Source organism: Thiohalocapsa halophila (assembly GCF_016583825.1).
Taxonomy (GTDB): Bacteria; Pseudomonadota; Gammaproteobacteria; order Chromatiales; family Chromatiaceae; genus Thiohalocapsa; species Thiohalocapsa halophila.
Window position 1 is genome coordinate 57672 of the sequence record NZ_NRRV01000004.1, and the last position, 56697, is coordinate 114368.

Annotated in this window: 51 protein-coding genes (1 of these 51 cut by a window edge); 24 read left to right on the plus strand and 27 right to left on the minus strand. The window is 68.1% G+C overall.

The window, feature by feature from the left end:
- Positions 1-140: 140 nt before the first annotated feature.
- The 8 genes from rpoH to CKO31_RS02805 form a co-directional block, all read right to left on the minus strand.
- Positions 141-1004 (minus strand): RNA polymerase sigma factor RpoH, encoded by an 864-nt coding sequence (gene rpoH / locus CKO31_RS02770; RefSeq protein ID WP_200233853.1) that lies wholly within the window; start codon positions 1002-1004, stop codon positions 141-143.
- Between the two features lie 563 nt (positions 1005-1567).
- Positions 1568-3061: an anthranilate synthase component I gene (gene trpE / locus CKO31_RS02775; RefSeq protein ID WP_200233856.1), complete on the minus strand. Its 1494-nt coding sequence runs from the start codon at positions 3059-3061 to the stop codon at positions 1568-1570.
- Entirely contained in the window at positions 3058-3732 is a 675-nt protein-coding gene (locus CKO31_RS02780; protein WP_200233857.1) for a phosphoglycolate phosphatase, read from the minus strand. The genes trpE and CKO31_RS02780 overlap by 4 nt, the downstream gene beginning before the upstream one ends.
- Positions 3733-3747: 15 nt before the next feature.
- Complete coding sequence (locus CKO31_RS02785; RefSeq protein WP_200233858.1) at positions 3748-3894, minus strand: DUF29 family protein; 147 nt, start codon at positions 3892-3894, stop codon at positions 3748-3750.
- 71 nt (positions 3895-3965) lie between these two features.
- Entirely contained in the window at positions 3966-4661 is a 696-nt protein-coding gene (gene rpe, locus CKO31_RS02790) for a ribulose-phosphate 3-epimerase (RefSeq protein ID WP_200233859.1), read from the minus strand.
- Positions 4651-4887, minus strand: a complete 237-nt coding sequence (locus CKO31_RS02795; RefSeq protein WP_200233861.1) for a hypothetical protein — start codon at positions 4885-4887, stop codon at positions 4651-4653. The genes rpe and CKO31_RS02795 overlap by 11 nt, the downstream gene beginning before the upstream one ends.
- A complete protein-coding gene (gene tsaA / locus CKO31_RS02800; RefSeq protein WP_200233868.1) occupies positions 4884-5609 on the minus strand; it encodes a tRNA (N6-threonylcarbamoyladenosine(37)-N6)-methyltransferase TrmO in 726 nt (241 codons plus the stop codon). The genes CKO31_RS02795 and tsaA overlap by 4 nt, the downstream gene beginning before the upstream one ends.
- Positions 5606-6529, minus strand: coding sequence for a class I SAM-dependent methyltransferase (locus CKO31_RS02805; RefSeq protein ID WP_200233871.1), 924 nt, complete (start codon positions 6527-6529; stop codon positions 5606-5608). Before CKO31_RS02805 ends, tsaA begins: the two co-directional genes overlap by 4 nt.
- A gap of 246 nt (positions 6530-6775) precedes the next feature.
- On the opposite strand from CKO31_RS02805, the gene CKO31_RS02810 reads away from it, so the two are divergent.
- Together CKO31_RS02810 and CKO31_RS02815 are read left to right on the plus strand one after the other, a co-directional pair.
- Positions 6776-7348 carry a cytochrome b gene (locus CKO31_RS02810; protein WP_200233875.1) on the plus strand — a complete coding sequence of 191 codons (573 nt, stop codon included), beginning with the start codon at positions 6776-6778 and terminating at the stop codon, positions 7346-7348.
- Entirely contained in the window at positions 7345-8367 is a 1023-nt protein-coding gene (locus tag CKO31_RS02815) for an endonuclease/exonuclease/phosphatase family protein (RefSeq protein WP_200233878.1), read from the plus strand. Before CKO31_RS02810 ends, CKO31_RS02815 begins: the two co-directional genes overlap by 4 nt.
- A gap of 100 nt (positions 8368-8467) precedes the next feature.
- Here CKO31_RS02815 and CKO31_RS02820 read toward each other — a convergent pair whose 3' ends face one another.
- The 6 genes from CKO31_RS02820 to glgX all read right to left on the minus strand — a co-directional run bounded on the left by CKO31_RS02820 (position 8468) and on the right by glgX (position 17177).
- Positions 8468-10609: a SulP family inorganic anion transporter gene (locus CKO31_RS02820; protein ID WP_200233879.1), complete on the minus strand. Its 2142-nt coding sequence runs from the start codon at positions 10607-10609 to the stop codon at positions 8468-8470.
- 322 nt (positions 10610-10931) lie between these two features.
- Positions 10932-11357, minus strand: a complete 426-nt coding sequence (locus CKO31_RS02825) for a hypothetical protein (RefSeq protein WP_200233882.1) — start codon at positions 11355-11357, stop codon at positions 10932-10934.
- A 294-nt stretch (positions 11358-11651) separates the two neighbouring features.
- Positions 11652-11834 (minus strand): hypothetical protein, encoded by a 183-nt coding sequence (locus CKO31_RS02830; protein ID WP_200233883.1) that lies wholly within the window; start codon positions 11832-11834, stop codon positions 11652-11654.
- 87 nt (positions 11835-11921) lie between these two features.
- Positions 11922-13469 (minus strand): glucose-6-phosphate dehydrogenase, encoded by a 1548-nt coding sequence (gene zwf, locus CKO31_RS02835; protein WP_200233884.1) that lies wholly within the window; start codon positions 13467-13469, stop codon positions 11922-11924.
- A 533-nt stretch (positions 13470-14002) separates the two neighbouring features.
- The gene (gene gnd, locus CKO31_RS02840) at positions 14003-15019 is read right to left on the minus strand and encodes a phosphogluconate dehydrogenase (NAD(+)-dependent, decarboxylating) (protein ID WP_200233889.1); all 1017 of its coding nucleotides are present in this window, start codon (positions 15017-15019) and stop codon (positions 14003-14005) included.
- 85 nt (positions 15020-15104) lie between these two features.
- On the minus strand, positions 15105-17177 hold the full coding sequence (glgX, locus tag CKO31_RS02845) for a glycogen debranching protein GlgX (RefSeq protein ID WP_200233892.1): 2073 nt from the start codon (positions 17175-17177) through the stop codon (positions 15105-15107).
- A 251-nt stretch (positions 17178-17428) separates the two neighbouring features.
- Between glgX and CKO31_RS02850 the strand changes: the two genes are divergently transcribed.
- Positions 17429-18031 (plus strand): NUDIX hydrolase, encoded by a 603-nt coding sequence (locus CKO31_RS02850; protein ID WP_200233894.1) that lies wholly within the window; start codon positions 17429-17431, stop codon positions 18029-18031.
- Between the two features lie 195 nt (positions 18032-18226).
- Here the strand turns inward: CKO31_RS02850 and CKO31_RS02855 are convergent, their stop codons facing one another.
- Positions 18227-18673 (minus strand): hypothetical protein, encoded by a 447-nt coding sequence (locus tag CKO31_RS02855; RefSeq protein WP_200233895.1) that lies wholly within the window; start codon positions 18671-18673, stop codon positions 18227-18229.
- Here CKO31_RS02855 and CKO31_RS02860 point away from each other — a divergent pair.
- From CKO31_RS02860 to CKO31_RS02895, 9 genes are all read left to right on the plus strand, one after another.
- A complete protein-coding gene (locus CKO31_RS02860) occupies positions 18665-20926 on the plus strand; it encodes an NERD domain-containing protein (protein ID WP_322789082.1) in 2262 nt (753 codons plus the stop codon). The genes CKO31_RS02855 and CKO31_RS02860 overlap by 9 nt on opposite strands.
- A 555-nt stretch (positions 20927-21481) precedes the next feature.
- A complete protein-coding gene (locus CKO31_RS02865; RefSeq protein ID WP_200233897.1) occupies positions 21482-21721 on the plus strand; it encodes a hypothetical protein in 240 nt (79 codons plus the stop codon).
- The gene (locus CKO31_RS02870; protein WP_200233898.1) at positions 21711-22136 is read left to right on the plus strand and encodes a PIN domain-containing protein; all 426 of its coding nucleotides are present in this window, start codon (positions 21711-21713) and stop codon (positions 22134-22136) included. The genes CKO31_RS02865 and CKO31_RS02870 overlap by 11 nt, the downstream gene beginning before the upstream one ends.
- Before the next feature lie 70 nt (positions 22137-22206).
- Entirely contained in the window at positions 22207-22575 is a 369-nt protein-coding gene (locus tag CKO31_RS02875) for a hypothetical protein (protein ID WP_200233899.1), read from the plus strand.
- Between the two features lie 161 nt (positions 22576-22736).
- Positions 22737-22871, plus strand: a complete 135-nt coding sequence (locus CKO31_RS27145) for a hypothetical protein (protein ID WP_274607681.1) — start codon at positions 22737-22739, stop codon at positions 22869-22871.
- Positions 22872-22873: 2 nt separating this feature from the next.
- On the plus strand, positions 22874-23122 hold the full coding sequence (locus tag CKO31_RS02880; RefSeq protein ID WP_200233900.1) for a DUF4258 domain-containing protein: 249 nt from the start codon (positions 22874-22876) through the stop codon (positions 23120-23122).
- A complete protein-coding gene (locus tag CKO31_RS02885; protein WP_200233901.1) occupies positions 23119-23307 on the plus strand; it encodes a DUF2283 domain-containing protein in 189 nt (62 codons plus the stop codon). Before CKO31_RS02880 ends, CKO31_RS02885 begins: the two co-directional genes overlap by 4 nt.
- Before the next feature lie 393 nt (positions 23308-23700).
- Positions 23701-24516, plus strand: a complete 816-nt coding sequence (locus CKO31_RS02890; RefSeq protein WP_200233902.1) for an ATP-binding protein — start codon at positions 23701-23703, stop codon at positions 24514-24516.
- 253 nt (positions 24517-24769) lie between these two features.
- Positions 24770-25237, plus strand: coding sequence for a DUF29 domain-containing protein (locus CKO31_RS02895; RefSeq protein WP_200233904.1), 468 nt, complete (start codon positions 24770-24772; stop codon positions 25235-25237).
- A gap of 106 nt (positions 25238-25343) precedes the next feature.
- Here CKO31_RS02895 and CKO31_RS02900 read toward each other — a convergent pair whose 3' ends face one another.
- Positions 25344-25592 carry a hypothetical protein gene (locus tag CKO31_RS02900; RefSeq protein ID WP_200233905.1) on the minus strand — a complete coding sequence of 83 codons (249 nt, stop codon included), beginning with the start codon at positions 25590-25592 and terminating at the stop codon, positions 25344-25346.
- A gap of 575 nt (positions 25593-26167) precedes the next feature.
- On the opposite strand from CKO31_RS02900, the gene CKO31_RS02905 reads away from it, so the two are divergent.
- From CKO31_RS02905 to CKO31_RS02915, 3 genes are all read left to right on the plus strand, one after another.
- Positions 26168-28981, plus strand: coding sequence for a multiheme c-type cytochrome (locus CKO31_RS02905; protein ID WP_200233907.1), 2814 nt, complete (start codon positions 26168-26170; stop codon positions 28979-28981).
- Positions 28926-30863, plus strand: a complete 1938-nt coding sequence (locus tag CKO31_RS02910) for a CRTAC1 family protein (protein ID WP_200233909.1) — start codon at positions 28926-28928, stop codon at positions 30861-30863. Before CKO31_RS02905 ends, CKO31_RS02910 begins: the two co-directional genes overlap by 56 nt.
- Before the next feature lie 151 nt (positions 30864-31014).
- Positions 31015-32706 carry a tetratricopeptide repeat protein gene (locus CKO31_RS02915; protein ID WP_200233911.1) on the plus strand — a complete coding sequence of 564 codons (1692 nt, stop codon included), beginning with the start codon at positions 31015-31017 and terminating at the stop codon, positions 32704-32706.
- A 331-nt stretch (positions 32707-33037) separates the two neighbouring features.
- Here the strand turns inward: CKO31_RS02915 and CKO31_RS02920 are convergent, their stop codons facing one another.
- Complete coding sequence (locus CKO31_RS02920) at positions 33038-33373, minus strand: hypothetical protein (protein WP_200233912.1); 336 nt, start codon at positions 33371-33373, stop codon at positions 33038-33040.
- Between the two features lie 304 nt (positions 33374-33677).
- Here CKO31_RS02920 and adk point away from each other — a divergent pair, with 304 nt between their 5' ends.
- The 6 genes from adk to CKO31_RS02950 all read left to right on the plus strand — a co-directional run bounded on the left by adk (position 33678) and on the right by CKO31_RS02950 (position 42925).
- Positions 33678-34337 (plus strand): adenylate kinase, encoded by a 660-nt coding sequence (gene adk / locus CKO31_RS02925; protein ID WP_200233913.1) that lies wholly within the window; start codon positions 33678-33680, stop codon positions 34335-34337.
- 449 nt (positions 34338-34786) lie between these two features.
- Positions 34787-35917 (plus strand): trypsin-like peptidase domain-containing protein, encoded by a 1131-nt coding sequence (locus tag CKO31_RS02930; RefSeq protein WP_200233914.1) that lies wholly within the window; start codon positions 34787-34789, stop codon positions 35915-35917.
- Positions 35918-36111: 194 nt separating this feature from the next.
- Positions 36112-37131 carry an ABC transporter ATP-binding protein gene (locus tag CKO31_RS02935; RefSeq protein ID WP_200233915.1) on the plus strand — a complete coding sequence of 340 codons (1020 nt, stop codon included), beginning with the start codon at positions 36112-36114 and terminating at the stop codon, positions 37129-37131.
- Positions 37124-40132 (plus strand): Gldg family protein, encoded by a 3009-nt coding sequence (locus CKO31_RS02940; RefSeq protein WP_200233916.1) that lies wholly within the window; start codon positions 37124-37126, stop codon positions 40130-40132. Before CKO31_RS02935 ends, CKO31_RS02940 begins: the two co-directional genes overlap by 8 nt.
- Entirely contained in the window at positions 40129-41232 is a 1104-nt protein-coding gene (locus CKO31_RS02945) for a DUF4340 domain-containing protein (protein ID WP_200233917.1), read from the plus strand. Before CKO31_RS02940 ends, CKO31_RS02945 begins: the two co-directional genes overlap by 4 nt.
- A gap of 394 nt (positions 41233-41626) precedes the next feature.
- On the plus strand, positions 41627-42925 hold the full coding sequence (locus tag CKO31_RS02950; RefSeq protein WP_200233919.1) for a bifunctional alpha/beta hydrolase/OsmC family protein: 1299 nt from the start codon (positions 41627-41629) through the stop codon (positions 42923-42925).
- A 58-nt stretch (positions 42926-42983) separates the two neighbouring features.
- Here CKO31_RS02950 and CKO31_RS02955 read toward each other — a convergent pair whose 3' ends face one another.
- The 5 genes from CKO31_RS02955 to CKO31_RS02975 form a co-directional block, all read right to left on the minus strand.
- Positions 42984-44321: a rhodanese-like domain-containing protein gene (locus CKO31_RS02955; RefSeq protein WP_200233931.1), complete on the minus strand. Its 1338-nt coding sequence runs from the start codon at positions 44319-44321 to the stop codon at positions 42984-42986.
- A gap of 18 nt (positions 44322-44339) precedes the next feature.
- Positions 44340-44732, minus strand: coding sequence for a type II toxin-antitoxin system VapC family toxin (locus CKO31_RS02960; RefSeq protein ID WP_200233932.1), 393 nt, complete (start codon positions 44730-44732; stop codon positions 44340-44342).
- Complete coding sequence (locus tag CKO31_RS02965; protein ID WP_200233933.1) at positions 44729-44986, minus strand: FitA-like ribbon-helix-helix domain-containing protein; 258 nt, start codon at positions 44984-44986, stop codon at positions 44729-44731. The genes CKO31_RS02960 and CKO31_RS02965 overlap by 4 nt, the downstream gene beginning before the upstream one ends.
- 183 nt (positions 44987-45169) lie before the next feature.
- Positions 45170-46786, minus strand: a complete 1617-nt coding sequence (locus CKO31_RS02970; RefSeq protein ID WP_200233934.1) for an MFS transporter — start codon at positions 46784-46786, stop codon at positions 45170-45172.
- 250 nt (positions 46787-47036) lie between these two features.
- The gene (locus CKO31_RS02975) at positions 47037-47945 is read right to left on the minus strand and encodes a hypothetical protein (protein WP_200233936.1); all 909 of its coding nucleotides are present in this window, start codon (positions 47943-47945) and stop codon (positions 47037-47039) included.
- A 390-nt stretch (positions 47946-48335) separates the two neighbouring features.
- Here CKO31_RS02975 and CKO31_RS02980 point away from each other — a divergent pair, with 390 nt between their 5' ends.
- Positions 48336-49835 carry a lipopolysaccharide biosynthesis protein gene (locus CKO31_RS02980; RefSeq protein ID WP_200233938.1) on the plus strand — a complete coding sequence of 500 codons (1500 nt, stop codon included), beginning with the start codon at positions 48336-48338 and terminating at the stop codon, positions 49833-49835.
- A gap of 210 nt (positions 49836-50045) precedes the next feature.
- On the opposite strand, the gene CKO31_RS02985 is transcribed toward CKO31_RS02980, so the two are convergent.
- On the minus strand, positions 50046-51059 hold the full coding sequence (locus CKO31_RS02985) for an aldo/keto reductase (RefSeq protein ID WP_200233940.1): 1014 nt from the start codon (positions 51057-51059) through the stop codon (positions 50046-50048).
- 220 nt (positions 51060-51279) lie between these two features.
- Here CKO31_RS02985 and CKO31_RS02990 point away from each other — a divergent pair, with 220 nt between their 5' ends.
- A complete protein-coding gene (locus CKO31_RS02990; protein WP_242475103.1) occupies positions 51280-52548 on the plus strand; it encodes a Bcr/CflA family multidrug efflux MFS transporter in 1269 nt (422 codons plus the stop codon).
- 27 nt (positions 52549-52575) lie between these two features.
- On the opposite strand, the gene CKO31_RS02995 is transcribed toward CKO31_RS02990, so the two are convergent.
- The 4 genes from CKO31_RS02995 to CKO31_RS03010 form a co-directional block, all read right to left on the minus strand.
- A complete protein-coding gene (locus CKO31_RS02995; RefSeq protein ID WP_200233942.1) occupies positions 52576-53199 on the minus strand; it encodes a histidine phosphatase family protein in 624 nt (207 codons plus the stop codon).
- A 22-nt stretch (positions 53200-53221) separates the two neighbouring features.
- A complete protein-coding gene (locus tag CKO31_RS03000; protein WP_200233944.1) occupies positions 53222-54253 on the minus strand; it encodes an ABC transporter permease in 1032 nt (343 codons plus the stop codon).
- A 150-nt stretch (positions 54254-54403) separates the two neighbouring features.
- Positions 54404-55321 (minus strand): ABC transporter ATP-binding protein, encoded by a 918-nt coding sequence (locus tag CKO31_RS03005; protein ID WP_200233946.1) that lies wholly within the window; start codon positions 55319-55321, stop codon positions 54404-54406.
- A 237-nt stretch (positions 55322-55558) separates the two neighbouring features.
- A complete protein-coding gene (locus CKO31_RS03010; protein ID WP_200233948.1) occupies positions 55559-55750 on the minus strand; it encodes a YgaP family membrane protein in 192 nt (63 codons plus the stop codon).
- A gap of 351 nt (positions 55751-56101) precedes the next feature.
- Here CKO31_RS03010 and CKO31_RS03015 point away from each other — a divergent pair, with 351 nt between their 5' ends.
- Positions 56102-56697, plus strand: the 5' portion of a protein-coding gene (locus CKO31_RS03015; protein WP_200233949.1) for a S1C family serine protease. It continues 532 nt past the right edge of the window; the window shows 596 of its 1128 coding nt (coding positions 1-596); its start codon is at positions 56102-56104; its stop codon lies beyond the right edge, outside the window.

A 56697-nucleotide genomic window follows, 5' to 3' on the forward strand; every position in this document is an offset into this window, starting at 1 on the left:
CCCACTATTGCGCCAGTATCGGCGCGTCGACGCAAGCTGGCGGTGCGGATCAATCGGCGTTCCCCTGGGCTCGCCCATAAAAAAAGCCCGCCGTTGGGCGGGCTTTCCGGATGCGGCCGGTGCGAGACCGACACCCGGTCCTACATCTCGAGCTGAACGCGCAGCTTGTTCATGGCGTTTTTCTCGATCTGGCGGATGCGCTCCGCGGAGACGCCGAACTGCTGAGCGAGCTCGTGCAGGGTCTGCTTCTTTTCGGTGAGCCAGCGCTCGCGCAAGATGGTCTTGCTGCGCTCGTCGAGACCCTCCAACGCCGCGAACAGGCGCTCGCGCTGATGCGCATCGTTGTCTTCGCGCTCCAGGTTGGCGGCGGGCTCCATGCGCAAGTCCGGCAGGTAGGTGGCCGGGGCGGAGGGGCCGTCATCGTCGTCGTCGTCATGACCGTCGAAGGCCATGTCGTGGCTCGCCAGGCGCGACTCCATTTCCAACACCGTTTCCGGCTTGACGCCGAGGTCAGCCGCGACGCCTTCCACCTCTTCCTTGGAGAACCAGCCCAGGCGCTTCTTGGCGCTGCGCAGGTTGAAGAACAGCTTGCGCTGGGCCTTGGTGGTGGCGACCTTCACGATGCGCCAGTTGCGCAGGATGTACTCGTGGATCTCGGCGCGGATCCAGTGCACCGCGAAGGAGACCAGGCGCACGCCCACATCCGGCTCGAACCGGCGCACGGCCTTCATCAAGCCCACGGTGCCCTCCTGGATCAGGTCCGGCAGCGGCAGCCCGTAACCCAGGTAGCCGCGGGCGATGCGGATGACGAACCGCAAGTGCGAGAGCACGAGACGGCGCGCGGCCATCATGTCGCCGTGATCGCGCAGCCGCAGCGCCAGGCTGCGCTCTTCTTCCTGTGTCAGCACAGGAATCTGGTACGCGCTCGCGATGTAGGCGTCGATCGTCCCCGTCGACAGGGAGCCGAGGTTGGCGATGTCTTGGATCGATGCTTCTTCAGCCATGGTGCTTATACCTGAGTAATTCGCTCGGAAATTATGCTAGCAGCCCTGGTGGGCTTTGACAACATTGTTGACCGGGTTTTCGAGCAGCTTTTGAACGGAAAGTTCCTGTGGCAAAAGCTGGACATGCCGGACTTAGGCCCATGGTAGTCAAAGACCGCCACAGCGCAATGCTTTTTGCCGACGCTGCGCGACTCGTCCGATGAAAGGTACCCATGGGGGCTCGTGCGCTGTTTGCGCGGCCCTGCTGGATTGGTGTAAACAGCGGCTTTCTCAGTGAAAACAGGAATAGGTATCGGGGTGGGCTCGGCGCTGAGCGCCGCGGGCGGGGTTGGCTCGACGCACAGCGGGGTGAGCCCTGGTCGCGATGACCCTGCGGCCCCGGCGGCTTGTCCAGGTTCGTCGCGGCACGCGACGGGGATGCTGGTGGGTTTTTGCGAGGTAAGCGGCGAAGAATTCGAACAGCGCCGGGTGTCTTCTGAGCCACTGGCGCCAATGCTCGGGCTGAGTCGGGCCTTTTCAGCCGGCGGCACGCGGGGCTGGCGTCCGCCTCATATAGGTGGGCGTCATTCGCCGACGCAGGGGTAGCGCTCGATACCCGCCTCCGCCATGGCGACGGCGCGGAAGACGGCGCGGCCCTTGTTCATGGTCTCCTTCCATTCGAGCGCGGGCACCGAGTCCGCCACCACGCCGGCGCCGGCTTGGATGTGCAGCGTACCGTCCGTGATGACGGCGGTGCGGATGGCGATGGCCGTGTCCATGTTGCCGTTGAAGGCGAGGTAGCCGACGGCGCCCGAGTAGACACCGCGCTTGACCGGCTCCAGCTCGTCGATGATCTCCATGGCCCGGATCTTCGGCGCGCCGGAGACGGTGCCGGCCGGGAAGGTGGCCCGCAGCACGTCGATGGCGCTCATGCCGGACGCCAGCTCCCCGGTGACATTGCTGACGATGTGCATGACGTGGGAGTAGCGCTCGACGATCATCTGGTCGGTGACCCGCACGCTGCCGGTTTTGGCCACCCGCCCGCAGTCGTTGCGCCCCAGATCGATGAGCATCAGGTGCTCGGCGAGCTCCTTGGGGTCCGCCAGCAGCTCCGCCTCCAGGGCCTTGTCTTCGTCTTCGGTGTAGCCGCGGCGGCGGGTGCCGGCGATGGGCCGAACAGTGACGACGCCATCCTCCAGCCGGGTCAGGATCTCCGGCGAGGAGCCGACGATCTGGAAGTCGCCCAGGTCCAAAAAATACATGTAGGGTGACGGATTCAGGCCCCGCAGAGCCCGGTAGAGATCCAATGGCTCGGCCTGGTAAGGGATGGACAGGCGCTGCGAGAGCACCACCTGCATGCAATCGCCGGCGAGTATGTAGTCCTTGATGCGCTTTACGGCGGCCTCGAACCCGGCCTCGCTGAAGCCCGAGACGAAGTCCGTCTCGGCGATGCTGCGCCCGCCGGCCTCCGGGTTGCGGGGCGCCCCCCGCCGCATCTTGGCGACCAGCTCGTCGATGCGGGCCTGGCCAGTCGCAGGGCTGTCGCCGGCGGCCGGGTCCAGGTGGACGATGATGTAGATGCGCCCGCGCAGGTTGTCGAAGACGACCACCTCTTCGGAGAGCATCAAGAGGATGTCCGGCGTGCCCATCTGATCGGGGCTCGGGCAGTGGGCGAGCTTGGGCTCGATGTAGCGGACGGTGTCGTAGCCGAAGTAGCCCACCAGGCCGCCGGCGAAGCGCGGCATGTCCGGATGCTCGGCGGCGCTGTAGCGGGCCTGGAACTGCTCGATCCAGGCGAGCGGATCCGCGGCTTCGGCCTCTTCGACGATGCTGCCGTCGCGCTCCACTACGACGCGATGCCCATAGACCTTGAGCACGGTGCGCGCCGGCAGGCCGATGATGGAGTAGCGACCCCACTTCTCGCCGCCCTGTACGGACTCGAAGAGATAGGAGTAGGGGCCCGCCGCGAGCTTGAGATAGCAGCTGAGCGGCGTGTCCAGGTCCGCGAGCACCTCGCAGACGAAGGGGATGCGGTTATGGCCCTGGCGCACCAGGGCGTCGAAGTTCTCGGGCGTCATGCGAGCATCGTGTCCAGTTCCGCCAGGGAGTCGATCACCGCATCGGGCTCGGCATCGTGGATGTCCAGGCCGTGATTGTAGCCGTAGCTGACACAAACCACCGGGAAGCCCGCGGCGCGCGCCGCCTTCACGTCGCTGATGGAGTCGCCCACCATCAGCGCATCGGACGTTGCCACGCCGAACTGCTGGGCCGCGTGCTGAAGCGGCAGCGGGCTCGGCTTCTTCTCTGGCAGGGAGTCGCCGCTGATGATGATGCCGAAGTGCCCGGCCACGCCCAGCGCGGCCAGCAGCGGCTCGGTGAACTGCGCCGCCTTGTTGGTGACGCAGCCGAGCTGGATGCCGCGCGCTGCCAGCAGCCGAAGCCCTTCGGCGACGCCGGGATAGAGCCGGGAGCGCTCGCCGTTATGGGCCGCGTAGCGCTCCAGAAAGACCGGGTAGGCCCGGTCGAAGTCGGCGGCGGCGGGCTCGCCGTCCAGGCTGCCCGTCAGCGCGCGCTTGACCAGCCGCTCGACGCCGTTGCCCACCCAGTTGCGCACCGCCGCCTCGCCATGCGGTGGGCGGCCCAGCTCCGTCATCATTGCGTCCACGCTGTGGGCCAAGTCCGGCACGCTGTCCACCAGGGTTCCGTCCAGATCGATCAGGACCATTTCGGGCTCGAAGCGCTGCGTCATGCGGATGCTGCTCCTTCAGTTGGGCAGGAAGGCCCTGTCCAGCACTTGCTCCGTCAGATGCTCGACATCCAGCTGCTCGAAGCGCGACTGGCGCAACAACTCCAGATTGTCCTTGAGCCAGGCGTCGTAATCGCTGTGGTACAGGTCGGTGAGGTCGGTCATGGGCGTTGATGAAGCTCTCAGCCGGTAACCGGCAGACCGCGAAAACGGTCTGCTGCCGCGGCGGTCAGCACTCAGCTGCCAACCGACCCCAACGCCTCGCGCATCTTCCCGATGATGGTGTCGTAGCGGTTCGGGTCGTTGTCCTGCCCTTTGCCGAAGATGCCGGAGCCGGAGACGAAGGTGTCGGCGCCGGCGGCCTTGATCTCGGCGATATTGTCCACCTTGACGCCGCCATCGATCTCCAGGCGAATCTCGCGGCCGGAGGCGTCGATCATCTGGCGCACCTCACGGAGCTTGTCGAGGGCGGAGGGGATGAAGCTCTGGCCGCCGAAGCCCGGGTTCACGGACATGAGCAGCACCATGTCCACCTTGTCCATGACGTACTCCAGGTAGGACAAGGGTGTCGCCGGGTTGAACACCAAGCCCGCCTTGCAGCCTTCGTTGTGGATCAGCTGCAAGGTGCGGTCGACGTGCTCGCTGGCCTCCGGGTGGAAGGTGATGTAGCTGGCGCCGGCTTGGGCGAAGTCCGGCACGATGCGATCCACGGGCTTCACCATCAGGTGCACGTCGATGGGTGCCGTGACCCCATGCTTGCGCAGGGCCTCGCAGATCAGCGGGCCGATGGTGAGATTCGGCACATAGTGATTATCCATGACATCGAAGTGCACGATGTCGGCACCGGCGGCGAGCACATTGTCGACTTCCTCGCCGAGCTTCGCGAAGTTCGCGGACAGGATAGACGGGGCGATCAGGTCTTCAGCGGCCATCTGTGGTCTCCATTGGGGCGTGCCGCGGCGCAGCGGCAGCCGCTCGGCACAGGCATGAATCTAGACCCAGCACTTTAACCGATGCCGGTGGGCTTTTCACGGTTGAGGGGTCGGTAACGGTCTCGTTCAGCAGGAAGAGGACGATGTTCACGGCAAGCAGCCCGTAGACCGTCCATTTGAACGAGGGGAGCCAGCGGCTCGCGGGGCTGGCGGCGGTGGTGCTCATGGGTGGCCGTCTCCGTCGGTGATGCAGTGCGTCACAATCGCCGTATCGCCGTCCAGCCGCCAGCGGATGTCGCAGTCGTAGAGCCTGAGCCCGAAGTCGGTGCGCTCGGGGTAGCGGTCCATGTAGCCGGGGCGGGGGTCCCGGGCGATCACCTGTTCGATGAGGCGGTGCAGTGCCAGTGCGTCGTCGGGGTCGCGAGCGGCCACGGCCGCAGCGGCCTCATCGGTGAAGCGCACGCAGAAGCGATCATCCGGCTCGGCGTGGGCGAAGCCGCCGGCGGCGTCGGCGATGGCGTCGGCGTAGGGTACGTAGGGCTTGATGTCCAGCACCGGCGTGCCGTCGAGCAGGTCGATGCCGGAGACTTGCAGCGCGAGCCCATCGCCGTCCGCCGCCAGTCCGTGGTGCGCCACCGCCGACAGTCCGATAGGGTTGGGCCGATAGGGTGCCCGGCTCGCGAACACCCCCACCGAGCGCCGCCCGCCGAGTCGCGGCGGGCGCACCCTGGGCTTCCAGCCGGCGGTCAGGCAGTCGTCGTGGAAGACCCAGAGCAGCCAAACGTGGCTGAACCCGTCGAGGCCAGCGAAGGCCTCGCGGCGGTCATAGGGCGGGTGCAGCAGGATGCGCCCCGGCGCATCCACTAAGCGCGGCTGGCGCGGGATGCCGAACTTGTCCGTGAAGGGTGTGCGTGCCGTGGCGATGGGCTCAAAGGCCAAGACGGTCATGGTCGGTGGCCGGGCCCGGGCAGCTGCTTGGGCTTGCGAGCGCAAGCGAGCACATAGTCGAGCCCGCGATAGACGCTGGTGGGCTCGAAGCGCAGCGCGAGCTTGGCCGGGAGCCGCGCCATGGGATGCAGGCGCTCGAGGGTTTCCGGATGCTCGGCGAGGAAGCGGTGCAGCGGCGCGTAGACGTGCTCGCGGATGGACTCGACCCGGATCTGCTCGAAGCCGCTCATGGCGAGCTTGGAATGATAGGTGGGCCGGGTGTAGGCGTTCTCCGGCGGAATCGCGAACTTGCCGGACACCAGCCGCCAGGAGACGCGCTGCTCCAGCCGCGCGGGGAAGCCGCGCACGCTGGGCATGGGGATGATGTCCGCCAGCACCAGCCGACCGCCGGGGCGCAGCACCCGCCAGGCCTCCCTCAGGAAGTGCTCGCGGGAGCGAAAGTGAAAGGCGCACTCGACGGCGACCACCTTGTCAACGCTCGCGGATTCGATGGGCATCTCCGTCGCCGAGCCCTGGCGCAGGTCGATCTGCTCGTCCAGCCCGAGCTGGGACACGCGCCGGCGCGCAACTTCCACCTGGGAGGCCGTAATATTGAGGCCCGTGATGTGGCCGGGCTTCAGCGTCTGCGCCCACAAGATGTCCTGATCACCGAAGCCGAAGCCGCAGTCCAGCACCCTGTCCTCGGGGCCGAGCTCCGCCGTCTCGCCCACCAGCATGGCGAGCGCATCGCTGGCATCATCCAAGTTGCTTGCATCGCGCCAGAAGCCTAGGTTCAGATAGAGACCGCGCTCAGTGGGGGAGCTGGTGGCCAGAAGCTCGTAGATGCCGCTGGCATCGAGCCCGTGGAAGGGATTGTAGAGCCAGTTCAGGTAGCTCAGGCTCTCGCGCAGGCGGCTGGCGGGCAGCGTGGCATCGGACATGTCGGACCTCCGTTGGCGTGTAGGCGGCAGATGGGGGCGGGTCCTCGCCGGCGCGAGGTGCCGCCACACGCCGATGCGTCCGGCGTGCTTCCCCACGGCGCCCGACGGACAATGCCGAATGGGGCTGCGCCGGCCGATGCGTTGCGAATCAATGCCCCGCCGCAACCTTGCGGGGGCGGGAGACGGCTCTCTTTGGTAGAACGTCTCCGACCCTTGTATCAGTTCCGCGAGCACCAGGAGCGTTCCATGGCTTCCCCTTACCGCTACAACTTCATCCAGCGTCTATTGCACTGGCTCATCGCCATCGTCGTGGTGGGTCTGCTGGCCATCGGCTTCACACTGTGGAGCCTGGGCAGTTATCAAAATGTCGTCGATACCTTTGGGTCCGAGACCACCAACGCCCTCTACACCTATCACAAGAGCTTCGGTGTTCTTCTGCTGATCCTGATGGTGCTGCGCGTGGCGCTGCGCCGGATGTCGCCGCCGCCGGCCTATGAAAAGCCGCTGCCCGGGCCGGTCAAGGCGGTCGCGGTCAGCAATCACCTGCTGCTCTATGTACTACTGTTGGGCATGCCCATCGGCGGCTGGATGGCCACCTGGGTTGGCGGCTTCCCGGTGCAGTTCTTCGGCTTGTTCGGCGAGAATGGCTTGCAGCCGCCGGCGTTCATCGGCAAGGACGAGGCGCTCAGCAAGCAGCTGTTCATGGTCCATGGCTATGCCGGCATCGCTGTCGCCACGCTGGCCTTGTTGCACATCGCAGCGGCCATTCGGCATTGGCGGCGCAAGGACGGTGTGATGCGCCGGATCAGCCTACCGTGAGATTCGATCGCGCAACGCGCATCCGGCGGGGCAGCGACCCCGCCGTTGTGCTGGCCGCTGCCCTCACGCTCCTCGCGCCGGCGACGACGCCCGCCGAGAATCGTGCAGCACTGACGCTGGCCACCTGGAACATCGAGCACCTCGCCGCCGCGGACGGGGCTGGCTGTCGCCCCCGCGCCGCCTCCGATTACCAGCGCCTGCGCGACGTCGCCGCCCGGTTGGACGCCGACATCGTCGCCGTGCAGGAGGTGCAGAGCACCGATGCACTGGCCCGCGTCTTCGACCCCGAGGTCTACGACCTAGTGGTCTCCGCCCGCCGCGAAGACGGGCGCGACTTCTGCCGGGGCATGAACGACCAGCGCCGCCTCGCACAGCGCACGGGCTTTGCCATCGACCGGGACGCGCTGCGGGCAGCCGGATTGGAGCACCGAGTGTCGGCGGGCGTCCGTGAGCTCGGCGTCGAGGGGCGACGTTGGGGCACACGCATCCAGATCGAGGTGGATGACCAGCCGCTGCTGGAGCTCATGTCCCTGCACCTCAAGTCCGGCTGTGCCTGGGGCGGCCTCGAAGGCCGCGTGCGCCGGGAGCAATGCCAAATCCTCAAGCGCCAGCGCGGCATCCTGGATGCCTGGATCGACGCCCGGGCCGCCGCCGACGCGCCCTTTGTGATCCTCGGTGACTTCAACCGCCAGCTGGATCAGCCCAACGACCATTTCTGGCAGGACATCGACGACGGCGAGGTCTGCGACTGGCGCCCGGACCCGACCCTGGGCCGCCGCTGCAAGCCCGGCAGCAGCCAGCCCGATCCGGACGCAGACCTCGTGCTCGCCGGTGCCGGCCGTCCCTTCCCTTACGCCTACAACCCCAAATACCCCTACGCCATCGACCATATCGTCCTCGGCGGGTCCGCCGCCGACTGGCTGGTACGCGGCAGCTGGCGGGTGCTCGACTACGGCGGCGGCGCCAAGCCCTCGGACCACCATCCCATCGCCGTCACCCTCCGCCTCCCTACCGAATAACGGGGACGGTATACTGAATTAACGAGTCGACGCGGTGGCATTGGACTGAATGCTCCAAACGAGACAGCGACCCGGCCTTTCCGGCGCGTCTCTGACGCGGTCAGCCGAGGATGGGCGTGCTCGGTCCTACCGCGGTGCGCGCTGGCTCCAGGGGCTTGCCGCTATCGAAGGTCTCGTCCATGAACTTGAGCGCTCGGTCCTTGGTGCGGATGAAGTGGGTCTCGTCCAGCAGGTGGAACATCTTGCCGCGGCGCAGCGTCTCGTAGACCTGGGCCTTGAGGCTGGAGAAGTAGATCTCGACGCCGTTGTCACGGAAGGTCTCAATGACGTCGCGCAGGCGCTCCTCGCCGGTGACGTCGACGTCGTTGATACTGCTGCCGTCCACCAGCACGGCGCGGGCCTGCGGGTTCTCGGCGCGCGCCTCCAGCAGCACGTCCTCGAAGCGTGAAGCGTTGACGAAGTTGAGCGAGCCGTCGAAGCGTACGACGATGTAGTGCTGTCCGATAGGTGCGACGTCGTTCATGCTAACGCCGGCGAGCCGGCCGTCCGCGTCCAGGCCGAGGATGTCGGTGCGCGGCTTCATGGTGCGCACCATGAAGAGCACGATGGCGAGCCCGGCACCCAGCAGAATGCCGTTGGCCAGCTGCGGAGCCATGGCCAGCGTGGCGACGAAGGTGAGCACGCCCACCACCGCCTCCTGGCGCTCGATCTGCCAGGCTCGCACCAGGGACCGCACGTTGATGAGCCCGAACACGGCCATCATCACGATCACCGCAAGCACCGCCTGCGGCAGGTGGTAAAGGAGCGGCGTCAGGAACAGCAGCACCAACATCACGCCGACGGCGCTGAAGATCGCGAACATGCCGGTCTTGGCGCCGTTCTTGGCCGCCACCGCCGAGCGGGAAAAGGAGCCGCTGACGGTGTAGCTGCTGAAGAAGCTGCCGACGATGTTGGCAAGTCCCTGGCCGACCAGCTCCTTGCTGGTGTCCACCCGCTCCTTGGTCTGGGCGGCGATGGCCTTGGAGATGGACGTGGCCTCCATGAAGCCGATGAGCGCCATCACCAGCGCCGATGGCAGCAGGGTCCAGAACAAGTCCATCCGCAGCTCCGGCACTTGGAAGCTCGGCAGGCCCGCCGGGATGGCGCCGACCACGGCGCCGCCGCCCATCATCTTGACCTCGTCGCCGGCTACCTGGCTGATCCGCCAGGTGTGGCCGTCGGCCTCGACGTTCGCGGGCACCTCGTCGCGTGGGTAGAAGGTATCGCCGCCGTCTGGGGTCACAGCGTGCTCGAAGTGCAGGTTATGGAGCGACACCTGTCGCTCGTTGTTGGCGCGCTTGCGCTGATCCAGCTCCCGATTCAGGACCCGCAGGTCCGCCTCCAGCAGCGCGAGCTCGGCGAAATGCTCCGAGCCGTCCTCGGCCTTGAGCGCTCGGATCTCCTGGTTCAGGCGGGACGTGGTGCTGCCTAGGGAATCGATCGCACGCGCGGTGGTGGCATAGTCCTGCGCCAGCTCTCGTGCCTCCTGGTCCTGGATAGCGGCCAGCGGCACCGTCGCGTTGCGCTCGAAGCCGATGGCCCAGCTCACCAGGGTCGTCAGCACCACCGCCAGGAGCACGCCCGGCACCTTGGGAATGTACCGGCGGGCGCCGATGATGATGCCGAAGGTGGCGATCGCGAACAGGAGGGTCGGGAGGTGGGTCTCCGGCAGCTGCGCGACCACGTTCCACAGGTCCGCCGCAAAATTATCCGTGCGCGGGAAGGGCACGTTCAGCAGCTTGCTCAGCTGCGACAGACCGATGATCAGCGCCGCAGCGTTGGTGAAGCCGACGATGACGGGGCTGGAGAGGAAATTCACCAGGATGCCCATGCGCAACAGCCCGAGCACCAGGCGCAGCACGCCCACCATCAGCGCCAGCATCACCGACAGCACGATGAAGTCCTCGCTGCCCAGCGCCGCCAGCGGCAGCACGGCCGCCGCGGACATGAGCGAGAGCATCGCCACCGGCCCGGTATGCAGCTGCGGCAGCGAGCCCCAGAGCGAGGCCACGATGACGGGCATGAAGGAGGCATAGAGCCCGTAGACCACGGGCAGGCCCGCGAGCTGCGCATAGGCCATGCTCTGGGGCACCAGCACCAGCGCCACCGTAATGCCGGCGATGAGGTCGCTGCGCAGCTTGTCCCCGGAGAGCGGAAACCAGCGCAGGAAGGGAAACAGGGTCGTCAGCAGGTTCGCAGGCATGGCGGGTCTGGCGGGCAGGGTCCTTGACGAAAAAACCGCATCTTAGCCGAGCAAATTCTCGTGCGGCATTGATGATGCCGCTTGTAGGTATCGATGAAAGCCTATGGATCTGGGCCAGCCTTGGGCCACTTCACGAATCGTCCGGCTGAGGGCGCGCAGCCAACCGCGAGCTTCAGCGGCATCTTCACCGGAGGCACCGGCCGGCAGCCGGCCGGCGAGGCGCTCCGGCTCCATGCGGGGCTGGACCGAGATGGGTGTTCCCGGCGGCTCGCCCGCGCTCATGGCGGGCATGCCGAGTGCGGCGCAGGTGGACCGGCGTCGCTCAGAACTTGGTCACCACGACGTTCACGCCGTCTTCGGCGCCCAAATCGAAGGTGTTGCCGGACACCTGCGCGACGGTACCGATCTGCTCCACGACGAAGGCGGGATCCGCCGCCGCGTTGATGACCAGGCCGTTCTCGGCACCGTCGTCGATCACCAGGGTTGCCGCATCCGGCCGTGTCACCGAGATCCCCTCGGACGGCGACAGGATGGTCAGGTTGGCGTTCAGGAAGCCCACCTGCAGCGAGGACGGATCGCGGTTGGCCTCCACGAAGGAGGACGCTGCACCCACGGCACCGGTGCGGACCTGCTCCACCAGGCTCGACGCCGTGGTCTTGGCCTTGGTGGCGATCTCCCGCGCCCGCTCGCTGTCCGCCGCCTCCTTGATGGACGCGATGGCCTTGTCCAGTCGCTCTCTCCAGTTCATCGGTACCTCCTCTTGATTGTGTCGAATGCGCAGTGTGCGCACCCCACGCAGTGTAGCGCCTGCGCCGGGGCGCGGTATCAGCCGGATGCTGATTCGACGCCGACCCCGCTCAGGAACAACAACGGTTGCCGAGCACCCACAACGTTGCACCGGCCCAATGAAAGACGGACGTGCTTCGCTTTGCCTGTCCTACCTCGGCACCACTGAGTCGAGACCGCCGCGGCGGGCGGTCGGCGACTGCTCGGCTGATCACGGCCGGCCGGGGACCGCCGCAGGCTGCATAGGCCGGCGCCGTCAGTCGTCGTCGTCCTCGTCCTCATCATCATCGTCGTCATCCATCTCACCGCAGCCGACGACGGCGCCGGCAACGAAGACCGCGAGGGCCGCCTGCGAGACTCGCGTCAGGAACCAGCGCCGATCCGCAGCCGGGGCCGGCACTTGCTGGTCAACCTGCTGCAATTGCTCAGACTTGGACATGCTTGCCTCTCATGGAGTGTGGGAGCTTCTCGGGTTCTGCGGTCACCGAAATGATGCCTCAATATAGTCTTAGCCCCCAACCCCTTCTTATCGCCCATGCGCCTTCGGCACCTGAATCCGCCGCCACAGGCGCCCGTCCTCCCTGAGCAGATTGCCGGCGGCGGCCGGTCCCCAGGTGCCGGCGGCGTAGTTGGGAAACTCGCGCGGGGGTAGGGCGGACCAGACATCCAGCACCGATTGTACGATCTCCCAGCCCTTCTCGACCGTGTCGGCGTGCTTGTAGAGGGTGGCGTCGCCCTTCATGCAGTCGTAGATCAGGGTCTCATAGCCGGTGGCCGGCTTGTTGCCGAAATAGTCCTCATAGCAGAAGTCCATGTTGACGGTGCCGATTCGCATGGTCGGCCCCGGGATTTTGGCGCCGAGGCTCATTTGGATGCCCTCGTTCGGCTGGATGCGCAGCACCACCATGTCCGGCTCCAGCTCATCCACCTCGGTGTCCTGGAACATGATGGTTGGCGCCTTCTTGAATTGAATGGCGATCTCGGTGTACTGAGCCGTGAGGCGCTTGCCGGTGCGCAGATAAAAGGGCACGCCCGCCCAGCGCCAGTTGTCCATGCCGAGCTTGAGTGCCGCAAAGGTCTCGGTGTGGGAGTTGGGGTCGACACCGTTCGACGCCCGGTAGGCCATGACCTGCTCGCCGTTGGGCATGGTCCCGGCGCCGTATTGACCGCGCACCGCGTGGGTCAGCACCTGCTCCGGGGTCAGCGGCGTGATGGCGTCCAACACCTTGTTCACCTCGTCGCGCATGGCATGGGCCTCGAAGGAATTGGGTGGCTCCATGGCGAGAAAGCCCAGCAGCACCAGGAGGTGATTCGGGATCATATCGCGCATGGCACCGGCTTCTTCGTAATAGGCGCCGCGGTGCTCGACGCCGACGGACTCGGCGACGGTGATCTGCACATGATCGATGTGGTGGCGGTTCCACAAGGGCTCGATGAAGCCGTTGGCGAATCTGAACACCATAATGTTCTGGACGGTCTCCTTGCCCAGGTAATGGTCGATGCGGTAAATCTGGTCTTCGTCCAGGTTCTTGTGCAGGTGGTTGTTCAGCGCGATGGCCGAGTCCAGGTCTCGACCGAAAGGCTTCTCGATGATGACCCGGCGCCAGTCGTCCTCGGTTTCATGCAGCAGGCCCACGTCGCCGAGATGATCCGCCACCTTGGAGAACAGGCTGGGCGGAATGGCCATGTAGAAGAGGTAATTGCCCTCGGTACCCCGCTCGGCGTCGATGCGGCTCAGGCGCTCGCAGAGCAGCTCGTAGTCGGGGCCGCTCAGCATGTCGATCTTCATGTACTGGAGCCGCTCACAGAGCTTGGTCCAGACGTCCTCTTCGAATACCTCGCCGACGTGGTCGCGAATCTGCTCCCCCATCAGGTTGCGGAAGCCGTCATCGTCCATGTCCAAGCGGTCGAGGCCAAGCATCACGAAGCTCTCCGGCAGCAGCCGCGCGTTGGACAGATGGTACAGCGCCGGCACCAGCTTACGCTTGGTGAGGTCGCCGCCGGCACCGAAGATGATCATGACGTTGGGCGGCGCCGGCGGGGCCTCGGTGTAGTCGGTTTGCATTAGGGACATGGTGCGGGTCCTGATGGCGTCTAATGGGCGCTAAGGGAGAGCGTTGATCGGGCGTCTCGGTGAGAGTGCGGAGTGCGGAGTACGGAGTACGAAGTACGGAGTACGAAGTACGAGGTGCGAAGTACGGAGTACGAAGTACGGTGCGGTCAACCTAGATCCAGTATTCAAATCACGAAGGGCACGAAGGGCACGAAGGAGCTCAGCAGGATAAGCAGCCTCGCCCCGTCATCCGCCGGGTGCGTCAGATCCCGGCGAGGCTTACCTTCCAGTGTCTGTCTTGCTTCGTGCACTTCTTCGTGTGCTTCGTGGTTAACTGCTCTCTGTAGGGTCAAGGCGGCAACGGCAGGGCTGAGGTTTCAGTGCGAAGGCCAGAACAGTGCGGAGTACAAAGCGCAGAGTGCAGACGCGCGGCTCCCGTACTTCGTACCCCGTACCCCGTACTTCGTACCTCGTACTTCGTACTCCGTACGACTCAATAACGATGTCGCTCCATCCTCCACGATCTCGCACCCAACAGCACCATGCGGAGCCCGTCAGGACTCCGACTTTTCGTGGTGCCCGCCGAATTGGTAGCGCATTGCGGACAGGATCTTGTTCGCGAAGTCCGCCTCGCCGCGGGAGCTGAAGCGCTCGTACAAGGCGGCGGTCAAGAGCGGTGCCGGGGTGCCCGTCTCGATGGCGGCCTGGCAGGTCCAGCGGCCCTCGCCGGAGTCCGACACCCGCCCGCCGTAGGTGTCGAGCTCGTTGTCCTCATGCAGGGCGATGGCCGTGAGGTCCAGCAGCCAGGAGGCGACGACGCTGCCGCGACGCCAGACTTCGGCCACATCGGCGAGGTTGATGTCGTATTGGTAGTGCTCGGGGTTGGCCAGCGGTGCCGTCTCGGCGTCGATGGTCTGGTCCTCCCGGCCGATGCCGGCGTGTCTGAGGATGTTCATGCCCTCGGCATAGGAGGCCATCAACGCGTATTCGATGCCGTTGTGCACCATTTTGACGAAATGCCCCGCGCCGCTCGGCCCGCAGTGCAGGTAACCCTGCTCGGCGGGGGTGGGCTCGCCGCTGCGCCCGGCGGTGCGCTCGATGTCGCCCATGCCCGGGGCCAGGTCTTTGAAGATCGAATCCAGGCGCTGCACGGCGTCGGTGTCGCCGCCGATCATCAGGCAGTAGCCGCGCTCCCGGCCCCAGACGCCGCCGGAGGTGCCGCAATCCAGAAAGTGGACGCCGATGTCGCGCAAGGCTTTCTGGTGGCGGATGTCTTCCTGGTAGTTGGAGTTGCCGCCGTCGATGATGGTGTCGTCGGCCTGCAGGTGCGGGCGCAGGTCGGCGATGACTTTGTCTACCACCGCCGCCGGCACCATGATCCACACCGAGCGCGGCGGGGTGAGCTTGGCGCAGAGGTCTTGAATGTTGTCGGCGCCCGTGGCGCCTTCTTTCGCCAGCGCTTGGACGGTTTCGGGGTTGGTATCGAAAACGACGCAGTCGTGTCCGGCGGCCATCAGCCGCTGAACCATGTTGGCGCCCATGCGCCCGAGGCCGATCATGCCGAGTTGCATTTGCTTTGCTCCTCAGTTGGGGCAGGAAATTGGAACGAGGCGAAAACTCCCCTCGGTACGGGACCGCGCAGAGCTCTTAGGGGTTTCAGCGCCCCTCCAGCACCACGACGCTGCGCGGGCCGACGCGATAACTTTCGCCGTGCACCGTCGGCTGGTCGTCGGTGGCGTGGAGGGCCGGCTCGCGGCCCGTGTCCACGGCCAAGAACCAGCGGCGGCCAGCGAGGGGCGGCAGCGCGAAGTCGAGCGTGTCCTCCCACATGTTGAGCATGACGTGCAGGTGCGGCTCGTCGTCCGCGAGCCCGGCCAGCATGAAGGCCAGGGTGCGGGTGTTGCCGTCATCCCAGCCCGGGTCGTCCAGCTCGACGCCGTGCCAGCTGATGTCCGGCGGCGCGCCCTCGCGCTCCGGCTTGCCCGTCAAGAAGCGGCGGCGGCGCAGGGTGGGGTGGCGCTTGCGCAATGCGATCATGCCGCGGGTGAATTCCAGCATGTCGCGGTTATCGTCCGCCAAGCGCCAGTCGATCCAGGACAGCTCGTTGTTCTGGCAATAGGTGTTGTTGTTGCCCTGCTTGCTGCGCAGCAGCTCGTCACCGGCCAGCAGCATGGGCACGCCCTGGCTGAGCAGCAGGATGGCCATCAGATTCTTTGCCTGGCGGTGGCGCAGGGCATTCACCTCCGGGTCGTCCGTGGGCCCCTCGACGCCGCAGTTCCAGCTCAGATTGTCGTTGTGGCCGTCGCGGTTGTTCTCGCCGTTGGCCTTGTTGTGCTTCTTGTTGTAGGCGACCAGGTCATACAGCGTGAAGCCGTCGTGGCAGGTGATGAAGTTGATGGAGTTGGCCGGCAGGCGCCCGCGGTGCTCGTAGAGGTCGCTGGAGCCGGCGATGCGCGTTGCCACGTGCTGCACCAGACCCTTGTCGCCGCGCACGAAGCCGCGCATCAGGTCTCGGTAGTGGCCGTTCCACTCCGCCCAGCGAAAGCCCGGGAAGTCGCCGACCTGATACAGGCCGACTGCATCCCAGGCCTCGGCGATGATGTGCGCACGGCCAAGCTCCGGTGACAGCTCCACGGACCAGAGCACCGGCGCGTGATGCTCCGGCGTGCCGTCCTCGCCGCGGGCCATGGCGCTGGCCAGGTCGAACCGAAACCCGTCCACGTGCATGTCGTGGGCCCAGTAGTGCAGGCTGTCGATGACGTAGCGGGTCACCAGCGGGTGGTTGCAGTTCACCGTGTTGCCGCAGCCCGTGTAATCGCGGTACTGGCTTTTGTCGGCGAAGTCCAGGTGGTAGAAGATCTCATTGCCCATTCCCTTGAAGGAGAGGGTCGGCCCGTCGGCGCCGCCTTCGGCGGTGTGGTTGTAGACCACGTCCAGGATGACGCCGATTCCGGCCGCATGCAGCGCCTTCACCATGTCGCGGAACTCGTCGCGGGCGCCCTTGGCATCGCAGGCATAGTGCGGATGCGGTGCAAAGAAGCTGTGGGTGCTGTAGCCCCAGAAATTCTCCAGGCCCAGGGAGGCGGTCTTCGGCGGCACGTCCTGGAGATCGAAGGCCATCACCGGCAGCAGTTCCACGTGCGTGATGCCGAGGGATTGCAGATACGGAATCTTCTCGATGACGGCGCGGAAGGTGCCGGGGTGGGGCGTGTCCGCAGACGGGTGGCGGGTGAAGCCGCCCACGTGCATCTCATAGATGACCGCTTCCGTCAGCGGCACATGCAGATGGGTGTCGCCCTCCCAGTCGTAATCGTCGCGCACCAGCTGTGAGCGCATGGCGGTCGCCAGATTGTCGCCGGGGCGGCTCGCGGCGTCGCGGTCCCAGAGCCGGTCGTCCACGGCCACGCACCAGGGGTCCAGCAGCAGCTTGTCGCGGTCGAAGCGGCAACCGCTCTCCGCCGTATCCGTGGGGCCGTCCATGCGCCAGCCGTAGCAGGTGCCCTCCGGCAGGTCTTCGACGAGTACGTGCCAAAAGAAGAAGGTCTTGTGCACTCGCGGGTCCAGCTGGATGGTCTGGAAGGGCTTCGGGCTTGCCGGTCCGTCGAACAGCAGCAGCTCCACCGCCGTGGCATACCGCGAGAAGCAGCAGAAATTGACGCCGCCGTCGATGAAGTTGGCGCCTGTCAGGTCCCAGGTACCGGGTTGGGTGCTGTAGGTGCGCGCTGGCATTGGGCTCCCCAGTGAGAGGTGTGTTGGCGTGCCGGTGGCGACGCTGCTGCGAGCCTGCGGTCGCCCGCGGTCACCTCCGCAGCCGCGCGGGCGGCGGCACCGACGGCAGCTCGGGCCCGGCGGCCTTGGCCGCAGTACTGGCGCCGGCGTCTGCCGGCCCCATGTTAAGGCGCCTCGGGATGGGCTGCATGTCCATTCGATGAGCCCATCCAGAATCCTGTTCGCGGCCGGCTGTTGGAGGCGAGACGATCATGAACTATTGCAGCCACTGCGGCGAGGCGCTCGCCGTGCGGGTGCCGGACGGCGACAATCTGCCGCGGCACGTGTGCGACGCCTGCGGCGCGGTGCACTATCAGAACCCCAAGATCGTCGTCGGCTGCATCCCCGAGTGGGAGGATCGCATCCTGCTCTGCAAGCGCGCCATCGAGCCGCGCTACGGACTCTGGACCCTGCCCGCGGGCTTCATGGAAAACGGCGAGACCGTCCAGCAAGGCGCCGCCCGCGAAACCCTGGAAGAGGCCAGCGCCGACGTCGCCGTCGGCGACCTCTACGCGCTGTTCAATCTGCCGCACATCAACCAGGTCTACATGCTCTTCCGGGCGCGGCTCGCGAGCCTCGACTTCGGCCCCGGCGCCGAGAGCCTGGAGGTGGAGCTCCTGCGCGAGGACCAGATCCCGTGGGACGACATCGCCTTCCCGGTCATCGGCGAGTCGCTCCGGCTCTACTACCGCGACCGCGCCGCCGGGCGCTTTCGACTGCGCAGCGGCGCCATCGAGCGCCTGCCGGGACCCGACCGGCGTTACCGCACCCTTGTCTACGACGAGGACGGCGTCGCATCCCAGCAAGAAAAGTAAAACGGGGACGGTATACTGAATTAGTGGGCTGGGCGACGACACGTCCGATAAGCCCCGGCGAGCTTGCAGTGTGACCGCGCCTTGGTCAGGCCACGCGCATCTGCCCACGCGCATCTGTGAGTTCCGGTGAGCCGGCTGAGCGCCAAAACCACGCCCTGATGCCATCGCCCAGTGCGCTCGACACAGCACCGCCTATCAGATCTCCAACAGCGCCGCCATGGCCCCATAGAAAGCATCCAGCCACTGGTCCTGGCGCGTGTATGAGGCGACATGCGGGCGCGCGCCGAGGGTCTCTCGCGCCACCACGTAGCTTAGGGTACCGTCCTGCAGCTCCTCCACCTCGAAACGCTTGTGGCCGCCGGGCACATGCAGGCGTACGCCGCAGGGCCGTGCCGCATCGCCCGTGTGGGCTTCCACCAGCGCCCGTGCCTTGTCGTCGCGATCGTGGAAGTCCTCCGGCCAAATCTGGCGCAGCACGGACACCTTCACCAGCTCCCCCTCCACGTCCTTCAGCGCCGCGAACAGCGGCGTCGCCGCCTCCGCCCGCCGCCGGATGGACTCCGCGCGCCGCTCCGCGGCCGTCTGCTTGGTGGCAATCGCTGCGTCTTTGCGTGCTTTGATGCGCTGCAGGGTATCGCTCATGGTTTCTCGTTCTCCTGTGGAGACTTCGTCAACGCCAGCGAGCGTCATGCCGTGGACTCTCTCAAGGCGCGGCTGCAAGGCGCCGGCGGGCACTGGGTCCTGCTGTCCAACCTGAGCCATGCGCAGCACACCGGCCGCCGCGCGGACGAGATCGACATCGTCGCCATCGGCCCGCCGGGCGTCAGCGTCATCGAGGTAAAACATTGGGATGCCGCATACGTCAAGCGGCAGGTCGCGATCGTCGACGCCGAGGCGGACCGCATCGACGCCAAGGCCAAGCGGGTTGCAGGTGCCCTGAGGGCTCGGCTGGACGCGGGCTTCGTCGCCGGCAAGATCCTGCTGACCAAGGGCCGCGTGCGCTATGACGATGCCCGCCGGCCGCAGCCGCGGGGGGTCAAGGTGTTCGGGCTGCCGGACTGGTCGGCGCTGCTGGACGCAGAAGGTCCGGAGCGCCTGACGCCCGAGGATATCGAGCGGGCGACACAGCTCCTGGCACCGCAGAGCAGGATCGCGCTCCGTGGCGACCTGCGCGCCTTTGCCGGCCTGATCAATCTGGAGCGCATGTCGGACCGCGGCGACGCCTTCCACCGCGTCTACCGCGGCCAGCATCCCACCCGGCGGGACTGGGTCATCCTGCACCTGTACGACCTATCCGCGAGCGAAGCCGACAATGCGCTCGATCTCGCCTGCCGGGAATTCGAGACCATCCAGCGCTGGCAGAAAGCGCGCTTCATGCCGACCCTGCTGGATTCCTTCCAGGAAGCGGAAGGCTATCCCGGCGAGCTGCACTTTTTCTCCCTCGTGGGCCCGGCGGCGCCGGCGTTGCAGGATCGGCGGGAGGACCTGCAGTGGACGCGCGCCGCCAGGGTGGCGCTGGCCCGCGCCGCGGTGGACGCCCTTGCCGAGCTGCACCAGCCGGGGCCGGACAGCGACGCCGCACCCACCCTGCATCGGCAGATCACGCCGCGCAGCCTACGCGTGCGGCACAACAACCGGCCGCTCTTCACAGAGCTGAGCCTGACCCGGCTCGGGGACGCGGTGACGCTCGCGCCGGCCGCCTCGGATTTCGGCGAGCTTGCCGACTACTACGCACCGGAGGTACGCAGTGGCGGCCTCGCCGTCGCCGCCCCCCGCGCGGATGTGTTCAGCCTGTGCGCCTCCCTGCGCGTGCTGTTCGACGGTGACGACGCCGTCTCCCGCGCGGCTGACGCCGCCTTGGCCGCAGGCTGCGCGGAGGCACCGGAGCAGCGTGCATCCCTCGCCGACATCGCCGCAGCCCTGTCCGACCTCGGCGACACCGACGCTGGCGAAGTCGCGGATATCGGAGCACTCCCGGCGGCGGCGTTCTGGGACGAGGACACCGTGGTCCCGTTCCAGCAGTCGCGGTACAAGATCATCGGCCGCCTTGGCGGCGGCGGTGTCGGGCAGACCTTCAAGGTCGTGGAGCTGGATACCGACACCGAGGAGCGCTTCGGCACCTATGTCGCCAAGCTCGTCAACGACGCAGCCGACGGCAGGACCGTCATCCGTGCCTACAAGCTCGCCCGCGCCCACACGACGCATCCGAACCTGTCGGTGATTCCCGAGATCGCCCCGGAGTGGGAGGCGGACCGCTTCCTGGCGCTGATGAAGTGGGTCGAGGGCATGCCGCTGGCGGATCTCGCCGGCGTGCTGCCGATCCATGCGGAAGACATCGGCGAAGACTCCGCCGAGGGCCTCGCGCTGCACTGGCTGCTGGCGCTCTGCGGCGCGCTCGGGCAACTGCACCGCGCGGGGCTGGTTCATGGCGATGTGAGCCCGCGCAACATCATCGTGCAGGGCGGCAGCGTGACCCTCACCGACTATGACACCGTGCTTCGCAGTGGGGAAACACCCAGCCGCAGCACCGCCATCTATGCGAGCGCTGCGGTGCAGGAGCGCGTGCGCATCGAGCCCGCGGACGATATCTATGCTGGACGACGGCCGCCGGCTCATGGTGAATCTCGACGGTGCTGCCGCCTGGCAAGGGCGGGATGCCAATGCGCTGCTGGACGACCTGTTCGCGCCCTTTCACCAGCCCGACTTCCCCAGAGACCGTGTGCACTTGGTCGCCGTCAACAACGGCAAGCTCCTGGAGTGGGTGGAGACCCAGCCGCAGGACACCTGGCTCACGACGGCGCTGCGGGAACTGTTGCTGTTCGACAGACAGCCGGCGGAGTCACGTTTCCGGCTCATCGACCTGAACCGGCGCTCCCTGGTCGGCGGGCTCGTTGAAGGACAGCAGGCACCGCGGGCGGATTTCCTGAATGCGCTCATGGATCGCGTGCTCGGCGGCGACACAGACCCCTGGCAGCCCTGCGCCACCTGCACGGCCCAGAACCGCTGCACGGCTTGGGGCTCCGTCCAGCTGTTGCGTGACCCGGCGCAGGGGGTGAGCTGTTGCAGGAGATGGCCCGCTTCGACCCGGCCTTGGAGTCCGACCCCATCATCGACCGCGGCCTGCTGCGCGCGACGGCGTCGGACGGCGGCAGCCACCGGCTCGCCGACGCCCGCCGTCGGGCCTGGCTGCTGGGCGATGGGGCAGCGGGGCAGGTGCGGCTCATGCACGGCCAGCACCTCGCGCGCTTTCGCGTCGTGCCGGCCTGGAGATCTTCACCCAGCGCTTGGCGAGCGAAGACGCGCGCCTGCTGCATGCCTGGCACCCGAGTGACGAAGACCAGCTCTATCGGGTGCGCGTCGAAGCCCGCGACGGCCGGCAAGTGTTGCTGCGCGAGCGGGTCTGAGTGCAGGATGCCGTGACGTTCATCCCGATTGCAGCTAGGTGACGTCATGCAAGCCATCGAGTTCGAGACGCAGGTAAAGGACGGCGTTGTGCAGTTACCGGCAGGTGCGCAGCTGACCGACGGCCAGCAGGTGCGGGTGCTACTGCTGTACGAGGGCTCAGAGCAAGCCGCTGCGTCGCCGTCCACAGTGGGTGACGGAGACGGGGCCATCGCCCGTCTGCTTCGCAACCCGCTCGTCGTACCTGGCTTTGAGCCCTTGGCGCGGGAAGAGGCCCATGAGCGCTGAGGTATTCGTCGACACGAACATCTGGCTCTATGCGCTGGTGCTGAATCCCGGCGAAGAAGCCAAGCACCGGCGCGCGCACGAGCTCGTCGCAAGCCTCGGTCGGTGCACGATCAGCACGCAGGTCATCGCCGAGGTGAGCGTCAACCTGCTCAAGAAGGCCGCCATGCAGGAGACCGCTTTGGTGTCGGTCGTGGAGGACTTCTACCGCAGTCATCACGTCCAGCAAATGACCCTCGGCTGCCACCGCCGGGCGAGCGAGCTGCGCACGCGCTACCGCCTGAGCTACTGGGACAGCTTGATCCTGGCGGCTGCCGATGAGGCCGGCTGCGCTGTTTGCTACAGCGAGGATATGCAAGACGGTCTGCGGATCAATCAGGGGCTTCAGGTCCTGAATCCGTTTACGCAGACCGCCTAACGGCTGACGCCCCAGGCCGTTCAGCACACCGCACCGTCGGAAGCTTCACCGCGCTCCGCGTGAAGCTTACATGGCTAAGGAAGATCCGCAGATCGTTCGTGAGCTCAAGGCGTTCGGAATGCGCCACATCCGCGAGCGGCTTGCCGCCGCCGACGGCCGTTTCGTCGACAAGGCCGGCGCCCACGAGGCCGTCGTTGCCGCCTTCAAGGCGGAATACGGCTGGCCGCCGGACGCGACCGAGATGGAGCGGACCGTCGGCAGCAAGCTACGCGAGGATTTGAACCACGAAGAACACGAAGAGGCTCAGGAGCATACGCATGCTCACGCCTTCACCCGACGGGTGAGCGAGATCACGGCGAGGCCCATCTTCAAGCGCCTGTCTTTCTTCGTGTTCTTCCTCGTGCTCTTCGTGTGCTTCGTGGTGAGCTGCTCTTCTTAGGATTACCGACTTTCCCGAGATGCTTGATTGCAAGACCCCGCGCTTGCAGCCGCGAGGTTTTTTGACCGCCTATTGACCGGGGTCAGCTAAATGGTGACCCCGCGCTGGACGGCGTCGGCGAGGAGGGCATCTTCGCCAATCTGGAGATCTTCACCCAGGGCTTGGCGAGCGAGGACGCGCGCCTGCTGCACGCCTGGCATCCGAGTGACGAAGACCAGCTCTATCGGGTGCGCGTCGAAGCCCGCGACGGCCGGCAGGTGTTGCTGCGGGAGCGGGTCCGAGCGCAGGATGCCTAAATATGAACTTCCAGCTGTCAGATCATGCGCGTAAACGCTGTCTCAGGCGACGGATTCCAGAGGCCTGGATTGCCCAAGCGTTGAGCAAGCCAATGAGAACCGAAGGCGATGCGGATGACGGCAGGCTGGCTCACGCGCTCTGGCCCGTACCCGAGAAGGGCTTCCGCGTTCTGCGCGTGATCTACAACCACACCCGTGATCCTGTCACGGTCGTCACTGCCTATTTCGACAACGAGGTGTCCCCACCATGAAGCTCGAATTCGACCCAGACGCGGACGCCGCCTATTTCGAGATCAACGGTGCCGAGGTGGAGCGCACCGAGGAGATCGAGCCTGGAATCCTGGCCGACTACGACGCCGACGGCCACCTGGTCGGTATCGAAGTCCTGTCCGTCAGCAAGCGGCGGCTCGACAAGGGGCTTGATCACGCGGCCTAGCAGATAGCCGGCAGTCGTGCGGAGCCGGGGCAAGCGCCTTCAGCCTGTCGCTGGACAACGCGAGCACAGCATCCAGGATGGCGATGGCCAGAGAGGACTCCGAGGCCGTCCGAGCCTTTGAGGCACTCGGAATGCGCCACATCCGCGAGCAGCTTGCCGCCGCCGACGGCCGTTTCGTCGACAAGGCCGGCGCCTACGAGGCCGTCGTCGCCGCCTCCAAGGCGGAATACGGCTGGCCGCCGGACGCGACCGAGATGGAGCGGACCGTCGGCGGCAAGCACCGCGAAGTCTACATCAACCGCCTGCACTGGATGACCGCGCGGCTCGATCGGGAAGTCGTTACCCATCGTCTTCTCCTAACACCAGGATATCGACGAGAAACTGGCCGAATGTTTGTCCGAACCGCTGCTGACGGTGAAGTACGCCGGTCTCGGCTTCAATCCGATGCAGGTGGTCGGGGACAGCGCCGTGGGCCATCTGGACAATGCCGGCATGATCCGCGACATCTTCGCGGCGATCTTCCCGGACTTGGGCGACGTGCAGCTGGGCCGCCTGCGGGATGCGCTGAAGCGCAGCTATCTGGACCTGGGCTGGGCGCCCGGTCAGCGCGGCGAGCTGCCGGCGTTCCGGGCCTTTCTGGACCTGCTGCGCAACGACCCAAAGCCCGAGCTGACACGGCTGGACGAGCTGGACGACTACGGGCTGTTCGGCGCCATCACCGGCGCGCCGACGCTGCTGGATCAGGCGCAGCCGGCGCTCATTGAGATCCACGGCACCCAGAACGATCATCTGCAACGGGCGTTCGCGACCTTCGTGCTCTACAACCTGTACCAGAACATGTTCCGGCGCGGCCCGCAGCAGCGCATCACCCACGCCATCATCTTCGACGAGGCGCACAAGGCGGCGCGCCTGAAGCTGCTCGCAAGCATGATCAAGGAGTGCCGCAAGTACGGCATTGCCTTCGTCGTCGCCTCTCAGGAGGCCAAGGACTTCGACCCATCGCTGTTCACCGCTATCGCCAACTACCTGGCGCTGCGGCTGAACGAGACGGACGCCAAGCTGCTGGCGAAGTCCTTTGCGGCCACCGACCGAGTCAAGCTGGCGGCGGACCGCATCAAGCAGATGCCGAAGTACAAGGCGATGTACTACGGTGAGGGGTTACAGGCGCCGACCCGCGTGTCGCTGCTGGCGGAGCCGCCGGGCTGCTGAGCAGAGCGGGCGGTGCTGTCCGGTTCAAAGTGCATTGCGGCCTGCCGCAAGTGGCGTTTCTGCTGGCGGGGGACCGTAACGGTGTGGTGCTGTTGACTCGACGCGCCGTGACCTCGGGCAACGCGAAGCCTCGGCGATCGGCCGAACGGGCGGGCAGCATCCCCGGCGCGCCGCGAACCGGGCGGAAGGGGTTGGGTTGGTGCAAGATTGCAGTACCCTTGAGGAGCTTCGCAGATGCTCGGGAGCCGGCAGCATGAGCCACCAGCAAGACCTGTACGAGCAGGACTTTTTCGCCTGGGCGCAGCACAACGCGGCACTGCTGCGCGCCGGGCGCGTCGCCGAGGCTGACCTGGAGCACTTGGCCGAGGAGATCGAGGACATGGGCAAAGCGGAGCGCCACGCCCTACGCTCGCAGCTGCGCCAGCTGCTGGTGCATCTGCTGAAGCTCGACTACTCGCCGGCCCGTGATCCCCGACGGAGCTGGTTCGAAGCGGTGCAGAATGCACGCGCCGAGATCGCCGACCGCCTGGCGGACAGCCCGAGCCTGGCACCGCAGGCGGAAGGGATCATGGCCGAGGTCTGGCCCAGAGTCCGGCGTCAAGCGCTCAATGCCCTGAGCGCCTTCGGCGAACAGGTCCAGTTGCCGGAGGACTGCCCCTACAGCCTGCAGCAGGCGCTGGATGAGACCTTCTTCCCCGATGGCCCCGGCTCCCGACGCTGAGGTTTCAAGCTGATTTCCGGCATTTGAGCCACTTAAGGCACGAAGAACACGACGGCGCTCGACCCGCGCCGGATCATCGCCGGAGTTATCTCCCTTTTTCGAAGCCTCAGGCAGCGCAGACGCAGTTGTCGGCGCGCCTCGCCGAGCAGCCGGCTGCGATGGCCAGGGTTGCGGACTCCCCGGCGCCGAGACGCCGGCGCGCGATCGGCTCCGGTATCGATGGCTCGGGATACACCCGCAGCCGGCCGGTTGTGCGCAGCACGCGCGAGGTGATGTCCTGTGGTCCGCGACGATGGATCTGGGCGGCCACCGGCGCCGGCACCCAGACCTCACGGGCGAAGCCTTGTTGGGTCATGGCGGCCTCCGCTTGGCAGCGGTTTCGCTGGTTCCCCTGATTGAGATCGGGATCGGCTCGATGGCACGGTCGCGCCCCGGTGGGTCGTCGCTCAGGCGCGCGGTCTGGTGTCGAGAAGCCGGGACGAACAGCGTCAGAGCGCCTCGCGCGCGGCTTGCGCTCGCGCCTCATCCAACCGCTGGAGGCGCTTAGGGCACTGCGCTCCTGATTCGCAACCCAGTGTCGGATACGGTAGCCGTACTGGATCGGCCAGCCTCGTTCCAGGATTGCTATCGGGCGGCCGCGGCAGCGCCCCGCCGCTTCCTCGTGGCTGACGACACGGATCAAGTCCTGCTCCACATTCAGGCGCGCGAGCGGTTTCGGGCCCCGCTGGGTGACGAGGTGACGGGGAGGTCCGGGTTGTTCTGCACCGCTCGGCCTGCCTGGCCCCGGTGGTCGCTCTGCACGGGGATAGTCGGCAAAACCACAGCTCCCATCCAGTTTCTGCCCCCGTGCGGCACCAGGGCGCGCTATAGTTTTGCGGTTGAGGAGGTGTCGTCCACGGATGGTCCGGACCGCTGTCTCGCCCGCGTGCCATGGCCGAAGCTCCCTTATCTCGCTCGACGCTCCCCGTCCTGACGCCGGCGCTGCGCCGCCTGCTGGTGCTGGTGCTGGTCGGCGCCGGGCTGATGGCGGTGAATTCGCTGTACCTGCTGGCGGTGACGGTCACGGAGCAGGTCTCCGGCGTGGTGCTGCAGAACCGGGCGTACCTGGTGATGTTTCTCGGCCACCTGCTGCTGGGCCTGGTGCTGATGGTGCCGGCGCTGGTGTTCGGGGCGCTGCACTTCCGTCGGGCGCGGTGGCGGCCGAACCGGTATGCAATCCGCGCCGGGCTGGCGCTTTACGGGTCGCTGGTGGCGCTGTTCGTCTCCGGCATCCTGCTGACGCGGTTCGGCGTCTTCGAGGTGAACGACCCGGCGGTGCGCAGCTTTGCCTACTGGGTGCACGTGCTCGCGCCGGTGCTGGCCGTGTGGCTCTTCGTGCTGCACCGGCTGGCGGGTCCGCCGCTGCGCTGGCGGGCGGGTGTGGTCTGGGCAGGTGCCGCCGCGGGCTTTGCGGCGCTGGCGCTCGGGGTGCACGGGCTCAAGCTGCTGCATGAGCCGGACATGGTGCGGGCCTTCGAGCCGGCGCTGGCGACGGTGCCCGCCGGTGAGGCCATCCCGCCCGGGCGGCTGATGCAGGATGCGACCTGCGCCGAGTGCCACGCGGACATCGCCGCCCAGCACGCGGGCTCCATGCACCGGTTCAGCTCCTTCAACAACCCGGCCTATCGGGCTGCAGTGGACGAGGTGCGCTCGGTGCTGCTGGAACGGGACGGGGATGTGCAGGCGGCCCGGCTCTGCGCCGTCTGCCACGACCAGGTGCCGCTCTTCTCGGGCCGGTTCGACGACCCGACCTATGACCCGGCCGCGGACCCAGGCGCGAGCTTCGGCATCGGCTGCCTCGGCTGCCATGCCATCACCGCCGTGAACAGCCCGGTGGGCAATGGCGACTACAGCATCGCGCCGCCGCCGCGCTACCCCTTCGCGGACAGCGACTCCGCCCTCGGGCGCTTTCTGCACCGCCAGCTGATCCGCGCCAAGCCTGCCTTCCACAAGCGCACACTGCTGAAGCCGGTGCACGAGACGCCGGAATTCTGCGCCGCCTGCCACAAGGTGCACCTGCCGCAGGCGCTGAACCACTACCGCTGGCTGCGCGGGCAGAACCACTACGACAGCTTCCTGATGAGCGGGGTCTCCGGCCACCGGGTGGACAGCTTCTATTATCCGGCGCAGGCGGAGGCCGGCTGCAACGGCTGCCACATGCCGGCGGTGGCCGCTGACGACCCGGCGGCGCGGCGCATGGACGGCCCCGACGGCGAGGGGATGCTGGCGGTGCACGATCATCTCTTCGCCGCCGCCAACACCGCCGTGGCGGCGATGCTGGAGCGCCCGGCGCAGGAGAACGCCGCGCGGGTGGCGACCATGCAGGACGCCGCCCGCGTGGACATCTTTGGCCTCAAGGCGGGCAGCGGCATCGAGGGCGCGCTGCAGGCGCCGCTGCGCCCGGCGCTGCCGATGCTGGAGCCGGGTGGGCGCTATCTGTTGGAGGTGGTGGTGCGCACCACCGGGATGGGCCACGCACTGACACAGGGCACCGCGGACTCCAACGAGGTCTGGCTGGATGTGAGCCTGAGCGCCGGCGGCGAGGTCGTCGCCCGCTCCGGTGCCAGGGACGCGACGGGTGCCGTGGACGATTGGGCCTGGTTCGGCAACGCCTATCTGTTGGACCGCGCGGGCAACCGCATCACCCGGCGCAATGCCCAGGACATCTTCGTCGCCCTCTATGATCATCAGATCCCGCCGGGGGCGGCAGCGGTGGTGCACTATGCCTTCGATGTGCCGGCGGATGCCGAGGGTCCCGTCACCATCGACGCCGCGCTGCGCTACCGCAAGCTCGATACCCGCTTCGTCCGGTTCATGCAGGGCGACACCTTCGAGCGCAACGATCTGCCCATCACCACCCTGGCCGCCGATCGGGTGCACCTGCCCGTGGCCGGCGGCGCGGCGCCGCCGGCGGCTGCGGCGACACCCCCGGCTGCCCCTCACTGGGAGCGCTGGAATGACTATGGCATCGGGCTGTTCCGGGAGGGACCGCGGGGCGAGTCGCGCCAAGCCGAGGCCGCCTTCCGCGAGGTGGAGCGATTGCAGTCGGCGCTGGGGCAGGGCGGCGACGGCGCCCTGAACCTCGCCCGGGTGCTGCACCGCGAGGGGCGGCTCGATGAGGCCGCGCAGGCGTTGGCGCGCGCGGCGCAGCAGGGCGCGCCACCCTGGCTGGCGGCCTGGTACACGGGGCTCATCGCCCGCGACCAGGGCGACCTCGACCGCGCCATCGAGGCCCTGGAGGCGCTGGCCGACACCCGCTTCAATGCCGCCCGTGCGCGGGGCTTCGACTTCGGCCGGGACTACCGCATGCTGACCACGCTCGGGCGCACCCTCTACGAGCGCGCCCGGCGCGAGCGCGGCGATGCCCGCCGCGAGGCCCGGGAGGCCCTGCTGACCCGCGCCCGCGAGCGCCTGGCGCAGGCGCTGGCCATCGACCCGGAGAACGCCGCCGCCCACCACAACCTGAGCTTGGTGCTGGCGGAGCTGGGCGACGCCGACGGCGCCGCCCACCACCGCGCGCGCCACGAGCACTATCGCACCGACGACAACGCCATCGAGCGCGCCGTCAGCATCCACCGCAGCCGCAACCCGGCGGCGGATCATGCGGCGGCGCCGGTGGCCATCTATGCGCTGCGACCGGACGAGCAGTATGAACATCGAGCAGAAACCACCTTCCAGGCCCAGACCGCTTCCCACCCGCGGTGAGGCCCGTATCCGCCGGGCCTTTCTGGTCTCGCTGGCGGTGATCGCGGCGGCGGCGCTCGTCGCCGCCGCAGCCTACCTGCTGCTCCAGCCCGAGGCGCCGGCGCCGGTGGAGGAGGCCGAGATCGCCCTGCCGGAGGTGGCAGCCGCGCCGGAGCAGGCCGCGGCAGGCGCTGCGGGCTCCCAAGCCCGGGTCGCCACGACGCCGCCACAGGTCCAGTTCACCGACATCACCGAAGAGGCCGGCATCGACTTCGTCCACGTCAACGGCGCCTACGGCGAGCGCCTGATGCCGGAGACCATCGGCAGCGGTGCGGCCTTCTTCGACTACGACCGCGACGGCGATCAGGACCTGTTCCTGGTCAACTCCCGCGAATGGGCCGGCCACGAGACCCGCTCGGAGCCGCCCACCCAGAAGCTCTACCGCAACGACGGCACGGGGCACTTCGAGGACGTCACCAACCGCAGCGGGCTCGACATCAGCACCTACGGCATGGGCGTCGCCGTGGGCGATGTGGACGGCGACGGCTGGGAGGATGTTTATCTCACCACGCTGAACGGTAACCGGCTGTTTCTCAATCGACCGGCCGAGGACAGCGGCCGGCGCTTCCAGGACATCACCGACGCCGCCGGTGTCGCCGGCCGGGACGATGCGTGGTCGAGCAGCGCGGCCTTCTTCGACTACGACCGGGACGGGGATCTGGACCTCTTCGTCGTCAACTACGTCAAGTGGTCGCGCGACATCGACCTGGAGATCGACTTTCGCCTGACAGGCCTCGGCCGCGCCTATGGCGCACCCGTGAACTTCGTCGGCACCGACAACGTCCTCTATCGCAACGACGGCCTGGACGCGGACGGGCGGGTGCGCTTCAGCGACGTCTCCGCCGCCGCCGGCATCCGGGTATCCGATCCCGTCACCGGCAATCCGGTGGGCAAGGGCCTCGGCGTCGTGCCCTTCGACTACGACGGCGACGGCTGGGAGGACCTCATCGTGGTCAACGACACGGTGCGCAATTTCCTCTACCGCAACCTCGGCGACGGCCGCTTCGAGGAGACGGCCATCTTCGAGGGCGTCGCCTACGACAGGAACGGCAAGGGCACTTCGGCCATGGGCGTGGACGTCGCGCGCTTCCGCGACGACGCGGATCTCGGCATCGCCGTCGGCAACTTCGCCAACGAGATGGCCTCGCTCTTCGTGACCACGAACGGCGGCCCGCCCTTCGTGGACGAGGCGGTGTTGGAGGGCCTGGGGCCCGCCTCGCGCATTCCGCTCACCTTCGGGCTCATGTTCTTCGACTACGACCTGGACGGCCGCGAGGACCTGCTGCTGGCCAACGGCCACCTGGAGCACGATATCCACAAGGTCCAGCAGAGTCAGCACTACGCCCAGCCGGCGTCGCTGTTCTGGAATTGCGGCGAGGCCTGCGGTGCGCGCTTCGTGCACCTGCCGCCGCAGCCCGCCGCCGTCGGCGACCTGGCGCAGGACCTGGTGGGCCGCGGCATCGCCTACGCGGACATCGACGCCGACGGCGACCTGGACGTGCTCATGACCCAAAACGGGCGCCGCCCGGCACTTCTGCGCAACGATCAGGCGCTTGGCCACCACTGGCTGCGCGTCGAGCTGGTGGGCCGGGCGCCGAATACCGGCGCCATCGGTGCCCGCCTGGCCCTCACCGCAGACGGCGTCACCCGCTACCGGGCTATACGGCCGACCCGCGGCTATCTCTCGCAAGTGGAGCGGCCGGTGACCTTCGGCCTCGGCGAGCTGGCTGATCCGGCTGCCGTGACGCTGCGTGTGATCTGGCCGGACGGCAGCGAGCAGACCGTGAAGCCGACGGTGCTGGATACCACGCTGACCATTGAGCAGGGTGGCGACGATGGATGAGGGCGGCATGGGGTTTGCATTGCGCAGCAGAGTGCCAGTCGGCGTCAGATCAAAGACCGAATCCGGTATCAGGCAGTTAAAGCAAGCTCGGTGTCGGTCTTCGTGCCTCAGCCCGACCTACAACGGATGCTCGCCCGCGCTCTGGGGCGTCGTGGGCGCCGGATGGGTCGGACGTGGTCTGGCTGCAGGGCTGCTCGTCGCCCTGCTGCTCACCGGCGGGGCGACCCGGGCGGACCTGGTCGCCGAGCCGCCGGCGCGCGCCGGCGCCGAGCTGGCCCGGGTGCTGGATGCCGACACCAGCGGTGCCGAGCCGCTGATGCAGGAGGCCCTGGCCAAGGCGCGCGGGGAGCTGAGCCGGCTGTTGGCCGACGATGACGCGGACGTCGCTGCGCTGGCGGACGCCTACGGCCGCCTCGGCGCGCTGTTGATCCTGGTGGAGGTGGAGGCCCAGGCGGACGCCGCGCTGCGCAATGCCATGGCACTGCAGCCGGACGCCTTCCGCTGGCCCTACTACGCCGGCTATCTCGCCATGCTCGCCGGTAACCTGGAGCGCGCCTTGGCCTACCTGGAGCAGGCCCAGGCCATCGACGCCGACTATGCGCCGCTCTACCTGCGCCTGGGCAAGGTGCACTTGGATCGCAGCGCACTGCCCCAGGCGCGGGCGGCGCTGACCCGCGCGGCGCGGGAGCCTCGCCTCGCTGCTCCCGCCAACTACTATCTGGGTCAGATCGCCGTGCTGGAGCGTCGCTTCGACGACGCCATCGCACTGTTGGAAGCGGCGCTCGCCGCCAATCCCGACGCCACCGAAGTGCACTATCCGCTGGCCCAGGCCCACCGGGCGCTCGGCAACACCGAGGCGGCGCGCGAGCACCTGGGCGCCTTCGAGCTGCGCGAGCCGGATATCGCCGATCCGCTCATCGATGAGCTGCAGGCGGCGACGAGCCGGGCCCTGCCGGCCTTCAAAGCGGCCCTGCACGCGGTGCGCGGCGGCGATTATGCCGAGGCGGTGCAGGGCTTCGCCGAGGGCTTGGCGGTGGCGCCGGACAATGCCGACGCGCGCGTCAGCTATGCCCGGGTGCTCTGGCTCACCGGCGAGCACGACCGCGCCGCCGCGGAGCTCGGCCGCGCGCTGAAAGCCGCGCCGGACGCGCCCCTGGCGGTGTTCCTCGCCGGCGTCGTCGCCCAGCAACGGGGCCAGTCGGCGGCTGCCACCGAGCATTACCGCCAGGTGCTGGCGCTGGCGCCCGGGCACGCCGGGGCCGCTTTCCAGCTCGCGAATCTGGAGTTTCGCGCCGGGCGCTACGCCGAGGCCTCCGACGGGTATCTGGCCGTGCTCGCGGCGGATACCGATGTGGCGCCGGCTCGGGTGCTGGCGGCGGTGGCGGCGCGCCGCGCCGGCGCGCCCGAGGTGCAGGTGCTGGTACGTCTGCGCGAGCGCAGCGACGCACATCCCGATGACCCGCAGCTCGAGTACGCCCTGTCACGGCTGCTGGCGGCGGCGGATGACCCGGCGCTGCGGGAGCCGCAGGCCGCCCAGGCGCTGGCCGCGGCCTTGATGGCCGACCCAAAGGCGGGCGGGCCCATACCACCGAACCAGCGGGCCCTGGCGCTGGCGCTTGCCGCGGGCGGTGATTTCGACGGCGCCGCCGAGCTGCTGCGCCCGCTAAAACAGGCCGCCTGGATGCTGCCGCCGGCGGAGGCCGAGCTGCTCGACGCCGAGCTCGCCGCCTACGCCGAGGGTCGCCTGCCCGAGGCATGGCCGGAAGCCGACCCCTTGCTGGCGCCACCGCCGTTCAACGCAGACCAACTGATGCGGGACTATCCTGCGACCAAGCCCTACTGAGCGGCCGCCACCGTCATGCAAGAGAGGACGCCATCAGTGGTGCGTCGCTCCGGTGACGCGCAGGCGCGCCTAGAGCATAACTCCGACCAGCCCATTGCCTCCGTGGGAGCGGCATCCTTGCCGCGACTGGCCGCGGGTCAAGCGGAGGACGCCGGTCCCAGGTGCGCGTATAGGGGTTGCGATCGACGCCCGCAGGACTCATGCGAGTCTCCGCAGCTCGGCGGTCGCTGCGCCAGCTCCATGGGTGCGCAGGCATAAAAAAAGGGCCGGCTGCCCGGCCCTTGCACATCCCATCCGGCGGGCTCTACGCCCGCCGACTGGCTTCAGTCCATCACCGCTCCGTGCTGCTGGACTCCGGCGCCGACGGCGCCGCGGGCTGGGTGTAGCCGTAGGGGTAGTAACCGCCCCAGCCGTAGCCCGGATAACCACCGCCCCAGCCATAGCCTGGGTAGCCGCCCCAGCCATAGCCGGGATAGCCGCCCCAGCCACCACGGTACGGATAGCCATAGCCGCCATAGTGCGGATAGCCGCCGTACCAGGGGCCGCCGTGCCAGGGGCCGCCATACCAGGGGCCATCGCCCCAGGAGCCCCAGAACGCCTGCGCCGGCGTTGCGGCAAGGGCGGCAAGCAATGCGCCACCAGCGGCGCTCAGCGCGAGATTCTTCATGGCATTGCCTCCTCGTTTCGCTCGTTGAGATTTGGCTGGGACCCAAGGGTCCCAACGCATAAGTATACCGGCGGAAACATTAGAGACGATAAGGGAAAGTGCCAAGTGTCACCACGGCCGATGATCGGTGTGTGGTGGCGGGCACAGGTGGTGAGTCGGGCACGGGATGACCCTCGCCCAGGTAGCAGATGGCTTTCCGTTGCATAAGACAGGGTTATTGGCATATCCGATTGCCGAAATTGCCGTAGTGCCCGCCCTGTGGCAGCCTGCATGCTTCACCAACCACCAGACTGAGGAAGCACCCATGCGCGTCATCCTGCTCGGCGGCCCCGGGGCCGGCAAAGGCACCCAGGCCGGGTTTATCAAGGAGCACTTCGATATCCCGCAGATCTCCACCGGCGACATGCTGCGCGGTCACGTGAAGGCCGGCACCGAGCTGGGCAAGGCCGCGAAGAAGATCATGGATGAGGGCGGGCTGGTCTCGGACGACATCATCATGGGCATGGTCAAGGAGCGCATCACCGAGGACGACTGCAAGAACGGCTTCCTCTTCGACGGCTTCCCGCGCACCCTGGCTCAGGCAGATGCGCTGAAGGACGCCGGCATCTTCGTGGATGCCGTGGTGGAGATCGCCGTCCCGGACGAGGAGATCATCAAGCGCATGTCCGGGCGGCGCGTGCACCCGGGCTCCGGGCGTACCTACCACGTCGAATTCAACCCGCCCAAGGAAGCCGGCAAAGACGACGAGACCGGCGAGCCGCTGGTCCAGCGCGACGACGACAAGGAAGAGACCGTCCGCCAGCGCCTCAAGGTCTACCACGACCAGACGGCCCCGCTGATCGACTACTACTCCACCTGGGCCGAGAAAGGCGGGGAGGGTGCGCCGCGCTACATCAAGGTGGAGGGCGTCGGCGGCGTGGACGAGATCCGCGATCGCATCATCGGCGAGCTGGAGAAGGCCTGACGGCGCGCTTCGGTGACTGTTGACTGCGGCGGGTTCGCCTAGGCCGAGCCTAGCGGCATGGTAGCTCCAGGGCGGCCAAGGATCGCAGCATGCCGCCTGGCGCAGCCAGGCGAGAATACCGCGGCCTCATCTACCTGGCCCACAGCGCGTGCTGGGCTTATCTGCCCGCCGCCGGTACCGGCGCCGCCCGCCCTGGCGGGCGCTTCAACCGCCGCGGCTTGCCGGCGCTTTAGACCTCGCTGACCGTCTTCACCGCCCGGTTGGAGGCTCAACAAGCCCGGCGCCCGATAACTCGGCCCGGCGCAACCTCGTGCTCTGGCGGGTGGGGCCATACCGCGCCCTGCGCCGCCGGTGTCATCGACGATTTCGCTCGCCTGCCGCCGGATGCCGTGATTGGGCGGTGACCGTCCCTGTTTTAGGTGTCGACCATGTGGCTGCGGAGTTGTTGGGTGTCGCTCCTGCTCTATGTCTCCGGCGTTCCGCTGGCGGCGGGAATGCACAAATGCGTGGACGCCGACGGCAATGTGACCTACTCGCAGACGGCCTGTGAGCAGGCGCCCGGTGGAGCCAAGCCCGGGCGCAGCGTGACTGCACGGGCAGACACGGCCGGCGTCGGCGCGGGGCAGGGCGATGTGCTCTGCGAGCGTGTGCGGGCCTTTGCACTGGAGCTGGCGGAGGCCATGCGCGAGGGTGTCGGCCTCGACCGGGCAGTGGCCATACTGGCCGGACGGCCGGTTCTCCCGAGCGCCGCGGGGCCTTACGGCGGGACCGAGACCACCGGTGGACGGCGCATTATCGGTGACGACGCGCTGGAGGTCATCAATCACGTTTTCGCCTTCGCCGGCCGTGGTGCCGTTGATTCGTCGCGCATCGCGGAATCCGCGGCGCAGCAGTGCCTGCGGGGGCGCTTCGATTTCGCGCGCGGTGCGCCCGGCGGCGCGGCCGGGCTGCGGCTTGCCGCCGGCAGCGGCATCCTGCTGAACCCCCAGGGCATGGTGCTGACGGCGGATCGGCTCGTCGCCGACTGCCGCGGGCTGCGTGTCTACTACGACGGGGCCTGGCGCGATACAGGGCTGCTGCGTCGCGATCCGCCCGCAGGTCTTGCGGTGCTGGTGGCGGAGGGCTTACGGGGGCGGCCGGCGGTGCTCAACGACGGCTCCGCACCACCGAAGAGTCAAGTGCTCGCGGCGACGCTGCCCTTGCGCGGGGTGCTGACCGCAGCTGTGAGCATTGTCGACGCCGCCGTCGTCCCCGCTGAGGACGGTGAGCCTGCTGTAGCAGACAGCGCCCGAGCGCGAGGCGCAGAGGCTCCGGCCGGCGACGCGCATGCGGCACTGAGCCTGCCGGAGGGACCGGCGCAATGGGGCGCGCCATTGCTCGGCAGCGGCGGCCTCGTCGTCGGGATCGCCTTGCCTGGCGACGACGACGGCGCCCGGGCCCTGCCGGCGGCGGCGCTGCGCGACTTTCTGAGCGCCGCCGATCTGCCTTTCTACAGCGCCGCCGCGCTCGGCGAGCTCACGCGCGAGGAGGTGCGCCGCCGCGCTGCCGGGCTCACCGTGCATGTGGAGTGCATGCCTTAACGGATTGTCATCCACCGGCCCTTGCAGGCGGCAGCCCGGCTGCTGTCAAATCCCGCCGCGCCGGCGGGGGAGCGTCCCAATCCCGACCCGCCGGGACCTGGAAGCCAGCCCCACGCGAAGACGGGCGCACGTTCCGGCGCCCGCGCCGGCGCGCGGGTGCCGGGCGCAACGGCGACAATACGGGAAGCGCGAACATGATCGAAGTACGCGAGCTGAGCCGCAGCTATGGCGCGCTCAAGGCGGTGGACAGGGTCTCCTTCGACATCGGCCGCCGCGAGATCGTCGGTCTGCTGGGCCACAACGGCGCCGGCAAGACCACCATCCTCAAGATGCTGACGGGCTTTCTGGAGCCGAGCGGCGGCAGCATCCGCATCGACGGCACCGACATCGCCGCCCGACGGCGCGAGGTGCAGCGCAGGATCGGCTATCTGCCGGAGAACTGCCCGCTGTATCCGGACGTGACCGTACTGGAGCACCTGGACTACCAAGGGTCGCTGCACGGCATTCCGGCCCGGCAGCGCCCGGCGGCCATCCGCCGCGCCGTGGAGCGCACCGAGCTCGGTCCCAAGGCGACGGCGACGGTGGCGACCCTCTCCCGCGGCTACCGCCAGCGCGTGGGCGTGGCCTCGGCGCTGCTGCACGAGCCGGACGTGCTGATCCTGGACGAGCCCACCAACGGCCTGGACCCCTCGCAGATCCAGCACATGCGCGCGCTGATCCGCGAGCAGGCGGGCCATGCGACGGTGATCATCTCCACCCACATCCTGCAGGAGGTGGAGGCCGTCTGCGGGCGGGTGCTCATCATGCGCGCCGGCCGCCTGGCGCTGGACAGCGCTATCGGCGCCATCGGTGCCACGCCGCGGCTGCGGGTGACCCTGGACCGGCGCCCGGGCGACGTGCGCGAGCTGCTCACCGCGGTGCCCGGCATCACCGCCGTGGACCACATCGGCGACGAGGGCGCCCGCCGCGACTTCGCCCTCACCACCGAGGACCCCGGTACGGTTGCGCCGCAGGTGGCTGCGGCCATCGCCGAGCGGGGCTGGGCGCTCTACGCCCTGGAGCGCGAGCGCCACGGCCTGGAGGCCGTCTTCGGGCAGATCGCTGAGGCGCTCCCGCCCGCCGGCGCCGAGTCCATTGCCGAGGTCGATGCCGGTGCCTACCAAGGCGCTCACCAAGGCCCACAGCGGGGTGCTCAGGAGGCGGCCCATGGCTGACATCCTGCGCGTCAGCCGCAAGGAGCTCGCAAGCTTCTTCGGCTCGCCGGTGGCCTATCTGTTCATCGGCGCCTTCCTGGCGGCCTGTCTGTTCGTCTTCTTCTGGGTGGACGCCTTCTTCGCGCGGAATCTGGCGGATACCCGGCCGCTGTTCGACTGGATGCCGCTGTTGCTGATCTTCCTCGCCGCCGCACTCACCATGCGGCTGTGGAGCGAGGAGCGCCGCGCCGGCACCCTGGAGGTGCTGGCGACCCTGCCCGTGGCGACCTGGAAGCTGGTGCTGGGCAAGTTCCTGGCGGCGCTGGCGCTGGTGGCGGTGGCCTTGGCGCTGACCCTGCCGCTGCCGGTGACCGTGTCCATCCTCGGGCCGCTGGACTGGGGGCCGGTGCTCGGGGCCTATCTGGCGACCCTGCTGCTGGCGGCGGCCTACATCGCCATCGGCCTCTTCGTCTCCGCGCGCACGGACAACCCCATCGTCGCCCTCATCGGCACGACGCTGCTCTGTGTGGCGTTCTATCTCATCGGCTCGCCGGCGCTGACGGGCCTGTTCGGGCACGGCGCCGCCGAGGTGCTGCGGCTGTTCGGCACCGGCGCGCGCTTCGAGTCCATCACCCGCGGCGTCATCGACCTGCGGGACCTGTACTACTACCTGAGCCTGACGGCGGTGTTCCTGGCGCTTTGCATCGATAGCCTGGAGCGCCTGCGCTGGGCGGCGGACAGCGAGCATCGCGCCGGCCACCACCGCTGGACGCTCATCACCGTCCTGGCGGCGGCCAACCTCATCGCCGCCAACCTGTGGCTGCAGCAGGTGGGCACGGCGCGCGCCGACCTCACCGAGGGGCAGCGCTACACCGTCTCCGAGGCCACCCGCACCTATCTTCAGCAGCTCCGGGAGCCGCTTTTGATCCGCGGCTATTTCAGCGCCGAGACCCATCCGCTGCTGGCGCCGCTGGTGCCGCAGCTGCGCGACCTGCTGCGGGAGTACGAGGTGGTCGGCGGCCCCAATGTCCAGGTGGAATTCGTGGACCCGGCGACGTCCCCGGAGCTGGAGCGCGAGGCGGGCGAGCAGTACGGCATCCGCCCGGTGGCCTTCCAGACCGCGAGCAAGTACCAGGCGGGGGTGGTCAATTCCTACTTCGATGTGCTGGTGAAGTACGGCGATCAGTTCGAGACCCTGGGCTTCCAGGACCTCATCGAGGTCAAGGTCCAGGGCGAGACGGATCTGGACGTGCGCCTGCGCAACCCGGAGTACGACCTCACCCGTACCATCAAGAAGGTGCTCTACGGCTACCAGGGCGGCGGCGACGCCTTCGCGGGCATCGGCGAGCCCATCCGCTTCCGCGGCTTCATCTCGCCGGCGGCGAGCCTGTCGGAGCCGCTGCCGGCGCTGCGCGAGGACCTGGAGGCGGTGCTGACGGAGCTCGCCGCCGAAGCCAACCGCGGCGGTGAGGAGCGTTTTACCTGGGACATCGTCGACCCGGATCAGGACCCGGCGCTGGCGCAGGAGATCGACGAGCGCTTCGGCTTTCAGCCCTTGGTGCTGGGCCTGCTGGACCCGCAGCCCTTCTATTTCTACATGGTGCTGGAGCAGGGCGAGCGCGCGGTGCCCGTGCCGCTGCCGGAGGGGCTGGACAAGGCGAGCCTGGCGCGTGCCGTCGAGGCCGGCATCAAGCGCTTCGCCCCCGGTGTGCTGCGCACCGTCGCCCTCTACACCCCGGACCCGCCGGCGCCGGCCATGCCCGGCATGCCGCAGGCGCCAGGGCCCGGCTACACCCTGCTCAAGGACACCCTGCGCGAGGGCTTCGCGCTGCGCGAGACCGACCTCGCCTCCGGCCAGGTGCCGGAGGACGCGGACCTGCTGATGGTGGTGGACCCGAGCTCGCTGGACGCGGCGCAGCGCTTCGCGGTGGACCAGTTCCTGATGCAGGGCGGCACCGTCATGGTGGCGGCGGCGCGGTTCGACGTGGACCTCACCGGCCGCGAGATCACCGCCGCGCCGGCGCAGACGGGGCTCGACCACTGGCTCGCGGCGCAGGGCGTAACCCTGGAGCAGGCCCTGGTGATGGACCCGCAGAACACCCCCTTCCCGATCCCGGTGCCGCGGCGCGTCGGCGGCTTCACGGTGGAGGAGATCCAGACCCTGGATTATCCGTACTTCCCGGACGTGCGCGCAGACGGGCTGTCGGCGGCCACCGGCATCACGGCCAATCTGGGCCAGATCACCATGAATTGGACCTCGCCCATTACCCTTGATGCCGAGACCGGGGATGCCGAGAACGGGGATGCCGACGCCGGCGCCGAGCGCACCGTGACCCGGCTCATCGAGAGCTCGCCGGACGCCTGGACCACCGAGTCGCCGGACATGCAGCCGGACTTCGAGCAGTACGGCCGGCTCGGCTTCCCGGTGGGTGACGACCGCGGCCGCAAGCTGCTGGCGGTGATGGTGGAAGGCCGCTTCGAGTCCGCGTTCGCCGGCGAGCGCTCGCCGCTGCTGCCGGCAGAGGATGCGGCGGATGAGACCGGCGACGGCGCGGACGCAGCATCGGGCGATGCCGCCGCCGACCTCGCCGCGGACAACCCGACCGAGCCTGCCGACGACGAGACGGAGACACCCGTGATCTCCACGGTGGTGGAGCACTCGCCGCCGTCGGCACGGCTGATGGTCATCGGCTCCGATAGCTTCCTGTCGGACACCGCCATCAGCCTCGCCACGGAGGCGACCCAGAGCCGCTACTTGAAGCCGCTGGAATTCGTGCAGAACGCCGTGGAATGGTCGCTGGAGGACCGCGGCCTCCTGGCCCTGCGCGGCGGCGGGCAGTTCAGCCGGCTGCTGGAGCCCGTGAGCCGCCAGCAGCGCATCTTTTGGGAATACCTGAACTATGCCCTGGCCGCCGCCGGCCTGGGCCTGGTGTATTGGCTGCATCGGCTGCTGCGCCGCCGCCGCGAGCGCTCGCTGGCGGCGATGCTTCAGGCCGACACCGGCAGGAGGGCACCGGCATGAGCGAGACGACCCTGAGCGCACGGGCCGCCGCCGCCCGCCGCCGCCTCGGCCTGGACGCCGCCTGGCGGCCGGCGCTGCGCAGTCCCTTGGTGCTGCTGCTGGCGGCGGTGCTGGTGGTGCAGATCATCGCGGCGCTGCTCCTCGGCGGCGGGCACGGTCTGGCACCGGCCGCCGGCGACACGCCCCTGCTGGCGCTGGACATGGAGGCTGTGAGCGCTATCGAGATCGCTGCCGGCGAAGGCGGCGACACCGTCAGCCTGGAGCGCAGCGGCGACGACTGGGTGCTGCCGACGCTGGACGGCTTCCCGGCCGGCGGCAGCCGCGTCGACGCCCTGCTGGACGACCTGGCGGACCTCAAGCGCCCGCTGCCGGTGGCCACCAGCGCCGACGCCCGCCGCCGCTTCCGCGTCGCCGAGGACGCCTTCGAGCGTCGCCTGACGCTGCGCGGCGACGGCGGCGAGGCGGTGCTGTTCCTCGGCGACTCGCCGGGCTTCCGCCGCATCTTCGCCCGCGCCGAGGGCGAGGACGCCATCTACGACCTGCGCCTGGCGCTGTTCGATCTGGGTGCGACGCCGGACGACTGGATCGATCGCGGCCGCCTCCAGTTCGACCGCGGCGAGATCACCCGCGTCGGCACCGAGGACTGGGCGCTGGTGCGCGGCGAGGACGGCTGGTCGCTGGCGGGCAGCGACGCGGAGCTGGACACCGCCGCCGTCGACGGCCTGGTCAACGCCGTCGCCGCCGTCGGCTACACCGGCGTGCTCCGGCCGGACAGCGACCTGAGCTACGACCTGGACGACCCGGCCCGGGTGCTGACCATCGAGCACGACGGTAAGACCCGCCGCTACCGCCTCGCACCCATCGCCGACAGCGAAGACTATGTGCTCAAGCGCGACGCCGAGCCCTATGTCTACCGCCTGAGCGCCTTCGACGCGGAGACCCTGCTGGAGACGGACCGGGCGCGGCTGCTGGGCGAGCGCCCGGACGACGGCGCGAGCGATGGCGAGGCGGACGCCGAGCCGCCGGCGACCACTGAAAGCGCTGCCGACCCGGGCCCGGCTCCGCCCGCGCAAGAGGACACCGCGGAGGCCGCCGATTAATCGGCACGGGCCTCGGCCATAACGCCGATCACGCCGCGGACAGTCCCATCTGCGGACCATCTGCCCTGGAAGTTGTCGCGGCAAGGATGCCGCTCCCACGGTTGCCTGTGGGAGCGGCATCCCTGCCGCGAGATCGGTGCGCCGAGGCCCTGGAAGTCGTCGCGGCACGGATGCCGCTCCCACGGCTGCTTGTGGGAGCGGCATCCCTGCCGCGACATCAGGGCGCCGAGGCCCGAGCCCACCGGCACCGAGCGTTGACACGTCGAGCCACCCATACCCAACCATTCCCAGAGGCTGCCCCAAGCCGGCGCCGGGGCAGCGTTGCGGCGTCTCCGACCCACCCGCATACTGCGCCCCTCAAGCGGAAGCCGACCCGCCGCAGCCGGAGCCCGCCATGGCACGCATCAAGCTCGAGTTTCAGAACACGCAAGGCCACACCCTCTCCGGGCTCCTGGAGACGCCGCCGCCGGGCGTGCCGACGCTGCGTCATGCGCTGTTTGCGCACTGCTTCACCTGCGGCAAGGACATCGCCGCGGCGTCGCGCATCAGCCGGGCGCTGGCGGCCCGCGGCATCGCCGTGCTGCGCTTCGACTTCACCGGTCTCGGCAACAGCGACGGCGACTTCGCCAACACCAGCTTCACGTCCAACGTGCAGGACCTCATCGCCGCCGCCCAAGCGCTGGAGGCCGAGCATGCGGCACCGGCCATGCTCATCGGCCACAGCCTGGGCGGTGCGGCGGTGCTGGCGGCGGCGCACGAGCTGCCCAGCGTGGAGGTGGTGGTGACCATCGCCGCGCCCGGCAGCCCCAAGCACATCGAGCACCTGTTCAGTGGTGTGCGCGGGGAGATGGAGTCCACCGGCGAGGCCGAGGTCCAGGTGGGCCACCGGCGCTTTCGGATCAAGCGCGAGTTCCTTGACGATCTGGAGCATTATGCCGACGCCGAGCACATCAAGCGCCTGAAGCGGGCGCTGCTGGTCTTCCATTCGCCGGCGGACGAGATCGTGCCCATCGGCGAGGCGGCGAAGATCTATCAAGCCGCCAAGCATCCCAAGAGCTTCATTTCCCTGGACGACGCGGACCACCTGCTCACCGACCGGGAGGACTCGGAGTACGTCGCCGAGACCCTGGTGGCCTGGGCGAGCCGTTACCTCAATCTGCGCCGGCACGCAGCGGAGGCGGGGCCCGGCACGGCGCCGCACGTGGGCGCCGGCGAGGTGGTGGTCACCGAGCGCGAGGGCCGCTTCCTGCGCGGGCTCTACACCGAGCATCATCAGCTCTTCGCAGACGAGCCCAAGGCCGTCGGCGGCAAGGACCTGGGACCGTCGCCCTACGACCTGCTGCTGATGGCGCTCGGCGCCTGCACCTCCATGACCATCCGCATGTACGCGGACCACAAGGGCCTGCCGCTGGACGACGTGGATGTCCGTCTGAAGCACGAGCGCATCCACGTGGACGACTGCGAGGCGGACTGTGATGATGAGATCCGCGCCGGCGCCGACAAGCAGGGCCGCATCGAGCGCATCGAGCGCAATATCGACCTCACCGGCGACCTGACGGCAGCCCAGCGCGCCCGCCTGCTCCAGATCGCCGACCGCTGCCCGGTGCACCGCACCATGGAAGGCAATCCGCTCATGGTGGCACGGCTGGCGGGACAGGGCGGTCCGTCCTCAGGGTCCGACAGCGCCGACTGACACCGCTGTGCTCTGCGCCTTGGCGTCATCGACGCCTCCGGCCCCGACGTCCAAAGCCTCAAAACGCAAACTCCATCTCCCGAAAGATTCGCCCGGCATTGCGCCTTGCCAGCTCCTCGAAGGTATCCAGGTGTTGGTAAGCGGACTGGTCCACCTCATAGGCATCGGTCAAGCCGCCGCCGGCGTCGATGAGTGCGCCGATCTGCTCGCGCATGTAGACCAGATAATCCTTGGTGTACTTGGTCACCTCGGCCATGTCCGTCGGCTCGCCATGGCCTGGAATGACAATCTCCGCGCCGAGCGCCTCGAAGGCGTCCCAGGTGTCGATCCAGCCGGCGGTGTCTGTGTCCTCGAATACCGGCAGCAGGCGCTGATGAAAAGCGATGTCGCCGGCGATGACCAGCTTTTGCTCCGGCAGCCAGACGGAGATGTCGCCGGGGCTGTGGGCCGGGCCTAAGCTCAAGATCTCGATGCGCTGACCGCCGAGGGTCAGCACCTTCTTATCCTCGAAGGTTTCATCCGGCATGACCACCTGCGTGAAGCTGCCCTTGTCCCGGCGCCCCTGCCGCATCCGGTCCAGGATGTCCGCACCCCGGGCTTCGATCTTCGCGGCGGCGTCGGCATGGGCGATGATGGTCGCGCCCTGTTCCTTCCAGTAGTTGGCGCCGAGCATGGCGTGGCCTTGGCCGTTCTCCAGCACCACATATTTCACCGGCTGCTCCGTGACCTGCTTGATCTCCTCGTGCAGCGCCCGCGCCAGCAGATAATTGTCGCCGGCATTGACCACCACCACGCCCGCGTCGGTGACAATGAAGGACAGGTTGTTGTTGTGGCCCGCGTTCTCGTAGGTGGGCGGAGCCGTGGCGCCGATGGCGGACCAGACGCCGTTCGCCACCTGCTGGGGCAGGCGGTAGAGCATGGACTGCGGCGCCGGGTCCTGAGAGGTCACCGGCAGCCCGGCATCGCGCCAGGCGGAGAAGCCGTCGGCGTAGTTGTAGACCTGGGTGTAGCCCATGCGGGCCAGGGTCTGCGCGGCCAGGGGGCTGCGCAGATTGGTGCCGCAGTAGACGACCACCGGCGTGTCCCGATCCGTCACCGAGGTTTCGATCTGCAGCTCCAGCCAGCCGCGGGGGATGTCCAGATGCCGGGGCGCATCGATGCTGCCGCCCGCCCGCCAGGCCTCCCGGCCGGTGCGGATGTCCACCACCGCGGCGCTCGGCTCCCGCTCGATCAGCGCCGCCAGCTCGTCGGTGGTGATGTCCTGCACCGCCGCCTTGGCCTGGTCCAGCAGCTCTTCACCCGTCGGCGGCGCCGGCGCATCGGCGAGCGCCGCGGTCGCGAGCGGCAGTGACAGGGGCAGCAGGGCCCGGAGCAGCAGGCGGGGGATCAATCGCATGAGGTGACGGTCTCCAACTCAAATCAACCGGACGCGGCCGATTGCAGGCGGCGCATTCGCAAAGCGCGCGTCCCGCGTCCAGACCGGACAGTCCAGGGCATCGGCGAGGGCCAGGTAGGTGGCGTCGTAGGCGCTCAGGTTATCGCGATAGTCCCAGATGCGCGGCAGGAGCAGAGTGTGCGCGTAGCGCTCGAGTGGTAGGTCCGCCAGGTCGTCCAGTGCGGCGCGGCCACGTGCAGGGGGCAGCTCGCCGTTTCTCGCATAGCGGCGCAACGTCTGGGCGACCTCGATATCGATGAGCTGGGGTACGTTGAGGACGCGTGTAGGGTCCAGCAGTGTATCTGTCAGGGCCGGTGCATCATCCAATCGGAGCAGCAGGTCCACCAGCACGGATGCGTCAACAACGATCATGTCCGGCGCCGTTCGCCCTCCGGCCCTTCGCCGTCGCGCTCGCGTCGCAGGACCTCTGCGGCGGGCTCGCTGACCTGCACCGGCTCGCGCCGGCGGAGACGCTCGCGCATTTCCTCGGGTGTCGGCCGGCTCGCCAGGCGGCGCATGTGATCGATGAGGTAGTCCGATAAGGACATGCCTGCCATGGCCGCCCGCGCCTTGAGGGTGCGATGGAGGTCATCGGGGACGTTACGGATTTGGATGTTTGCGGCCATTGCGTTTGCCTGGTTGCATGCAATCTGCATGAAAGCATGCTGTGAGAAACGACCGCCTTCTGTCAAGGGCATGGCAGGCGGATTTCGGCGTCGAGACCATCCTGGTCGAACAGGCGCTCGATCTCGCAGGCGCGGGTGCTGTCCGAGATCTGTGCAAGAGCGCCGAGAATGCCGTTTGGTGGCTCAGGCGCTGCGCAGGCGCGTCAGCTTGACGAACGCAATGGCCGCGAAGGGAAGCACCAGCGTCAGCGCCATCACCGTCCACAGCAGCCAGCCGAGCTCGGAGTAGTCCGCCGGCACGGTCACGACGCCGTCTTCCTGGACTTCGCGGGTGACGGAAAAGATCTGGTTCAAGTACTTGGTGCCGAGCTGGCTTGCCGACAGGGCCAGGTTGACGAAGGACGACATTACGGCGAAGAAGGTCGCCTTGAGGTGCGCGGGAGCGGAGTTGGCGATCCATGCGAGCATCGGGATCATGGCCACCAGCCCAAGCGGCGACTCGACTGCGGTGTCCACCAGGGCGATGAAGCGCGCATCCACGATGCCGGCGGTGTGCGCGGCGGTCCACTCGTGCAGGCCGTAGTACATGGCCAGGTTGGGCAGGGACAGGAGCGCGGTCAGGACGGTGAGAAAGCCGACGATGTAGACGATGGAATGGTCCGCCAGGAAGCGGCGGAAGATGAACATGGCCGCCAGCGCCATGCCGCTGCCCACCAGCTGCAGCACGGAGACGAACTGCTGGTCGAAGCCCAAGTCGTCGATCATCCACCAGGTCTGACCGGCGCCGGGGTTGGGCAGGGCGCGGAAGGCGAAGATGACGATGGCCGTGCCGAGCAGGATGCGCGCGGCCTCCGGTGTGAGCTCCTTGAGCAGCCGGGAGATCAGAAACCCGACGATGGCCATGGAGCCGACGAAGACGATCTCCTTGTTGTACGACAGGTCGCCCAAGCCCACGGCCAGGGTGAAGAGCACGAAGGCGAGGCTGCCGCCGAGAATCCAGAGGTTCGGCTGGGTCCCCTGCTCTCCACCGTGGATGAGGCGCTCGGCTGCGTCGGTCTCGCCGAGGGCGCGCAGCCGGCGCACTTCCCGATGCTTCAGCAGGCTGCCGAGCAGCACGCCGGACACCGACGCGACGGGGATGGCCAGCGCCAGCTCGTAGATATGGATGTAGGTGGCGACCTTCGCGGTCTCATCCATGGCGTCGACGCCGCGGAACAGCCAGACGTTCAAGAGCGCCACGAACACCGAGCCGCCGATGATGGCCACGCGCCCGAGCGTCTGCATGGTGGTGTGCATGAGCCGGCGCCGCTCGGGGTCGATGGGCCGGCCCTGCTCGTCCAGCGTCGGCACGGCCTCCACCGTCATGGCATCGGCGACCACATCCTGCACCACATAGCCGAGCGGCGCCAGCAGCACGCTCAGCACGTACCAGGTCTCCACCGGCATGACGGCGCCCAGGGCCTCGGGCTGGGCCAGCAGGCCCAGCATGATGACCAGGCTCGCCGCGATGAGCCCGGCGCCGAGGTAGACCAGCAGCGCTTTCCACCGCCAGATCAGGTCCACCAAGTGCCCGAGCGGCATCTTGAGCGACCATGGGATCATGGCCCAGAAGCCGAGCGCCGCCAGGAATTCCGCCGACAGCCCCAGGTAGTCCTTGACGAAGAAGGTGCCGACGATGGCCGTGAGCCCCTGAATGCCCGCGGCCACGTAGATCATCAGCGGCGGCAGGTAAGACAGCCGCAGCTCCCGGCCGAGCTCCAGGACCGTGCGGTCCAGCCATTGATAGGCGCGTGCGTACATCCGGCGGAAGTGTGGGACAGCAGCGGGTAACGCAACTTTGCCGTGTGCGAGCGCCGGGCGCGTTGCCGGACAACGCTGGCAGCGGCAAACGGCGCGCCCGGGCAAACGGGGGCTCGGACCTCATAGGAGTCGCCGTCTGCGCGAGGTCGGTGGGTCCGAGCCGGCGCCGGCACGAGGTCGAGGCGGCCTGCAAGGGCGGGGTTATTGTACGCGGCGCTGCTGCGCCTGTTGCTTGACGCAGACGCCCTGTTTACGCGGCATCCGAGTCCGCGCGCACCCCGAGCGCGGCGCGGCGGGCTGCCGCCGAAGGCACGTCGGGGAAAAGGGCTGAATCCAGGGCCGCCAGCTCGCGGTCCTGTGCAATGGCGAGGTAATGCGGGTCATCGACGAAATGGCGCCAGCGCTCGAACACGGCATTGCGAAGATCCGCGCCGGGCGCCGTCCCGCTGAAGCTGCTGCCGCCGCCGAACGCCGGGACCTCCTGAAGCGCGGCTTCCGCCGCGGGGCGCATCGGGACCTCCAGCTCGCGAGCCAGCTGCCGGCGATACGCTGGGTCGAGCACGAATCTGTCGTACTTGACGACGGTCACTGGGCAGCTCAAAGGCCAGTCTTCATGCAGTGCGTTGGTCAGGTATCGCTTGCACCGCTCCAGTCTGCGTCGTGTCGTATCGGCGGGCTCGTCCTGCAATTGCATGGTACTGGCGAGCCAGTTGTAGGGGTCCCGCAACACCACCAACACCCTTAGGCAATGGCGATAGCGGTGGATGATCCGCCGCAGCAGCGGGTCGGCGGGGTCATGATCCTCCAAGGAGTAGAGCAGGGCGGCGAAGCGTCCCGCCGGCAAGCTCGGGTAGAGGTCTGCGGCCGTCTGGATACCGGAGTCGTCGATGGCATCCCCCTGGTAGACCACCCGCCTACCGGTCCTCGGCGTCAGCGCCATGGCGAGCCCGCGGCGGCGAAAGTGGCAGAAATTGAAGTGGATCGCCTCGCCGAGGCTCCGGCACAGCCAACGGATGATCAGATGCTGTCCGGACCTTTGCATGCTGAGCGTCAGGAACAGCCGCAGCGGCGTCTTCGCCTTCTCCAACGCCGCGAGCTCGACGGGGAGCAGACGCCCGATGCCGGCGCCGAAGGCCCCGGTCGACAGATTCTCGATCATCGGCTCCACCGGTGAGATAGGCTAAGGCGATACCGATTGATTGGTCATCCCGGCCAAAAATCGGACGAAGCCGGGCTTGTGCCCAAGGAGGCGGTCTCCCGGCTCCTTCATGTTCAGTGCCTCAGCGGCGCTGACAAGGGCCTGACATCCTGCCCTGCGGGACCCGCCGAAGGATTCGGCGTTCACCCAAGGAGATGCCACGGCCGGCGATCATTGTAGTACGGCCGACCGCCGGGGAGCGCCAGCCCTACGGCGGTGCAGCGGCTGTTGCGGCGGTTGCCGTCGCCAGGGGCCCTGTTCGGCTCGGCGTGCTGTCCAAGGCCCGCGATGAATCGGCCCTACCTCCGGAATCGCGTCCATGGACAATGGCTTGATCATGATGGAGTGACGGTGTCTGACTTCGAGGCGGCGATTCGCCGCGGCGCGATCTGGAGCTATGCCGGCCAGGGCTATATGACCTTGGGCAACTTCGTGGTCGGTCTGATTATTGCCCGGCTGCTCGGCCCGTCTGACCTAGGCGTCTTCATCGCCGTGACGGCCTTTACGTCGGTATTTCTGATCGGCGTGCAATTCGGACTGCCGCAGGCGATTCTGCAGGCGCGAACGCTGCGCGACGATCAAGTGAACGCAGCTTTCTGGAGTATCGCCGCTCTGGGCGTCATTTTCTTTGGCGTGCTTTGGTGGGTAGCGCCACGGCTGGCCGGGCTCTATGGCGCGGATGCCTTCGTGGGGGTGATGCGTCTCATGGGCGGCGTCTTTCTGCTGACGCCGATGACCGCCGTCGGCTTGGCATTGTTGCGTCGGGATATGCGCTTCGCCCGGGTGGCGGCCATCGATGCGACGGCGCTCACCATTTCGTCGGTGGTCTCTGTGGGCGCGGCGCTGCTGGGCGCCGGCGTCTACAGTCTGGTGCTGGGCACCTTCATCAGCATGCTGAGCATTCTCGTCGGTATACAGCTGTCGCATGCCTGGCGGCCGTCCTGGCCGCGGTGGCGACCGGTGCGCGGGCTGCTGCATTTCTCCAGCCGGACCATGGTCAACAATGTGCTGAATCTGACCACCAATCGGGTGGACAACATGCTCGTCGGCGCGATGTTGAGTACCGCGAGTCTCGGGCTGTACAACCGTGCGTATTCGCTTGCGCGCATCCCCGCCGAGCAGTTCGCAGAGAGTCTCGGTCCGCTGCTGTTCGGGTCCTTGTCCAGGGTTCAGGACGACGTGGCCAGGAGCAAGCGCCTCTACCTCACGGCCGCGCCTTTGATCGCTGCGGCGACCATGCCCTTCTTCGTGCTGCTCGGCGTGGCGGCACCGGATCTGGTCACGCTGCTGTACGGCGATGCCTGGAGCGGTGCCGGGGCGCCCCTGCGGGTGATGGCTATAGGTGCGGTGTTCTTCATGCTCTGCGTGACGCTGCGGTCGGTGGTCAACGCGCAGGGGCTGGTGGGTCAGCTCACCGGCATCCTGCTTGTGCTGTTCGTGGTGACGATTTTGCTGATTTTCGGGCTCGCGCCCCTGGGCCTGACGGCGATCGCCGCCGGCATCTCGGTGCGGGAAGCGCTGATGTTCGTGCTCATGATGCGCCTGCTCGGCAGATCGCGTCTGCAGCTTGGCGCTCGGGAGCTCACCTTTGCCCTGGCGCCGGTCTTGATTGCCGCGGCTGCGTGCTTGGCGGCGTCGCTGCTCGCGACGGCCTGGGCTGGCGCGGTCGCGCCCGATCACCGATTCCTGCGGGTGCTGGCCGTTGCGGTAGCCGGCTTCTCCGTCTACGCGCTGGCGCTGCTGGTGCAGATTTGGCTCTGGCGTAGTCATCCGGCGCTGGGGCGGATGCAGGAGCTGCTGACGACGGTTGGGGGCCGGGCGCTTGCGGGGCTGGCTGCCCTTGCGCGTTGACGCGCCTGCGCCCCAGAGACTGCCCAAGAATTCCGCATCGGTCGGGCCGAGGGCAGGGGGCGACGAACAGGCGGCTTCAGCCGGCGGGGCGTCGGGCGTCGTGCCTCAGCCCGATCTACGCCGGAGCGCGGCGCGCAGCGCTCGGCCAATTTCCGCTGCCCCGGACCCGCTGCTCCCGTCCGCCTGGCCCCCGGCCAGCGGCCGGCGCCGTCAGTTCCAGGCTAGCGTCGAGCGGGTGTGCCAATACGCATCCGGCGGCTCGGCGAGGGCTTGCGCCATGTCTGCGGCGCGGTCGTCCCAGTCTAGCGCGGCTGCCTTGAGGTTGGAGCGCAGCTGTGCCGTCGTCGCCGCGCCGCTCAAGACGACGTCTGCCCAGGGCTGGGCGAGTGCGCCGGCGAGCGCCATGCTGTCGATGCCGACGTTGCGCTCCTGCGCCAAGTCCGCCAGCATTCGGCTTGTCGCGCTGAAGTCCGGGTCCGTATTGCGGCTGGTGAGGCGGCCGTTGGCGAGGGCTTCCTTGATTACGACGCCCAGCCCGGCCGCGTGGGCCGCGGCCAGCGCAGGCCCGGCCGAGGGCTCCAGCAGATTCCAGGTTGCCTGGACTGCATCGAACAGAGGTACGCCGTCCACTTCGACAGCCAGGGCGCACTCCAATACCGCCGCCTGATCGGGGCCGCTCAGCGTCAAACCAATGAGCACGCCTCGGTCTTTGATGCGCGCGAGTGCTGTGTGCACGTCGGCTGCCTCCAGCACGCCGCTGTCGAAGGTCGCGGAATGGATCTGGTACAGGTCCAGCCAGCCGCCGAGGTTGGCGCCCGTCTCCTGCCATTGGCGCTCCAGCACTGGCAGCCGGTGGTCCTTCACCTCGTGCTTGTCCGCGTCCACGCGCCAGTCCGCCGTGTAGGTATATCCCCATTTGGAGGCCACGGTGACGGCGTCCGGCGGTATTTGCCGGGCTGCGAGCCAGGCGCCGAGGAAGGCCTCGCCGCGGCCGTAGGAGCGGGCGGCATCGAAGTAACGCACCCCGGCGTCCCAAGCCGCGTCCAGCACCGCGAAGGCGCGCTGCTGCATGGCTTCGACGCTGCGCCCGTCGGCGTAGTCGTTGGCATGGCCGAGGTTGATGTAGCCGGGGCGGCCCAGAGCGGCGAGGCCGAGACCGAGCCGCGTCACTTGCCGGCGGCCATTGGCGAAGGGGCGTTTGGGTAAGGGCGTCGGCACTGTCATATGAGAGGTGGGTGCTTGCACTAGGTAGAGCCGGTGGGTCGCCGCAGGGTGCGAGCGCCCCTGCGGCGATGAGATTGGGCAAGTGCTCCGATCTCTCCCGGGAAGGCCCGCCACTGTAGGTCGGATTAGCGATAGCGTAACCCGACAATCAACTGGATTGTCGGGCCTCCTGGCGTCGGCCCGACCTACGTCCGCACACGGGGGCGGCGGCCAGCGATATTTGTCCAACTCTCAAGCCATGCCCATCTCCTTGCCGCTGCTCATCACGCTGGGCGTGCTCTCGGCGCTGACGCCCTTCGCCATCGACATGTACCTGCCGAGCATCCCGGCCATCGCCCGGGACCTGAGCGCCCCCGTGGCGCTGGTGCAGCTGAGTGTAACGGTGTATGTGGGGGTGTTCGCGGCGGCACAGCTGCTGCTCGGCCCGCTGTCGGATGTGCTGGGCCGGCGGCTGCCAGTGGCCGGCGGACTGGTGGTTTTCGCGTTGGCGGACATGGCCTGTGCGCTGGCGCCGGACATGCACACAATGCTGGCGGCGCGGGCGGTGCAGGCGCTCGGGGGGGCGGCGGTGGCGGTGACCGTGCCGGCGCTGGTGCGCGACCTGTTCGAGCGCGACGACTACGCCCGCGTCATGGGTCTGGTGATGCTGGTAATGGGCCTCGCCCCGCTGCTGGCGCCGACTGTGGGCGGGCTGGTGGTGCTGTACGCCAGCTGGCGGTGGGTGTTCGCGCTCCTGCTCGTCATCACCGCGGTCACGGCCGTGCTCTTCTTGCGTCAGCTGCCCGAGACCCTGCCGCCCGCCCACCGGCACCGGCTGGCCCCGGGCGCTGTGCTGCGCAACTACGCGTTGCTGCTGCGTCATCGGGCGGCGCTCGGCTATCTGCTGACGGGCATGGCGAGCTTCGGCGGCATGATGATCTACATCGTTACCTCGCCCTTCGTCTACATCGACCTGCACGCCGTGCCGGCCGGCTGGTTCGGCCCGCTCTTCGGTCTCAACATCGCTGCGGCCATGGTATTCGCGTATCTGAACGCCCGCTGGGTGCCGCGCTTCGGCGCCGAGCGCCTGCTGCGCCTTGGGCTGATGGTGCAGGGTGGGGCGGCATTGTCGCTAGCGGTGCTCGCGCTGGCGTCGATGGCAGGGCATGCGCCGGCGCTGTGGCTCGTCGCGCTGGCTGCCGGCGGCTACATCGCCATGGCCGGCGTGGTCATGGGCAATGCCATGGCGGGCTTCATGGCCTTCTTCCCGCGCATGGCCGGCACGGCGTCGGCGTTCGCCGGTGCCGGGCGCTTCGGGTTCGGGGCGCTCGCGGGCTCTGTCGCGAGCCTGCTGCATAACGACACGGCGCAGCCGCTGTTGCTCGGCATGGCGTTCTGCGGACTGCTGGCGGTAGCAACCTACTTCGCTTTTTGTTGTAGCGCCGTGCCCGCAGCGGTAGACGGGCGCCGCGAGGGGGCCGCCAGCGAGCCAGTACCGCCGCGGACTTAAGCGCCGGTGCGGCTGCTTCGGTGTGGATCACGGCGCGGCGATACGCCCGAGCACCACCAGGCTCGGTTCTCGGTCCCCTTGCGCTCGCGCAGCGGCATCGCCGCGCGCCGGGCGCACGATGACCATCTCGCCGGATGCCGGAAGAACATCGGTGAGCGCCGTGATGTTCACCTGGTGGGTCACCAGCAGCAGCGGCGGGGCGCCGGCGCGGATCTGGCTTTGAATCAGGTCCAGCGCCGCCGCCGTGCGCTCGGACTCAGCGCCGCGGTCGCGGAAAAAGGAATTCAGGCCGTGGAAGGGCTCTACCGCCCCGAGCCCCAGCAGCCGAGCGGTGTCCAGGCAGCGGCACCATTGGCTGGAGTAGACACGGGCAGCGTCGATGCCGTTGGCCCGCAAGCGCTTGCCAATGGTCTTGGCCTGAGCGCGGCCGGCGTTGGAGAGGTTGCGCTGGGTGGTGCAATCGCCGAGGGTGAAATCCGCCGGGTCGTCGGTGCCGGGCGCCCGGGCGTGGCGCATGAGCACGGCAGCCTCCCCGGCGCGGAGCAACTGCCAGAGCTCGGTCTCATCCAGCGGCCCGTGCTGCGCGCGGGCCGTGCCGGTGGCGAAAAGCAACAGACCGAGTAGTAGGGTGAGGGTTCGTACAGGCTTCACGGCAGTGCCTTTGGTGGGGAGCTTATTCCCAGCGAAACAGCCTGGCCGCCGCCGCCAGCAGCAATGACGCAAGCGCAACCAGCAACAAGGTCTGCGGCAGAATCTGCACCAGGCCATGACCGTCGATCATGATGCCGCGGGCAGCGTCGACGACATGGGTCAGCGGCATGAGCTGCGAGACCCACTGCGCCGCCGCACTGGTGCCCTCCATGGAGAACCAGACGCCCGAGAGCAGCACCATGGGCCAGGCCATCAGGTTCAGCAGCCCGTCGGCGAGCTCCTCGGTGCGCAGCCGCGAGGCCACCAGCAGGCCCAGGCTGATCATGCAGAGGGCGCCGGCGATATAGATGAGCATCAGCGCCGCATAGGAGCCGCGCATCGGGAAGTCGAGGATGACCAGCGCACCCAGGTAGACCAGGACGCTGGAGGCCATGACCACCAGCAGGCGCGAGAGCACCTGCGCCGAGAGGAACTCCAGCGGGCGCAGCGGCGTCGCCTTCAGCCGGCGCAGCACGCCGTTCTTGCGGTAGCGCACCACCACCCAGCCGACGCCCCAGAGACTGGAGAACATCACGTTCATGGCGAGCACCCCAGGCAGCACCCAGTCCGCATAGCTGAGCGCCTCGCCGGCCGCGAGGCGTCGCTCCGGAGCCGCCTCGGCGCTGCGGGCATGGGCGCCCAGGAGCAGGCGCTCGACGATTTGGCCGTTCGGCGACTGGGGGTTCACCCAATAGCCGGTCACCGCGCCGCCGGGGCCGCGGGTGTCTACCAGCAGATCCAGCTGGTGGCGGGCGATCTTGGTGACGGCGGCGTCTTGGTCCGTGACCGGGACGAAAGTGACATGCGGCGTAGCGAGGAAGCCGGTCTCGTCGGCGGCGGTGTCCGGATCGCCGAGTACGCCGACCTTGAACAGATCGTCCGGCCCGCCGCCGAAGATGAACGCGAAGGCGACGATCATCATCACCGGCATCATGATGTTCCAGATGAGTCCCGCGGTGTCGCGGTAGAACTCCCGGTTGCGGGCGACGAGGACGGCTGCGATACGGTGCCACATGAGGGATGCTCGGTTGCGCGAGTCGATTGCCTGTCGGGATTCGGCGGCGGTGTCGTAAGCGGAAAAGCCAAATACTGAGGGCTGAGGGCTGAGGGCTGAGGGCTGAGGGCGCTTCTTTCGCCCTCAGCCCTCAGCAAGCAGGTGTCACCTTCAGGCCCGCAGACTATGCCCGGTCAGCTTCAAGAACAGGTCCTCGAGGCTCGGTGTCTCCACCCGCAGCGCGGTGAGCCCGGCGCCGATACGCTCCAAGTGCTCCAGCCCGACTTGGACTTCGCCGGTGTGCAGCTCGATCTCGTGCTCGCCGCGGCGCGCATAGTCCGGCAGGGGCTCGTCGGCGGGCCAGGCGTCCGCCGGCAGGCGCACCACGGCGGGCGGGAAGTGCTCGCGCACCAGCGTCCGGGGCACGCCCTGGGTGATGATATGGCCGTGATCCACGATGGCGATCTCGTCGCACAGGCGCTCCGCCTCTTCCATGTAGTGCGTCGTGAGCAGGATGGTTTTACCGCGGGCGCGCACCGTCTCCACCAGAGACCAGAAATTGCGCCTGGACTGGGGGTCGAGCCCCGTGGTGGGCTCGTCCAGGAACACGAGCTGCGGATCGTTCACCAATGCGATAGCCAGCAGCAGGCGCTGGCGCTGCCCGCCGGAGAGCTTGCGGGTGTCGCGGTCCAGGATCTCGCTTAGGTTACAGAGGCGGATCAGCTCGTCGCGGTCCGCGGTGCGCCGGTAGAGCCGAGCGAACATGGCGAGCGATTCGCCAACGGTCTGAAAGTCCTGCAGCGCCGTTGCCTGGAACTGGATGCCGATGGCCTCGCGGAACGCAGCACCCAGGGGCTGGCCGCGGAACAAGATCTGACCGCTGGTGGGGGTTTGAATGCCCTCCAGCATTTCCAGGGTCGTCGTCTTGCCGGCGCCGTTGGGGCCGAGCAGTCCGAAGCACTGGCCGGGCCGCACGCCGAAGCTGATGCCGTCCACGGCCTTGACCCCGGGAAAATGCTTTGCCAGCTCGCGCGCCTCGATCAGCGAAGCTGCGGCGGCGGCGGGTTGGGTTTGGACGGCGCTTTGCATGGCGGCAAGGTGGGGGCGCTCGCGGGCGTCGCCAGTCCCGCCCGATGCGCACTACGGGTCAGTGGTGCCCAGAGCTGGATGCCGCGGCACGGCCCGCACCGGCGGCTCCGTGTTTTACCGCAGCAGCGCTCGTCAAAAACAACGGGCCCCGGCGCCTGTGACGCCGGGGCCCGTTGCTGCTTCGTGCCCAGCAGTGCCGATGCCGGTGCCTTGGGCGCCGGGCGCTGCGGGCGCTGCTTACTCGCCCTGCTTCTTGGTGCTGATGTTGAGCGGAATATAGGCCAGGCAGGTACCGAAGTAGGCGGTACCGACGGCGATAAGGCCGAGGATGCCGAGAATCCAGCTCTGCCAGAAAAGGCCGGCCAGAATGAGCAATGCGCCGGCACCGTAGCGGATGTTGCGGTCCTGAAGACCGATGTTCTTGACCATGTCAGGGCTCTCGTTGAGTGGAGTGGATGTGATTGCGGAACGCTCGCCCGCCATCTTCGGGCACGCCGCTGCGGGCGCGGCGCTAGGTGGATAGCGGGCATCGGCGGGGGTTGGCTGCTCACCCGCCAAATACCATGCTGCCAGAAGGGTGAGTATACTGTCGACGGTCGCAAATGTCGTTGCGATCCGACAACCACCGACGGCGAGCACCCGCGTAGGCTGGGGACTGCGCTCGGTGGCGCGCCCGAGCTGTGGGACCATGGGACTCTCTCGCCGGCGGCCGAGCGCTGCCGGATGACGATCAGACAGTCGCCCTGCTCCGCAGTTCAAACCCCGTCCGCAGACCCAGACATGAATAGTTTTCAACTGTCGCGGCTCCTGTTCTGGGCCGCCATCCTGTTCCTCGCCTCGCTGGCGCTGAAACCCTGGCTGGAAGACCTCTTCGTCAGCATGCAGGCGGAGCCGCGGCCGGTGGCGGCGCGCGGTGCGCTCGCCGACGACGAGCAGGCCACCATCGAAATCTTCCGGACCGCGAGCCCGTCGGTGGCCTACATCGCCACCACGGCGCCGCTGACGAGTCCCTGGTCGCGCAATCTCACCCAAGTCCGCCGAGGCACGGGCTCCGGTGTGGTTTGGGACCGCGACGGGCACATCGTCACCAACTGGCACGTCATCGAAGAGGCGCGCACCGCGCGCGTCGGGCTGGCCGACGGGCGCACCTACAACGCCCGGTTCATCGGTGCGAGTCCGGAGCACGACCTCGCCGTGCTGCGCATCGGCGCTTCCGCGGCGCGCCTGCAGCCCGCCATCATCGGCGCCAGCGGGGACTTGAGTGTCGGGCAGAAGGTGCTGGCCATCGGCAACCCCTTCGGCTTCGACTACAGCCTCACCACAGGCGTGGTCTCGGCACTGGACCGCACCATCATGTCCGAGCTTGCCGGCGAGGT

Bases quoted from the DNA above. Each gene is read 5' to 3' on its own strand.
- CKO31_RS02820 (WP_200233879.1), bottom strand. From the start codon at position 10,609: ATGCCTGCGAACCTGCTGACGACCCTGTTTCCCTTCCTGCGCTGGTTT.
- CKO31_RS02870 (WP_200233898.1), top strand. From the start codon at position 21,711: ATGAGCGCTGAGGTATTCGTCGACACGAACATCTGGCTCTATGCGCTG.
- rpe (WP_200233859.1), bottom strand. From the start codon at position 4,661: ATGGCCGCTGAAGACCTGATCGCCCCGTCTATCCTGTCCGCGAACTTC.
- CKO31_RS02810 (WP_200233875.1), top strand. From the start codon at position 6,776: ATGGCTTCCCCTTACCGCTACAACTTCATCCAGCGTCTATTGCACTGG.
- CKO31_RS02785 (WP_200233858.1), bottom strand. From the start codon at position 3,894: ATGACCGACCTCACCGACCTGTACCACAGCGATTACGACGCCTGGCTC.
- CKO31_RS02970 (WP_200233934.1), bottom strand. From the start codon at position 46,786: ATGTACGCACGCGCCTATCAATGGCTGGACCGCACGGTCCTGGAGCTC.
- CKO31_RS02855 (WP_200233895.1), bottom strand. From the start codon at position 18,673: ATGAGCGATACCCTGCAGCGCATCAAAGCACGCAAAGACGCAGCGATT.
- CKO31_RS02875 (WP_200233899.1), top strand. From the start codon at position 22,207: ATGGCTAAGGAAGATCCGCAGATCGTTCGTGAGCTCAAGGCGTTCGGA.
- CKO31_RS02955 (WP_200233931.1), bottom strand. From the start codon at position 44,321: ATGCGATTGATCCCCCGCCTGCTGCTCCGGGCCCTGCTGCCCCTGTCA.
- CKO31_RS02865 (WP_200233897.1), top strand. From the start codon at position 21,482: ATGCAAGCCATCGAGTTCGAGACGCAGGTAAAGGACGGCGTTGTGCAG.
- CKO31_RS02950 (WP_200233919.1), top strand. From the start codon at position 41,627: ATGGCACGCATCAAGCTCGAGTTTCAGAACACGCAAGGCCACACCCTC.
- CKO31_RS02965 (WP_200233933.1), bottom strand. From the start codon at position 44,986: ATGGCCGCAAACATCCAAATCCGTAACGTCCCCGATGACCTCCATCGC.
- CKO31_RS03010 (WP_200233948.1), bottom strand. From the start codon at position 55,750: ATGGTCAAGAACATCGGTCTTCAGGACCGCAACATCCGCTACGGTGCC.
- CKO31_RS02805 (WP_200233871.1), bottom strand. From the start codon at position 6,529: ATGTCCGATGCCACGCTGCCCGCCAGCCGCCTGCGCGAGAGCCTGAGC.
- CKO31_RS02895 (WP_200233904.1), top strand. From the start codon at position 24,770: ATGAGCCACCAGCAAGACCTGTACGAGCAGGACTTTTTCGCCTGGGCG.
- CKO31_RS02910 (WP_200233909.1), top strand. From the start codon at position 28,926: ATGAACATCGAGCAGAAACCACCTTCCAGGCCCAGACCGCTTCCCACC.
- CKO31_RS02780 (WP_200233857.1), bottom strand. From the start codon at position 3,732: ATGACGCAGCGCTTCGAGCCCGAAATGGTCCTGATCGATCTGGACGGA.
- CKO31_RS02830 (WP_200233883.1), bottom strand. From the start codon at position 11,834: ATGTCCAAGTCTGAGCAATTGCAGCAGGTTGACCAGCAAGTGCCGGCC.
- glgX (WP_200233892.1), bottom strand. From the start codon at position 17,177: ATGCCAGCGCGCACCTACAGCACCCAACCCGGTACCTGGGACCTGACA.
- CKO31_RS02945 (WP_200233917.1), top strand. From the start codon at position 40,129: ATGAGCGAGACGACCCTGAGCGCACGGGCCGCCGCCGCCCGCCGCCGC.
- rpoH (WP_200233853.1), bottom strand. From the start codon at position 1,004: ATGGCTGAAGAAGCATCGATCCAAGACATCGCCAACCTCGGCTCCCTG.
- zwf (WP_200233884.1), bottom strand. From the start codon at position 13,469: ATGTCCCTAATGCAAACCGACTACACCGAGGCCCCGCCGGCGCCGCCC.
- CKO31_RS02905 (WP_200233907.1), top strand. From the start codon at position 26,168: ATGGCCGAAGCTCCCTTATCTCGCTCGACGCTCCCCGTCCTGACGCCG.
- CKO31_RS02920 (WP_200233912.1), bottom strand. From the start codon at position 33,373: ATGAAGAATCTCGCGCTGAGCGCCGCTGGTGGCGCATTGCTTGCCGCC.
- CKO31_RS02850 (WP_200233894.1), top strand. From the start codon at position 17,429: ATGAACTATTGCAGCCACTGCGGCGAGGCGCTCGCCGTGCGGGTGCCG.
- CKO31_RS03000 (WP_200233944.1), bottom strand. From the start codon at position 54,253: ATGTGGCACCGTATCGCAGCCGTCCTCGTCGCCCGCAACCGGGAGTTC.
- CKO31_RS02825 (WP_200233882.1), bottom strand. From the start codon at position 11,357: ATGAACTGGAGAGAGCGACTGGACAAGGCCATCGCGTCCATCAAGGAG.
- CKO31_RS02795 (WP_200233861.1), bottom strand. From the start codon at position 4,887: ATGAGCACCACCGCCGCCAGCCCCGCGAGCCGCTGGCTCCCCTCGTTC.
- CKO31_RS02885 (WP_200233901.1), top strand. From the start codon at position 23,119: ATGAAGCTCGAATTCGACCCAGACGCGGACGCCGCCTATTTCGAGATC.
- CKO31_RS02985 (WP_200233940.1), bottom strand. From the start codon at position 51,059: ATGACAGTGCCGACGCCCTTACCCAAACGCCCCTTCGCCAATGGCCGC.
- adk (WP_200233913.1), top strand. From the start codon at position 33,678: ATGCGCGTCATCCTGCTCGGCGGCCCCGGGGCCGGCAAAGGCACCCAG.
- CKO31_RS02940 (WP_200233916.1), top strand. From the start codon at position 37,124: ATGGCTGACATCCTGCGCGTCAGCCGCAAGGAGCTCGCAAGCTTCTTC.
- CKO31_RS03005 (WP_200233946.1), bottom strand. From the start codon at position 55,321: ATGCAAAGCGCCGTCCAAACCCAACCCGCCGCCGCCGCAGCTTCGCTG.
- tsaA (WP_200233868.1), bottom strand. From the start codon at position 5,609: ATGACCGTCTTGGCCTTTGAGCCCATCGCCACGGCACGCACACCCTTC.
- CKO31_RS02960 (WP_200233932.1), bottom strand. From the start codon at position 44,732: ATGATCGTTGTTGACGCATCCGTGCTGGTGGACCTGCTGCTCCGATTG.
- CKO31_RS02880 (WP_200233900.1), top strand. From the start codon at position 22,874: ATGAACTTCCAGCTGTCAGATCATGCGCGTAAACGCTGTCTCAGGCGA.
- CKO31_RS02975 (WP_200233936.1), bottom strand. From the start codon at position 47,945: ATGATCGAGAATCTGTCGACCGGGGCCTTCGGCGCCGGCATCGGGCGT.
- CKO31_RS02900 (WP_200233905.1), bottom strand. From the start codon at position 25,592: ATGACCCAACAAGGCTTCGCCCGTGAGGTCTGGGTGCCGGCGCCGGTG.
- gnd (WP_200233889.1), bottom strand. From the start codon at position 15,019: ATGCAACTCGGCATGATCGGCCTCGGGCGCATGGGCGCCAACATGGTT.
- trpE (WP_200233856.1), bottom strand. From the start codon at position 3,061: ATGACGCCCGAGAACTTCGACGCCCTGGTGCGCCAGGGCCATAACCGC.
- CKO31_RS02935 (WP_200233915.1), top strand. From the start codon at position 36,112: ATGATCGAAGTACGCGAGCTGAGCCGCAGCTATGGCGCGCTCAAGGCG.